This is a genomic window from Streptomyces kunmingensis (assembly GCF_039533535.1).
Lineage (GTDB): Bacteria > Actinomycetota > Actinomycetes > Streptomycetales > Streptomycetaceae > Streptomyces > Streptomyces kunmingensis.
Genome location: NZ_BAAATS010000012.1, coordinates 320,509 through 376,714 on the forward strand (window position 1 = coordinate 320,509; position 56,206 = coordinate 376,714).

At 71.7% G+C, this 56,206-nt stretch carries 51 protein-coding genes and 1 pseudogene (1 of these 52 cut by a window edge); 19 read left to right on the top strand and 33 right to left on the bottom strand.

Going from position 1 to position 56,206, the window contains the following annotated elements; genetic code table 11:
* Positions 1-1,028 (top strand): annotated as a pseudogene (locus tag ABD366_RS16175) (lipopolysaccharide biosynthesis protein); the annotation flags it as partial.
* 33 nt (positions 1,029-1,061) lie between these two features.
* Here ABD366_RS16175 and ABD366_RS16180 read toward each other — a convergent pair.
* Positions 1,062-2,483 carry a GH39 family glycosyl hydrolase gene (locus ABD366_RS16180; RefSeq protein ID WP_324768523.1) on the bottom strand — a complete coding sequence of 474 codons (1,422 nt, stop codon included), beginning with the start codon at positions 2,481-2,483 and terminating at the stop codon, positions 1,062-1,064.
* Between the two features lie 140 nt (positions 2,484-2,623).
* On the opposite strand from ABD366_RS16180, the gene ABD366_RS16185 reads away from it, so the two are divergent.
* Entirely contained in the window at positions 2,624-3,718 is a 1,095-nt protein-coding gene (locus ABD366_RS16185; RefSeq protein ID WP_324768524.1) for a DUF5925 domain-containing protein, read from the top strand.
* An 8-nt stretch (positions 3,719-3,726) separates the two neighbouring features.
* On the opposite strand, the gene ABD366_RS16190 is transcribed toward ABD366_RS16185, so the two are convergent.
* Positions 3,727-4,092: a GntR family transcriptional regulator gene (locus tag ABD366_RS16190; RefSeq protein WP_324768525.1), complete on the bottom strand. Its 366-nt coding sequence runs from the start codon at positions 4,090-4,092 to the stop codon at positions 3,727-3,729.
* 172 nt (positions 4,093-4,264) lie between these two features.
* On the opposite strand from ABD366_RS16190, the gene ABD366_RS16195 reads away from it, so the two are divergent.
* Entirely contained in the window at positions 4,265-5,197 is a 933-nt protein-coding gene (locus tag ABD366_RS16195) for a GNAT family N-acetyltransferase (RefSeq protein WP_324768526.1), read from the top strand.
* A complete protein-coding gene (locus ABD366_RS16200) occupies positions 5,178-5,672 on the top strand; it encodes a ribonuclease FAU-1 family protein (RefSeq protein WP_324768528.1) in 495 nt (164 codons plus the stop codon). Before ABD366_RS16195 ends, ABD366_RS16200 begins: the two co-directional genes overlap by 20 nt.
* Before the next feature lie 20 nt (positions 5,673-5,692).
* On the opposite strand, the gene ABD366_RS16205 is transcribed toward ABD366_RS16200, so the two are convergent.
* Positions 5,693-7,453, bottom strand: a complete 1,761-nt coding sequence (locus tag ABD366_RS16205; protein ID WP_324768529.1) for a DUF6461 domain-containing protein — start codon at positions 7,451-7,453, stop codon at positions 5,693-5,695.
* Positions 7,454-7,466: 13 nt separating this feature from the next.
* Complete coding sequence (locus tag ABD366_RS16210) at positions 7,467-8,087, bottom strand: class I SAM-dependent methyltransferase (RefSeq protein WP_324768531.1); 621 nt, start codon at positions 8,085-8,087, stop codon at positions 7,467-7,469.
* A gap of 108 nt (positions 8,088-8,195) precedes the next feature.
* Between ABD366_RS16210 and ABD366_RS16215 the strand changes: the two genes are divergently transcribed.
* Positions 8,196-8,333, top strand: a complete 138-nt coding sequence (locus tag ABD366_RS16215; protein WP_324768533.1) for a hypothetical protein — start codon at positions 8,196-8,198, stop codon at positions 8,331-8,333.
* A 9-nt stretch (positions 8,334-8,342) separates the two neighbouring features.
* Here the strand turns inward: ABD366_RS16215 and ABD366_RS16220 are convergent, their stop codons facing one another.
* The 4 genes from ABD366_RS16220 to ABD366_RS16235 are packed head-to-tail and all read right to left on the bottom strand — an operon-like array spanning position 8,343 to position 11,884.
* Positions 8,343-8,807 carry a GNAT family N-acetyltransferase gene (locus ABD366_RS16220; protein ID WP_324768539.1) on the bottom strand — a complete coding sequence of 155 codons (465 nt, stop codon included), beginning with the start codon at positions 8,805-8,807 and terminating at the stop codon, positions 8,343-8,345.
* A gap of 41 nt (positions 8,808-8,848) precedes the next feature.
* On the bottom strand, positions 8,849-10,369 hold the full coding sequence (locus ABD366_RS16225) for a tripartite tricarboxylate transporter permease (protein ID WP_324768534.1): 1,521 nt from the start codon (positions 10,367-10,369) through the stop codon (positions 8,849-8,851).
* A gap of 4 nt (positions 10,370-10,373) precedes the next feature.
* Entirely contained in the window at positions 10,374-10,904 is a 531-nt protein-coding gene (locus ABD366_RS16230) for a tripartite tricarboxylate transporter TctB family protein (RefSeq protein WP_324768535.1), read from the bottom strand.
* Positions 10,901-11,884 carry a Bug family tripartite tricarboxylate transporter substrate binding protein gene (locus ABD366_RS16235; RefSeq protein WP_324768536.1) on the bottom strand — a complete coding sequence of 328 codons (984 nt, stop codon included), beginning with the start codon at positions 11,882-11,884 and terminating at the stop codon, positions 10,901-10,903. The genes ABD366_RS16230 and ABD366_RS16235 overlap by 4 nt, the downstream gene beginning before the upstream one ends.
* Before the next feature lie 145 nt (positions 11,885-12,029).
* On the opposite strand from ABD366_RS16235, the gene ABD366_RS16240 reads away from it, so the two are divergent.
* Both ABD366_RS16240 and ABD366_RS16245 read left to right on the top strand, forming a co-directional pair.
* Positions 12,030-12,719, top strand: coding sequence for a response regulator (locus tag ABD366_RS16240; RefSeq protein ID WP_324768537.1), 690 nt, complete (start codon positions 12,030-12,032; stop codon positions 12,717-12,719).
* Positions 12,720-13,053: 334 nt separating this feature from the next.
* The gene (locus tag ABD366_RS16245) at positions 13,054-14,088 is read left to right on the top strand and encodes a lytic polysaccharide monooxygenase auxiliary activity family 9 protein (RefSeq protein WP_344441936.1); all 1,035 of its coding nucleotides are present in this window, start codon (positions 13,054-13,056) and stop codon (positions 14,086-14,088) included.
* 67 nt (positions 14,089-14,155) lie between these two features.
* Here the strand turns inward: ABD366_RS16245 and ABD366_RS16250 are convergent, their stop codons facing one another.
* Positions 14,156-14,602, bottom strand: coding sequence for a MarR family winged helix-turn-helix transcriptional regulator (locus ABD366_RS16250; RefSeq protein WP_324770175.1), 447 nt, complete (start codon positions 14,600-14,602; stop codon positions 14,156-14,158).
* A gap of 131 nt (positions 14,603-14,733) precedes the next feature.
* Between ABD366_RS16250 and ABD366_RS16255 the strand changes: the two genes are divergently transcribed.
* Positions 14,734-15,108 (top strand): cupin domain-containing protein, encoded by a 375-nt coding sequence (locus tag ABD366_RS16255; protein WP_324770176.1) that lies wholly within the window; start codon positions 14,734-14,736, stop codon positions 15,106-15,108.
* 18 nt (positions 15,109-15,126) lie between these two features.
* Here the strand turns inward: ABD366_RS16255 and ABD366_RS16260 are convergent, their stop codons facing one another.
* On the bottom strand, positions 15,127-16,125 hold the full coding sequence (locus ABD366_RS16260; protein ID WP_411293739.1) for a DNA polymerase Y family protein: 999 nt from the start codon (positions 16,123-16,125) through the stop codon (positions 15,127-15,129).
* Positions 16,122-19,568, bottom strand: a complete 3,447-nt coding sequence (locus ABD366_RS16265) for a DNA polymerase III subunit alpha (protein WP_324770181.1) — start codon at positions 19,566-19,568, stop codon at positions 16,122-16,124. The genes ABD366_RS16260 and ABD366_RS16265 overlap by 4 nt, the downstream gene beginning before the upstream one ends.
* A gap of 138 nt (positions 19,569-19,706) precedes the next feature.
* Between ABD366_RS16265 and ABD366_RS16270 the strand changes: the two genes are divergently transcribed.
* A complete protein-coding gene (locus ABD366_RS16270) occupies positions 19,707-20,765 on the top strand; it encodes a DUF3533 domain-containing protein (RefSeq protein ID WP_324770177.1) in 1,059 nt (352 codons plus the stop codon).
* Positions 20,766-21,338: 573 nt separating this feature from the next.
* Here ABD366_RS16270 and ABD366_RS16275 read toward each other — a convergent pair.
* The 10 genes from ABD366_RS16275 to ABD366_RS16320 all read right to left on the bottom strand — a co-directional run bounded on the left by ABD366_RS16275 (position 21,339) and on the right by ABD366_RS16320 (position 32,142).
* A complete protein-coding gene (locus ABD366_RS16275) occupies positions 21,339-22,421 on the bottom strand; it encodes a S1 family peptidase (RefSeq protein ID WP_324767857.1) in 1,083 nt (360 codons plus the stop codon).
* Between the two features lie 288 nt (positions 22,422-22,709).
* Positions 22,710-23,558, bottom strand: coding sequence for a slipin family protein (locus ABD366_RS16280; protein ID WP_324767858.1), 849 nt, complete (start codon positions 23,556-23,558; stop codon positions 22,710-22,712).
* Positions 23,559-23,745: 187 nt separating this feature from the next.
* A complete protein-coding gene (locus ABD366_RS16285) occupies positions 23,746-24,648 on the bottom strand; it encodes a S1 family peptidase (RefSeq protein ID WP_324767859.1) in 903 nt (300 codons plus the stop codon).
* Positions 24,649-24,898: 250 nt separating this feature from the next.
* Entirely contained in the window at positions 24,899-25,639 is a 741-nt protein-coding gene (locus ABD366_RS16290; protein WP_324767860.1) for a DUF1684 domain-containing protein, read from the bottom strand.
* The gene (locus ABD366_RS16295; protein ID WP_324767861.1) at positions 25,636-26,706 is read right to left on the bottom strand and encodes an LLM class flavin-dependent oxidoreductase; all 1,071 of its coding nucleotides are present in this window, start codon (positions 26,704-26,706) and stop codon (positions 25,636-25,638) included. Before ABD366_RS16295 ends, ABD366_RS16290 begins: the two co-directional genes overlap by 4 nt.
* Positions 26,707-26,747: 41 nt before the next feature.
* Positions 26,748-27,719, bottom strand: a complete 972-nt coding sequence (locus ABD366_RS16300) for an ABC transporter substrate-binding protein (RefSeq protein WP_324767862.1) — start codon at positions 27,717-27,719, stop codon at positions 26,748-26,750.
* A gap of 49 nt (positions 27,720-27,768) precedes the next feature.
* Positions 27,769-28,560 (bottom strand): amino acid ABC transporter ATP-binding protein, encoded by a 792-nt coding sequence (locus ABD366_RS16305; protein ID WP_324767863.1) that lies wholly within the window; start codon positions 28,558-28,560, stop codon positions 27,769-27,771.
* Entirely contained in the window at positions 28,557-29,453 is an 897-nt protein-coding gene (locus ABD366_RS16310) for an amino acid ABC transporter permease (protein ID WP_324767865.1), read from the bottom strand. Before ABD366_RS16310 ends, ABD366_RS16305 begins: the two co-directional genes overlap by 4 nt.
* A 53-nt stretch (positions 29,454-29,506) precedes the next feature.
* Positions 29,507-31,297, bottom strand: coding sequence for an FAD/NAD(P)-binding protein (locus ABD366_RS16315; protein WP_324767866.1), 1,791 nt, complete (start codon positions 31,295-31,297; stop codon positions 29,507-29,509).
* On the bottom strand, positions 31,294-32,142 hold the full coding sequence (locus ABD366_RS16320; protein ID WP_324767867.1) for an amino acid ABC transporter permease: 849 nt from the start codon (positions 32,140-32,142) through the stop codon (positions 31,294-31,296). The genes ABD366_RS16315 and ABD366_RS16320 overlap by 4 nt, the downstream gene beginning before the upstream one ends.
* Positions 32,143-32,688: 546 nt before the next feature.
* On the opposite strand from ABD366_RS16320, the gene ABD366_RS16325 reads away from it, so the two are divergent.
* On the top strand, positions 32,689-33,630 hold the full coding sequence (locus ABD366_RS16325) for an ABC transporter substrate-binding protein (protein ID WP_324767868.1): 942 nt from the start codon (positions 32,689-32,691) through the stop codon (positions 33,628-33,630).
* Between the two features lie 29 nt (positions 33,631-33,659).
* Here the strand turns inward: ABD366_RS16325 and ABD366_RS16330 are convergent, their stop codons facing one another.
* Positions 33,660-35,033, bottom strand: coding sequence for a DUF5685 family protein (locus tag ABD366_RS16330; protein WP_324767869.1), 1,374 nt, complete (start codon positions 35,031-35,033; stop codon positions 33,660-33,662).
* A gap of 343 nt (positions 35,034-35,376) precedes the next feature.
* Between ABD366_RS16330 and ABD366_RS16335 the strand changes: the two genes are divergently transcribed.
* Positions 35,377-35,826, top strand: a complete 450-nt coding sequence (locus tag ABD366_RS16335; RefSeq protein WP_324767871.1) for a cell division protein SepF — start codon at positions 35,377-35,379, stop codon at positions 35,824-35,826.
* A 129-nt stretch (positions 35,827-35,955) separates the two neighbouring features.
* On the opposite strand, the gene ABD366_RS16340 is transcribed toward ABD366_RS16335, so the two are convergent.
* On the bottom strand, positions 35,956-37,608 hold the full coding sequence (locus ABD366_RS16340) for an MFS transporter (RefSeq protein ID WP_324767872.1): 1,653 nt from the start codon (positions 37,606-37,608) through the stop codon (positions 35,956-35,958).
* A gap of 247 nt (positions 37,609-37,855) precedes the next feature.
* Here ABD366_RS16340 and ABD366_RS16345 point away from each other — a divergent pair, with 247 nt between their 5' ends.
* A complete protein-coding gene (locus ABD366_RS16345; RefSeq protein ID WP_324767874.1) occupies positions 37,856-38,989 on the top strand; it encodes a hypothetical protein in 1,134 nt (377 codons plus the stop codon).
* Positions 38,990-39,248: 259 nt separating this feature from the next.
* Positions 39,249-40,271, top strand: a complete 1,023-nt coding sequence (locus tag ABD366_RS16350) for a phosphatase PAP2 family protein (RefSeq protein WP_344441944.1) — start codon at positions 39,249-39,251, stop codon at positions 40,269-40,271.
* Positions 40,272-40,400: 129 nt separating this feature from the next.
* Here ABD366_RS16350 and ABD366_RS16355 read toward each other — a convergent pair whose 3' ends face one another.
* Positions 40,401-40,616, bottom strand: coding sequence for an I78 family peptidase inhibitor (locus tag ABD366_RS16355; protein WP_324775846.1), 216 nt, complete (start codon positions 40,614-40,616; stop codon positions 40,401-40,403).
* A gap of 426 nt (positions 40,617-41,042) precedes the next feature.
* Here ABD366_RS16355 and ctaD point away from each other — a divergent pair, with 426 nt between their 5' ends.
* Positions 41,043-42,749, top strand: a complete 1,707-nt coding sequence (gene ctaD / locus ABD366_RS16360; protein WP_324775844.1) for an aa3-type cytochrome oxidase subunit I — start codon at positions 41,043-41,045, stop codon at positions 42,747-42,749.
* A 7-nt stretch (positions 42,750-42,756) separates the two neighbouring features.
* Here ctaD and ABD366_RS16365 read toward each other — a convergent pair whose 3' ends face one another.
* The 4 genes from ABD366_RS16365 to ABD366_RS16380 form a co-directional block, all read right to left on the bottom strand.
* Positions 42,757-43,593 carry a hypothetical protein gene (locus ABD366_RS16365; RefSeq protein WP_411293876.1) on the bottom strand — a complete coding sequence of 279 codons (837 nt, stop codon included), beginning with the start codon at positions 43,591-43,593 and terminating at the stop codon, positions 42,757-42,759.
* Positions 43,590-44,837: a glycosyltransferase family 4 protein gene (locus ABD366_RS16370; protein ID WP_324775842.1), complete on the bottom strand. Its 1,248-nt coding sequence runs from the start codon at positions 44,835-44,837 to the stop codon at positions 43,590-43,592. The genes ABD366_RS16365 and ABD366_RS16370 overlap by 4 nt, the downstream gene beginning before the upstream one ends.
* A 202-nt stretch (positions 44,838-45,039) precedes the next feature.
* Positions 45,040-46,356, bottom strand: coding sequence for an ABC transporter substrate-binding protein (locus tag ABD366_RS16375; RefSeq protein ID WP_324775840.1), 1,317 nt, complete (start codon positions 46,354-46,356; stop codon positions 45,040-45,042).
* The gene (locus ABD366_RS16380) at positions 46,331-46,867 is read right to left on the bottom strand and encodes an MTB12 C-terminal domain-containing protein (protein ID WP_324775838.1); all 537 of its coding nucleotides are present in this window, start codon (positions 46,865-46,867) and stop codon (positions 46,331-46,333) included. The genes ABD366_RS16375 and ABD366_RS16380 overlap by 26 nt, the downstream gene beginning before the upstream one ends.
* Positions 46,868-47,013: 146 nt before the next feature.
* Here ABD366_RS16380 and ABD366_RS16385 point away from each other — a divergent pair, with 146 nt between their 5' ends.
* The 3 genes from ABD366_RS16385 to ABD366_RS16395 are packed head-to-tail and all read left to right on the top strand — an operon-like array spanning position 47,014 to position 50,978.
* Complete coding sequence (locus tag ABD366_RS16385) at positions 47,014-47,475, top strand: hypothetical protein (protein ID WP_324775836.1); 462 nt, start codon at positions 47,014-47,016, stop codon at positions 47,473-47,475.
* A gap of 3 nt (positions 47,476-47,478) precedes the next feature.
* Positions 47,479-50,313 carry an ABC transporter permease subunit gene (locus ABD366_RS16390; RefSeq protein ID WP_324775834.1) on the top strand — a complete coding sequence of 945 codons (2,835 nt, stop codon included), beginning with the start codon at positions 47,479-47,481 and terminating at the stop codon, positions 50,311-50,313.
* Complete coding sequence (locus ABD366_RS16395) at positions 50,310-50,978, top strand: ATP-binding cassette domain-containing protein (protein ID WP_324775832.1); 669 nt, start codon at positions 50,310-50,312, stop codon at positions 50,976-50,978. Before ABD366_RS16390 ends, ABD366_RS16395 begins: the two co-directional genes overlap by 4 nt.
* Here the strand turns inward: ABD366_RS16395 and ABD366_RS16400 are convergent.
* On the bottom strand, positions 50,972-51,568 hold the full coding sequence (locus tag ABD366_RS16400; RefSeq protein ID WP_411293875.1) for a transglycosylase family protein: 597 nt from the start codon (positions 51,566-51,568) through the stop codon (positions 50,972-50,974). The two genes, ABD366_RS16395 and ABD366_RS16400, sit on opposite strands and share 7 nt — an antisense overlap.
* Before the next feature lie 106 nt (positions 51,569-51,674).
* Positions 51,675-52,304 (bottom strand): LysM peptidoglycan-binding domain-containing protein, encoded by a 630-nt coding sequence (locus ABD366_RS16405; RefSeq protein ID WP_324775830.1) that lies wholly within the window; start codon positions 52,302-52,304, stop codon positions 51,675-51,677.
* Positions 52,305-52,672: 368 nt separating this feature from the next.
* Here ABD366_RS16405 and ABD366_RS16410 point away from each other — a divergent pair, with 368 nt between their 5' ends.
* Together ABD366_RS16410 and ABD366_RS16415 are read left to right on the top strand one after the other, a co-directional pair.
* Positions 52,673-53,470, top strand: coding sequence for a hypothetical protein (locus ABD366_RS16410; RefSeq protein ID WP_324775828.1), 798 nt, complete (start codon positions 52,673-52,675; stop codon positions 53,468-53,470).
* Between the two features lie 187 nt (positions 53,471-53,657).
* Entirely contained in the window at positions 53,658-53,936 is a 279-nt protein-coding gene (locus tag ABD366_RS16415; RefSeq protein WP_324775826.1) for a hypothetical protein, read from the top strand.
* A gap of 11 nt (positions 53,937-53,947) precedes the next feature.
* Here the strand turns inward: ABD366_RS16415 and der are convergent, their stop codons facing one another.
* The 3 genes from der to cmk form a co-directional block, all read right to left on the bottom strand.
* A complete protein-coding gene (gene der / locus ABD366_RS16420; RefSeq protein ID WP_324775824.1) occupies positions 53,948-55,420 on the bottom strand; it encodes a ribosome biogenesis GTPase Der in 1,473 nt (490 codons plus the stop codon).
* A gap of 81 nt (positions 55,421-55,501) precedes the next feature.
* Positions 55,502-56,089 (bottom strand): lysophospholipid acyltransferase family protein, encoded by a 588-nt coding sequence (locus ABD366_RS16425; protein WP_324775850.1) that lies wholly within the window; start codon positions 56,087-56,089, stop codon positions 55,502-55,504.
* A 59-nt stretch (positions 56,090-56,148) separates the two neighbouring features.
* Positions 56,149-56,206: the 3' end of a (d)CMP kinase gene (gene cmk, locus ABD366_RS16430; RefSeq protein ID WP_324775822.1), read on the bottom strand. Its footprint extends 638 nt past the window's final position; 58 of the gene's 696 nt are visible here — the last part of the coding sequence; its start codon lies beyond the right edge, outside the window; its stop codon occupies positions 56,149-56,151.

Genomic DNA, 56,206 nt, shown 5'->3' on the forward strand with positions numbered 1-56,206 from the left:
TCCAGGACGGCAGTTCGACCCACAAGCTCGTCCTGTACACGCGGGTGGCCCTCGCGGGCGGCGTCATGGCGTTCGCCTGCTTCGGCTGGTGGCGCCGCCGCGACTGGAAGTACCGCGAGCGCTCGCTCCTCGTCCTCACCTTCGTGCCGTTCCTGGGCTTCGGCATGCAGTCGTACGGCGGTGAGATGGCGCTGCGGGTCTTCATGTTCGCGCTGCCGGGCGCGGCGCTCCTGGCCGGTCTCGGCCTGTTCCCCCGCACCGGCGTCACCGCGAAGGAACGCGACCGGGAGCGGGTCACCCTCGCTCCGCTGGCCGCGCTCATGGCGGGGCTGCTGCTCATGGGCGGCTTCCTCGTGGCCCGCTGGGGCAACGAGCCGTTCGAGCGGATCCGGCCCGGCGAGGTCGCGGCGATGGACTACGTCTACGCGCACGACGAGCCGACGGTCCGGCTGCTGTGGCTGAGCGACGACATCGTGGACAACGTGACGCCGTCGCTGCCGTGGGGCGCCCGTGACATGGAGAAGGTGCAGTACGTGCCGACGCTCGCACCGGTCGACCCGGTCCTGGTAGGCGGGCTGGTCAAGGCGCTGAAGGACGCGGGGCCGAACTCGTATCTGATCATCAACAGGAGTCAGGTCGTCTATCTCCAGCTGGACGTCGGCTACGCGAAGACGTGGCCGACCCGGCTCATGCACACCCTCGACAACCGGCAGGAGCTGAAGAAGGTCTACCTCAACGACGACGTGACCATGTACCAGTTGCGCGAGGAGCCGGCCGGCCAGGTCGCGAAGGCCGATCCGGGTCCGATCGGGCCCCAGATCACCTGGACGCCCTGGACTGTGGTGGGCGCTCTCGCGGCCGTCGCCCTGATCGTGCTGCTGACCGCGCGCGAGGTGCTCCGGGTGGCGACCCGACCGAGTGTGCGGCAGCTGCGCCGGCTGCAGTCCACGTTCTGGTTCTCGCTGCCGCTGCTCGCGGTGGTCCTCGCGTCGCTGATCCAGCGGTTCCTCACGATGGGCCTGGGATAGCGCGAGGCGGAGCGCCCCGGCGGCCGGGGCGCTCTACCGGCGCAGCCACTTCACTTCGTAGCCCTGCATCTGGAACCGCTTGCCGTCGATCTCGGCGTCGATGGCCCGGTTCAGGGTGTTGACCACCAGGACCGCCTTGTCGTCGCCGATGACCCGCACATTGGGCTCGTCGTCCGCGGCGACGTCCACGCTCCGGAACGTGGTGCCCGGCCCGAACTCCTCGTTGAAGCGCGACACGAGGCCGTACATGGGCAGCGGCCGGCCCCCGGAGGCCCGGTCGGTGGGCCGCCACATGCAGCCGGCGCAGGAGGCGCCCTTCTCCGTCTCGGGATTCCAGTAGAACCCGGACGTGGCGCCGCCCTTCGCCATGGCCATCAGGGCGGACGCCTGGACGGCGACGCGGTGCGGCTCGCTCCAGCCCTTGCGGTCGTCGTTGCTGTCCGCGGGCTCCACGTAGTACTCGGCCCACCACAGGGACAGGCCCCCGGTCCGCTTCTCGATCCATCTGCTCACGTCGGTGAACTTGTCGGTGGCCGCGAACTCGTCGGGCAGCATCTCGTCGTCGTTCGTGTAGCTGGAGCCGTCGACGACGACGAAATCGGCGCCCGCCTTCTTCTTGTTCCAGTACTCGAAGGCATCGACGACCCGCTGGTCCATGCGGCCCCAGTCGCCCGTGACGGCATCGGACGTACCCTCGCTCTGCTTCGGGTTGTGACTGTCCATGACCAGGTACGGGCCGCCGACCCTGATGTCCTTGTCGACCTTTTTCAACGCCTTGTAGACGAGGTTGTACAGCTTCGTGTAGCCCTCGTAGTCCCAGCGGCCCTCCTCGTCGTTCCAGAAGCCCTTGAACTCGTTCCAGACGATGAAGTGGCGTACGTCCGGATAGCGCTTGGCGACGGTGGCCGCGAGGTTCGCGAAGTCCTGGTAGTGCCGTGCGTAGGGTGCCTTCTCCAGGTTCGACTGGGTCCAGTTAGTCTTGTTGACGCCCGCCTTGCCGCCCTTCATCCAGTCGGGCGCGCAGCACAGCGTGATCACGGGCGTGCCGCCGGACTTGCGGATGAAGCCGATGCGGCGGTCCAGCGCCTCGAAGTCGTAACTCCCCTTCACCGGCTCGGGGTTGTCGGCCCCCCAGCCCATGATGGCCTCGTTCTGCGGCAACGGCCGCCCCGCGAGCAGTTTCTCCGCGCGCTCGGTGGCGGCGTCGGCGCCCTCGTCCGCGGAGTGCTCGGTGTGGGTGAAGCCCCAGCCGACCGCGGGGCCCGGCGATTTCAGCGGTTCGGCCGGTGTGCCGTACACCTTGTCGCCGTCGGGAGTGGTGCCCGCGGTACTGACCTTGTTGTCGGAAAGGGTGCTCAGCACCGTCAGCACCAGGGCGAGAGCGGCCACCCCCACGCCGATCAGAGCAGTGAGCCGCCACCGCCGTGCCCCCGAATTCCACCCATGACGTCCCATCAAGGGCAAGGGTAACGACGCGAGTTGGCGGAGGCACAGCATCCGTTGCCACAGGATCGTCACAGGGTTTTCGGCGGTGCGCGTGGGACGCCCTCCGGAAATTACGTGCGGGCCGCACCATCGTGCCGGATCATGGCGGCATGTCTGCCAACCCCTTCGACGCGCTGCCCGTCCGGCTGGGCGTCGACGACAGCGACTCACCCTCCGATGTCGTCGACGCGTTGTTCCTGGGCCGCTTCGCCACGGGCGAGCAGCCGCATTCGCGCGCGATGAACATCGACCGCGTCCGCTCCGGCGTCACGCTGCTGCCGCCCGACGCCCGCGTGCTGCGCTCCGCGCGCGACGACGACCGCAGCGCCACGCTCGCCGACGGCGACGGCTGGACCGTGCTGGTCTCCCGGTGGAACCGGGGCGCGGACGTGACGGTGACGGCGACCACGCCCGAGCTGGCGGAGAAGGTGCTCGGACAGGCCACCGACGGCGCGGCCGACGAACCGGAACCGCAGCCGGAGAACGTCGCGATGGGCTTCTGGTACGTGTCGCCGCGGCGCGGGCCGCACCGTACGACGCGGCAGATCTCGGCGGGTACGTGGGACGAGGTCAGGTCCAATTACACGGCGCCGGTCGCCGAGGCCATGGACCGGCTGATGAAGACGCGGCCGGAGTCCATCGCGGGCCGGCTGCTGTTGCTGCACGGGCCGCCGGGGACGGGCAAGACGTCGGCGCTGCGCACGCTGGCCCGCTCCTGGCGGGACTGGTGCCAGGTCGACTGTGTGCTCGACCCCGAGCGGCTCTTCTCCGACGTCGGCTACCTGATGGACATCGCGATCGGCGAGGACGACGGCTCGGCGAAGGGCCGCTGGCGGCTGCTGCTCCTGGAGGACTGCGACGAGCTGATCCGCGGCGAGGCCAAGCACACCGCGGGCCAGGCGCTCTCCAGGCTGCTGAACCTGACGGACGGCCTGCTCGGCCAGGGCCGCAACGTGCTGGTGGGGGTCACCACCAACGAGGACCTGGAGCGCCTGCACCCCGCCGTGGTCCGCCCCGGCCGCTGCCTGGCCCGGATCGAGGTGGGCCCGCTGACCCGCCGCGAGGCGACGGAGTGGCTCGGCACGGAGGAGGGCCTGGGCCGCGGGGGCGCGACGCTGGCCGAGCTGTACGCGCTGCGCCGGGGCATCTCCCCGACGGCGGTGCCGGACCAGCGGGGCGGCACCGACGCGGGGATGTATCTGTAGCCCGCGCCTCAGGAGTACGCGGCGCGCACGGCGTCCCGGGCCGCGGCCAGCGCCGCCTCCTCGGAGAGGCCGAGCCGCCGGACCCGCTCGGCGAAGGCCTGCGCCGCGAGCGACGCCTCCCGGTCGGCGGCGTCACCCGCGGCGGCGATCAGCGTGCCGTTGCGCCCGCGCGTCTCGATCACCCCGTCCGCCTCCAGGGCCCGGTACGCCTTGGCCACGGTGTTCGCGGCGAGCCCCAGCTCCTCGGCGAGGCCGCGCACGGTGGGGAGCCGGTAGCCGACGGGCAGCGCCCCGGCCCTGGCCTGCTCGGAGATCTGGGCCCGCACCTGCTCGTAGGGGGCGGCACTGTCGTCAATGCGGATCTTCAGGGTCACGCGCCCGATTGTCCCGCAGCGCCGTCTGTTCCGCAGCGCCGGTCGGCTCGCGGTACCGGTCGACTCGCAGCGCCCGTCGGTCCGAGGTACCGGTCGACTCGCAGCGCCCGTCGGCCTGCGGCGCCGGTAAAGGAGAGGCGCGCGGCCGGCGGCTGCACGTAGCGTGCGGCCCATGACCGTGCTCGTCCGCGCCCTGCGCCCCGGCGACCCGGCGGACGCCGAGGGCTTCGCCCGGGTCCGCCGGGTCTGCCTGCCCGGGATGCTCGCCACCGCCGCCTCCGTGACGCACGACGCGGCGCGCACGCACCCCGACGCCCACTACCGCCAGCTGGTGGCGGTGACCGGCGACGGTGAGCTGATCGGCACGGCGCAGGTCGGCGTCGCCCACGACAGCCCGGAGCCGGGCCGGGGCTACGCCAACGTGTACGTGCATCCGGACCATGAAGGCCGGGGCGCGGGCGGCCTGTTGCTGCGGACGGCCGAGGAGCAGCTGGCGCGGCACGGTGCGACGCGGGTGTACTGCTGGGCCTTGGACGGCCCGCGGAACCTCGCGTGGGCGGCGGCCCGCGGCTACCGCAGAAGCCGCTCGGCGCACTTCCTCCGCCTGGATCTGACCGCCGGCGCGCTGCCGGCTCGCCAAGTTCCGCCACCCGGAGTCGAGTTGTGCACGGCGGCGGATTTCGCGGCGGATCCGCGCCCACTGTTCGCACTGGACGCGCAGACCATGGCCGACGAGCCCGGCGACATCAGCTCCGAACCGGCCGACTACGAGCACTGGTTGACGCACACCTGGCGCCACCCGCTCCTCGACCCCGCGCTGACGACGGTGGCGGTGGTGGACGGCGGCCCGGCCGCGTTCACCCTGGCCCACACGGACGGCGAGGGCCGCTACGCGAGCGGGATGACCGGCACGGCCCGCGCGTTCCGCGGCCGGGGCCTGGCCAAGCTCGTCAAGAACGACTCGCTGCACCGGGCCCGCGCGGCCGGCTGCACGGTGGCGTACACGGGCAACGACGCGGGCAACGAGCCGATGCTCGCGATCAACCGATGGTTCGGCTACGAGATCGACGCGACGGAGGTCCGCCATGTCCGCACCCTCGACTGAGGCGGTGAAGGTGCGGCTCGTCAAGGCGGGCCGCACGAAGATCGGTTACCCGGCACGGTTGCTCTCCGACGATGGTACGCACGTCACCGTGCGCGCCGACTGGGCGGGCGAGGGCGTGCGCGACTTCGGATTCGTGCGCTTCGAGCCCGGCGACGTGTTCACGGAGCACTACTGGCGCGACCGCTGGTACGCGATCAAGGAGGTCAGGTCGGGCGACGGCACGGTGAAGGGCTGGTACTGCGACATCACCCGCCCCGCGGTCCGCGACGACAGCGGCGACCTCGTCTCCGTGGACCTGGACCTCGACCTGTGGGTGTCCGCCGACGGCACGCAGGTGATCCGCCTGGACGAGGACGAGTTCGCGCAGAGCGGCCTCGCCGAGCGGGACCCGGCCGCCGCCGAGGCGGCGACACGGGCCCTGGACGAGCTCGAACTGCTGGCCGAGCGAGGCGAGTTCATCTCTTTGCTGAGCTGACCGCCCGCCGAGCCGACCGGTCAGCCGCCTTCCAGGTCAGCGACGAACCGGGTGCGCCAGTACGGGTCCTTGCGCCTCCCCACCACATGTGGGGCCGCCTTGAGTGCGGGCAGTTCCCGCAGGGCGCGCAGTGCGGTACCGACGGCCTCCCGGTCCTGCCAGTCCTGAAAGTCCTGGTGCCTGAACCGCTCGCGCCCGTGGTCGGTCGACTGGGCACGATGTGTGCCGCGCGCCTCGGCCACCACGGTGCGCAGACGTATGCCCAGCGGGGAGTCGTCGGCGACCGGTGCCGGAGCGGGGTCGGTACGGGCCTCGGTGAGGGCGTCGGCCACCTCCGGGAACCGGTCGAGCCCGGTCTCCGCGGCAGCCAGCGCCGCCTGCGCGATGAGGGCGGTACGCAGCCTGCCCGGGTCAGCCCCGTCGACCCGGTCTCCCATGCCGTACCCCACCGGGCCGCTCGATCCCGGTATCGGCGCCAGCAGCGGCAGGATCCGGGCGCTGGGCAGTGCGCCGCCGAGAGCGTCCGGGGCGAGGTCGATCCCCAGGGCCGCGGCTACGGCGTCGCACACCTGCCGCAGGTCGGGCCGCACGTTCTCCGCGCTCTGGAGCCCCATGATCAGGGCTCCCAAGGGTCGGCCGAGCGGCGGGCGCCCGAGCGGCGGCGCCGGGACGCGGCGCGGGCCCGGCAGCCCGGGGAAGATGTCGTGCGGGTCGGCCTCGCCCGGCATCAGGTGGTCACGGCTTGTGTCGAATCCGGTGACCAGCCGCCCGTCCTCGTAGTAGGACAACTGGGTGGCGCCTCTGTGCCGCAGCGCTACGGCTCGCGTGCCCCGCGACAGACGACGCAGCACCTCGTCACGCAGGCCCTCTTGGTGCCCCTCTTCGATGCCGAAGGCCCACTCCCCCGCGTACCCGGCGCGGACGATCGGCAGGAAGCAGTTGGTCCAGCGACCCCTGTCCTCGAACGCCTCGGTGCGGGTGCGGCCGGTGAAGGCGCCGTCCAACGCCCCATATCCGTGCAGCAGTTCCCCGGTGCTCACGCCGTGCACGAAGGTGAGGCAGAAGGAGCGATACTCGCCCGCCCATCCGTCCTCCGCGACCGGCGCGAGCTCTCCGCCGACCGGCTCGACCGGAGCCGGAGTCCGCGCCCGGGCCGCCTCCTCGAACAGGGACACCGGCTCGGTCGGCGGTTTCGGCGCCGACTCCCAGGACATCTCCCCGTCGAAGGGCACGGCGACATATTTCAGCGGCCACCCCGCGGGCTGCCCGCTCTCCAGCGCGTCGGCGAGACCGGTCAGGAGTTCCGCGTACGAGCCGTGATGACCGAACCGTGTGCCCTCGCCTTTGAAGTGGTCGCCGACCTCGCCGAAGGAAGCGCCGGGACGGCAGTCGAGGGCGAGGCCGTCCGGTACGTTGGCCTGAGCGGCGACCATCAGGTACTGACGGTGCCAGTAGTCCCCGTCGAGGATCTGCTCCCCGTCCTCGCTCCCGTCGTCCCACAGGTCCCGTGCCATCCGGGCGTCCTTCAGGATCTCCGCCGCACTCATCGGCCGGTCACCGCCCGGGAACGCCAACTGCCCGCCGCCTGACGCGACACCGTCATGCCGGGCCAGGGACGCGACGAGGCCCGGGGGCAGCGTCAGCCCCAACTCCCGCTCGATCTCCGCCACCTGGGACGCCTCGGCCGGTGGCCGCAGCCCGGCGAGTGCCGTCGGGGCGTGGTCGCGCATCCACGCCTCGATACGGTCCCAGGCCCGGTGCACGCGCTCCGCTTCGCTCATACCGTGCATGGGATCACGCGCCACTGACAACGCGGCCCGGCCCCGCGACGACGGCGTACCGCTCGTCACCGATCTGTTTGCCCCACAACCGCACGTCCGCCGACAACGCTTCGTGCCGTACGTCGACGAACCACCGCCGTGCCCAGCCCAGGAGCCGGTCCGCCGGTATCCCGGCCGGGTCCACCTCGCCCCACACCCCCTCGACCAGCACGAGCCGGCCCCCGGGCCGCAGCAGCGTCACCCAGTGCCGCAGCGCCGCCGCCGGTTCGGGCAGCGCCCACAGGACGTGCCGGACGAGCACCACGTCGTACGAGGCCGCCGGTACCGGCGGTGACGCCGCGTCCCCGACCAGGAACTCCGCGTCATGGTTCGCCAGCTTTATGCGGGCCCGCTCCACCATGTTCGGCGCGAAGTCCACGCCGGTCACGCGGTGTCCCCGCTCGGCCGCGAGGAGCGATACGGAACCCGTGCCGCAGCCGAGGTCCAGCAGGTCGCCCGGGGTCGGTGGCAGCCAGCCCGCGAGGCGCTCCGCCCAGGCGGCGCGGACCTCGGGGTCCCGCAGGCCGTGGTCGGGCTCGTCGTCGAAAGCGGCCGCCGCCGCGTCCCATTCGGTGCTTGCTGGTGAGAGCGTCATTCCCACATCGTGACAACCGCCACTGACAATTGCGCTTCGATGAGCAACGCTCCGGGAACAGGTCTACAACGGCAGCACGTTGGAACCCGTGTAGGTACAGGAGGCACGATGCGCCGAGTGACCATGCACAAGCCCACCGGAGCGAGCACCATTACGCGCCGGCTACGGGAAGAGGCGACCGAGAAGGCGCGCGAGCGCCCGGAGGTCCGCAAGGATGTGCGCAAGACGTGGTGGCCCGACGAGTAGGCGGGACGGTCACATGCGAGTGAGACGCTTGCGGTAGTGGATGCGGTCGTAGGGGCCGTCGGTCCGGCGCTCCACGACCTCGTATCCGTACCGCGGATAGAGCTTCTGGTCCTCCACCATCAACGCGTTGGTGCAGAGCCGCACTTCGGGCAGCCCGCGGGCGCGTGCGTGCTCGTCGACGAAGGCGAGCAGGACGCGGCCCACCCCTTGCCCGTGGGCGTCGGGGTGGACCGCGATGCTGTCGAGGAAGAGGTGGTCCCGGCGCGCCTCCACGACGACCAGGCCGATCACCTCCGGGTTCCCTGTGACGTGCACCAGGCCCGCCGCCACGTTCGCCGCGTGGTCGGCCTCCATGGGCTGGGGCACGACGCCGATGCGGGCGATGTAGGGCCGGTACGCCGCATCAGTGACGGCTTTGACGGCCGGTACATCGGCGGCGTCGGCACGGCGGACCGCATGGGGTTCGCCGCTCATCGATTCGCCGGTCTTCGATTCGCCGGTCTTCGGTTCGCTGCTCATGCAGCCTTGTCTACGTCACTTCCCCTCCCCCGCACCACCAGCTTCTTCACCAGCGTCTTCGCCAGTGGCCACGCCACGATGAGCAGCACGAGCGCGTACACGGTCACGGAGAACGGTGTGTCGACGAGGCCGCTGACGCTGCCGTCGCTGATCTGCAGGGCGCGGCGCAGTTGTTGCTCGGCGTTCGGGCCGAGGATGACGCCGATGACGGCGGGCAGGACGGGCAGCCCGTAGCGGCGCATGCCGAACCCGATGAGGCCGATGACGAGCAGGATGACGAGGTCGAGGGACTCCCCGCCGACCGCGTACGCGCCGACCGCGGCAAAGAAGAGGATGCCCGCGTAGAGGTAGGGGCGCGGGATGCGGAGCAGTTTCGCCCAGACGGGAGCGAGGGGCAGGTTCAGGGCGAGGAGCAGGACCATGCCGACGAAGAGCGAGGCGATCAGGCCCCAGACCAGGTCGGGTTCGCGTTCGAAGAGGAGCGGGCCCGGCTGGATGCCGTACTGCTGGAACGCGGCGAGCATGACCGCGGCGACGGCCGTGGTCGGCAGGCCGAGCGTGAGCATGGAGACCAGCGTGCCCGCCGCCGACGCCGAGGACGCGGATTCCGGGCCCGCGACGCCTTCGATGGCGCCCTTGCCCCATTCCTCCTTGTGCTTGGAGAGGCGCTTCTCGGTGACGTAGGAGAGGAAGGTCGGGATCTCGGCGCCGCCGGCGGGGATCGCGCCGAAGGGGAAGCCGATGAGCGGGCCGCGCAGCCAGGACTTCCAGGTGCGCTTCACGTCCGCCTTGCCGAGCCAGGGGCGGCCGACGGGGATGGCCTCGCCGCTGGTGCGGCGCAGGTGCGCGGCGACCCACAGGGCTTCACCGATGGCGAAGAGGCCGACCGCGACGATGACGACGTCGACACCGTCGGCGAGCTGCAACGAGCCGAAGGTGAGCCGCTGCTGGCCGGTCATCTGGTCCAGGCCGACCAACCCGATGGTGAGGCCGATCAGCAGGGACGCGAGTCCGCGTACGCGGGACGAGCCGAGGACCGATGTCACGGCGATGAACGCGAGGACCATGATCGCGAAGTAGTCGGGGGCGCCGATGTCGACGGCGAGCGAGGCGACCTTGGGGGCGAGCGCGACGAGCAGGATCGTGCCGATCATGCCGCCGGCGAAGTGCCCGATGGCGGCCGCGGCGAGGGCTTGTGCCCCGCGTCCGGCCTTCGCCATCGGGTTGCCTTCCATGGCGGCGACGACCGCGGCGCTCTCGCCGGGGGTGTTGAGCAGGATCGAGGTCGTCGAGCCGCCGAACATGGCGCCGTAGTAGATGCCCGCGAACATGATGAACGCGCCGGTGGGTTCGAGTCCGTAGGTGACCGGGAGGAGCAGGGCGACCGCCATGGCGGGGCCGATGCCGGGCAGGACGCCGATGGCCGTGCCGAGGAGGACGCCGAGCGCCGCCCACAGGAGGTTGACGGGGGTGAGGGCGGTACCGAAGCCGTCCATGAGGGAGTTGAGGGCGTTCATCGCGTCACAGCGCTCCCATCAGGGGGCCGCCCGGCAGGGGGACGCCGAGCAGGTTGTTGAAGACGACGTAGGTGAGGAGGGAGAGTCCGGCGGCGATCAGCGGGTCGCGCTGGAGGTGGCGGCTGCCGAGGGCGTAGGCGGCGCCCCAGAACAGCAAAGCGCCCGCGATGGGGAAGCCGAGCGGTTCGATGAGGACGGCGGTGGCGAGGAAGACGCCGGTGAGGAGCAGGACCGTGCGCCAGTCGGCGGGTTCGGACAGGTCGATGTCCTCGCCGCCCTCGGCCTCGCCGCGGCCGCCGCGCAGGACGTCGACGGCGAGCAGGACGGCGACGACGAGGAGTCCGGCGCCGACGACGATCGGGACCGTCTTGGGGCCGACGGGTCCGCGCTGGGTCAGGTCGACGTTCATGGTGAGCGCGTCGGTGAGGACGAGGGCGCCGAGTGCGAGGAGCAGGACGCAGACGCCGAGTTCGGAGTGGTCGCGCAGCCAGGACTTTCCGGTGTCGGGCCGCTCCTGGGTTTCGGTGGGGGTCACAGTCCCAGCTCCTTCAGCACGGACACGACGTTCTTGTCCTGGGCGGCCAGGAACGTGCCGAAGTCGTCGCCGACGAGGAACGCGTCGTCCCAGCCGTTCTTCTTCAGCGACTGCTTCCATTCCTCGGAGGCGTGCAGTTTGCGTACCAGCGCGGTGAGTTTGGAGCGCTGGGTGTCGGTGAGGCCGGGCGGGGCGACGATGCCGCGCCAGTTGGTGAAGTCGACGTCGTAGCCGGACTCCTTGAGGGTCGGCCCGTCGAGCCCGGGGACGCGTTCGGGGCCGGTGACGGCGAGGAGGCGCAGTTCGCCGCTCTTGATCTGGTCGAGGTACTCGCCGACGCCGGAGACGCCGAAGGCGACCTTGTTGCCGAGGATGGAGGCGAGGAGTTCACCGCCGCCGTCGAAGGGGATGTAGTTGACCTTCTTGGGCGAGATACCGGCGGCCCGGGCCATGAGCATGGGCGCCAGGTGGTCGGGCCCGCCGGGTGACGAGCCGCCGCCGACGGGCAGTTTGCCCGGGTTCTTCTTCCACGCGTCGACGAGCTGCCCGATGTCCTTGTACGGGGAGTCCTTCGCGACCACGACGACGTCCGCCTCCTCGGTGAGGCGGGCGATGGGGGTGGTGTCGGCGAGGGTCTTCGGGGCGTGGTTCGAGCGCGCGGCTCCGACGACGCCGAGGCCCATGGACATGGCGAGCTTGCCGTTGCCGTGTTCGCCGACGAGGCGGGTGAGTCCTACGGTGCCGCCCGCGCCGGGCAGGTTGAACACCTCGATGTTGTGCGTGAGCCCGGCGTCCTCGGCGTTCTTCGCCGCGGTGCGTGCCGTGATGTCGTAGCCGCCGCCGGGCGTGTTGGGGACCATGAGGCGCAGGCCGGGGATCTGTGTGCCGGTGTCGGCGCCGCTGCCCGTGGTGAGCAGGGGCGGCCCCACCAGGACGAGAGCCGCGGCTCCGAGCAGGGCGAGGGGTGTGCGCAGGCGCACGGGTGCCACCACCTGTCGAGATACGGGGGTCGGGTCGTACGGGGTTGTGAGGTGGCCCACATGTTGCCTACGTGTGAACGAGCTGTCTCTCTTCCGCAACCAAGGAACGTTGTGGTCCTTGTGGTCGCGCACCTACCCTGCGCCAGTGACGAAAGTGCTGGTCGTGGACGACGACTTCATGGTCGCCAAGCTGCACAGCCGGTACGTGTCCGCGCTGGACGGGTTCGTGGTGGCCGGGGTGGCGCACAGCGGGGCGGAGGCGTTGCGCGCCGCGGAGGCGGTCCGCCCCGATCTGGTGCTCCTGGATGTGTACTTGCCGGACATGGACGGCATCGACGTGTTGCGGGAGCTGCGGGCGGCCGAGGAGCGGGATCCGTCGCGGGCGCCGGTGGACGCGCTGTTCATCACCGCGGCGCGGGACGCGGAGATCGTGCGGGCGGCGCTGCGGGCGGGGGCGCTGCACTATCTGATCAAGCCGTTCAACCAGGCGGCGCTGCAGGAACAGTTGCGGCATGTGGCGGCGGTACGGGCGCGGCTCGACACGCTCGACGAGGCGCGCCAGGAGGACGTCGACCAGATCTTCGGCGCGCGTCCGCCGGGTTCGCGGGAGCTGCCGAAGGGCCTGGCCGCGCACACCGCGGACCTGGTGGAACGCACGCTGCGCGCCCACCCGCAGGGCCTGTCGGCCACGGAGTGCGCCCAGGAGGCAGGCTCCTTGTCCCGCGTGAGCGCCCGCCGCTACCTGGAGTTCTTCGCGGCCACGGGCCGAGCGAGGGTGACACTCCGGTACGGGGGCACGGGCCGCCCGGAACGCCGGTACAAGTGGGTGGCATAGGGCCGCGGTGAACTGCGCGAGCACCCACGACCCCGCCAGGGGCGCGGGGAACCGCGCGAACGGCCACGACGACGCCGCACCCACCGACACGACCGGTCCCTCTACGGCGCGGAGGCGGCTTTCAGGGGCGCGGGGAACCGCGCGAACGGCCACGACGACGCCGCACCCACTCACGAGAGAACCATCCGCGGCCGCTGTTCCTGAGCACAATCTGAGCCCGGCCTTAAGCGCGCCATAAAGATCAACTCAGACCCCCCAGAGGGGCAGATCCGAGCAACTCCCCGGGCTAACTTCGCTGCCACGACCCCCCGTTCGCGAACGCCCAGGAGCCCCCATGCCCACGCCCCGCAAGATCGCCGCACTCGCCGCCACCGGCGTCACCCCGCTCGCCCTGATCACCCTGTCGGCCACCCCCGCGGCAGCGCACGGCACGCTCGGCGACCCGGCCAGCAGGGTGGCGGCCTGCTACGCCGAGGGCGCGGAGAACCCCACCTCGGCGGCGTGCAAGGCGGCGGTCGCCGCGGGCGGCACGCAGGCGCTGTACGACTGGAACGGCATCCGGGACGGCGAGGCGGGCGGCAAGTCCCAGGAGCGCATCCCGGACGGCAAGCTGTGCTCGGCGAACTCGGACGAGTTCAAGGGCATGGACCTGGCCCGCGCCGACTGGCCGGCGACGCAGGTCTCGGCGGGCTCGTACACCTTCAAGTACAAGGTGACCGCCCCGCACAAGGGCACCTTCAACCTCTACCTGACAAAGCAGGGCTACGACGCGTCGAAGCCGCTGGCCTGGTCCGACCTGGACCTGGAGCACCCGGTCGCGACGAAGACGGACCCGACGGCCGAGGGCGGCTTCTACACCTTCTCCGGCACGCTGCCCGAGCGCACGGGCCGCCAGCTGATCTACGGCATCTGGCAGCGTTCGGACAGCCCGGAGGCGTTCTACTCCTGCTCGGACGTGACGTACGGCGGCAGTTCCACCGGCGCGGGCGCGGCCCCGGCGGCGTCCGCCCCGTCGGTGCCGTCCGACGAGCAGATCGCGAAGGACGCCGACAAGTCGACGATCGACCACGGCGGCATGGACATGAGCGGCGACGACACCGCGACGCACGAGGCGCACGAGGCGCATGAGACGCACGAGTCGGCGTCCCCCGCGGCCGCCGCCGACGCGGCCGACGGCTCCGGCGCGAGCGGCGGTACGGGCGAGCAGCTCGCCGCGCAGGGCGGCGCGGAGAACCTCGCCGAGACCGGCGGCGACTCCACCACCCCGTACATCGCGGTGGGCGGTGCGGCAGCCCTGGCGGTCGGCGCGGCGGGCCTGTTCGCCTCGGTGCGCCGCCGCGCGGTGGCGGGCGGCCGGCACAGCCGCTGACCCGCACCCCCGATACGGGGCCGCCGTCTCCCCGCCCTGCGGGAGGCGGCGGCCCTCAGGCGTGGCGTCACCAGGCGGGCCGGACGGGCCCTTCGGGTGCTACGGCCGTCAACTGCTCGCACAGCGCCCGTACCCCGTCCTCCCCGAGGCGCTCCGCCCACGGCCGCACCGCCTCGGCCATGGCGTCCTCCGCCGCCCGGGTGCAGGCCCGTCCTCGCTCGGTCAGCACGACGAGCCGGGCGCGCGCGTCCGTCGGGTGCGGGCGTCGCTCGACGTATCCCTTGCGCACGAGTTCGTCGACGAGCTGGCCGGCGGCCTGCTTGGTCACACCGAGGTGCACGGCGAGATCGGTGGCGGTCGCGTCCCCGGTGCCGAGCCGCACGAACGCGAAGCCGTGCGCGGGCCGCAGGTCCTCGAAACCCCTGGCCACGACGGACGCGTGGATACGTTGCGTCAGCTCGCCCGCGGCGGCGAGCAGGGCGACGGACAGGGCCATGGCTTCCGAGTTCTGCACGCAGGTATTGAAACACCCTTGACGCTTTGGTCAAGCAGCTTGACGATATAGTCAAGGAGCTTGACCACTATCCATACGGTCGGCTCCCTCCCGCGTACGCGTACGCATCACCTCACACTCAAGGAGCACCCATGCCCGTAGTCCGCGCGGCGGAAGCCGTCGTCCACGAACTGCACGGCGCCCGCTTCGTCTCGTACGCCGCCCCCGGCACCGGCAGCAAGGAGCTGGCCGCCTGGCGGGGCGAGATCCCGGCCGGCACGAAGGCGCCCGCGCACACCGTCTCCCGCGAGGAGATCCTGCATCTGCTGACCGGCTCCCTGCGTCTCACGCTCGACGGCATCGCCCACACCCTCGTGCCGGGCGACACGGCGATCGTGAACGCGGGCACGACCCTCGCTGTCGAGAACCCGACAGGCACGCCGGCCACGATGTGGGTGACGACCTCGGTGGGCCTGGAGGCCGAGCTGGCGGACGGCACCCGCATCACGCCGCCCTGGGCGAACTGAGCACCTGGTTGCGCGAGTTCAGGCCGCGAGCGAGGCGGGCACGATCGCCCCCGGACCGAACCGCGCCCTGGCCCGGTCGGCCACCGCTTCCAGGACCCGGGCCCGCTCGTCCACCGGGTCGAAGGTCAACTGCCGGGACGCCGCCCCGGCGGGCCCGAGCCCCTCCGCGCGTAAGGAGATGCCCCGCACCCGGGCCCGCTGCAACCCCAGCGCCTCGTACATCCGGTACGCGGCCGTGGCCAGGGCGACGGAGTGGGCGGTCTGCTCGGGGAGCACCCGGCTGCGTACGGTCGAGGACCGGTCGGCGTAGCGCACCGTCAGGGTCAGCGAGCGGCACACCTGCCCCTCGTCCCGCATCCGGGCACCGACCTCGTCGGCCGCGGCCAGCAGCGCGCGCCGGTGCCGGTACGGGTCCAACTCGTCGCGTACGAAGCCGCGTTCGGCGGCGAGGGAGCGCGCGGCGGCGTTCGGGACGACCCGGGCGCGGTCGATGCCACGCGCCTTGTCGTGCAGCTCGCGCCCGGTCCGCGCCGTGGTGAGGCGCTGCACCGTGGACAGCGGCGCGGCGGCGAGCCGGCCGACCGTGTCGAGCCCGTACTCGCACAGGGTCCGTGCGGTGGCGGCGCCGACCCCGGGGAGCGCGCCGACAGGCTGCCCGTCGAGGAACTCCCGCACGTCACGCACCACTTGGGTCACGCCGGGCGCGGCCTCGCGCGCGGCCATCCGCGCGATCATCGGTCCGGGCCCGGCCCCGATCACGCACTCCACGCCGTGCAGGGCGACGGCGCGTACCCGGATGACGGAGGCGATCTGCCGTGCGTCGCGCCCGAAGTACCGGACGGCGCCGCGCAGATCGACGAGGGCGGTGTCGGGCGGCAGCGCCTCGACGGCCGGGCTGAACCCGGCGAGGAGGGAGAGCAGCCGGGGCAGCGACGCCTCGTGCGCGGGCGGCAGCAGGAAGCGCACGCACAGCACGCCGCCCCGCCCGTCATGGTTCTCCCGTTCCACCGCGCTCACCCCGCACTCCCCTGGCTCTGGTGCCACAGCTTGCGCCGCGGGCCCTGGCTTCCGTCTCCGGCCGGTTTCAGGTCGGCCCACGGGTTCATCACGAACCCGTTGGCCATCCGGATCCGCCGCCCGGTCCCGTCGGATCCCTCTTCGTCCTCGGCTCCGGGCGGCGGCGCGGTCATCCACCGCGCCACCTCGTCGAGGCCCTTCTCCCGGTACACCTCCGTCAACTCGGCCAGGTTCCAGGCCGCTTCGCCCACCACGCTCAGGCTGCGCGGCCCGCGCCGCTGCACCGTGCCGCGTACGAGCAGCAGCCACGAGTGGAAGACGGTGTGCGCGCACGCGGCGTGCGCGTCGTCGAAGAACGCGAGGTCGACCAGGCCCGTGCCGTCGTCGAGGGTCGTGAAGACGACCCGCTTCCCGGACCGGATCGGCGGGGTCTGGGTGGCCGCCTTGGCCCCGGCCACGAGCACGGTGCTGCCGTGCTCGGCCTCCCGCAGCCGCCGCGCCGACACGACACCCAACTCGCCGAGGAACTGTTCGTAGTCGCCCATGAGGTGCCGCGACGCGTCCATCCCGAGCACGCCGAGTTCGGCGCTGATCCGTTCCGTGTCGCCGAGGTCGGGCAGTCCGGCCGAGGCGGTGCGCCGGCCGCCGGTCAGCGGCAGCTGCTCGCCGCGCGAGCCCCGGCCGGAGCGCTGAAGCTCCGTCAGATGCAGTTGCAGATCACGGCGGTTGGCGCCGAACGCGTCGAGCGCGCCGACCTGCGCGAGCCGCGTGGCGAGGGGCCGGCTCGGCCGGGCCCGCTCCCAGAAGTCGAGCAGCGAGGCGTACGGGCGGCCCGCCGCGATCCGTTCGGCCTCCGCCTCGCTGATGCCGTACACGTCGGAGAGCGCGAGCCGGACGCCCCACTCCTCGGGAGCACCATCCTCGGACACCAGTTCGATCTGATGAGCGACCGCGGACCGGTTCACGTCCAGCGGGAGCACCGGCACCCCCCGCCGCCGCGCGTCGGCGAGCAGCAGCCGCTTCGGGTACATGCCGGGGTCGTGCGTGAGCAGCCCCGCGTAGAACGCCGCCGGATGGTGGGCTTTCAGCCACGCCGACTGGTACGTGGGGACGGCGAAGGCCACGGCGTGCGCCTTGCAGAACCCGTACGAACCGAACGCCTCCACGATCCCCCAGGTCCGCTCGATGGTCTCGGCGTCGTAGCCGCGCACCGCCGCGTGCTGCGCGAACCAGAACCGGATGCGCGCCTGCGACTCGGGGTCGGAGAGGCCGCGCCGCACCCGGTCGGCCTCGTCGCGGCCGCAGCCGGTCATGATGTCGACGATCTTGATGATCTGCTCGTGGAAGACGACGACGCCGTACGTCTCGCGCAGTGCCTCCTCCAGGTCCGGGTGCGGGTAGCGGGCCGGTGCCCGGCCGTGCCGCGCCTCGATGAACGGCCGCACCATGTCGGCGGCGACGGGCCCGGGGCGGAACAGCGAGATGTCCACGACCAGGTCGTCGAAGGTGGCGGGCTGCAGCCGTCCCACCAGGTCCCGCTGGCCCGGCGACTCGATCTGGAAGCAGCCGAGCGTCTCGGTGGACTGGATGAGCCGGTACGTCTCCGGGTCCCCCTGCTCCACGGCGTCGAGGTCCACGGACGTACCGGTCGCCCGCTCGACCTCCGCCACGGCGTGCGCCATCGCGGACTGCATCCGCACCCCGAGCACGTCCAGCTTGAGCAGCCCGAGGTCCTCCACGTCCTCCTTGTCGAACTGGGACATGGGGAAGCCCTCACCGCTGGTCGGCACGGTCGGCGTCCGGGCGAGCAGGGAGGCGTCGGAGAGCAGCACCCCGCACGGGTGCATGGCGACCCCGCGGGGCAGCGCGTCGAGCGCCTCGACCAACTCCCACAGCCTGGGGTGATCGCCGAACTCCCCGGCGATATCGCGGAGTTCGGGCAGTTCGGCCATGGCCGTGCGGGCGTCGCGGGCCCGGACGTGCGGGAACGCCTTGGCGATGCGGTCGATGTCGGCGGGGTCCATGGACAGGGCCGCGCCGACGTCACGTATCGCATGGCGCACCCGGTAGGTCTCCGGCATCGCGACGGTGGCGACGCGCTCGGCGCCGAACCGGTCGAGGATCGCCCGGTAGACGTCCAGGCGGCGCGCGGACTCGACGTCGATGTCGATGTCGGGCAGGACGGCCCGCCGCTTGGACAGGAAGCGCTCCATGAGCAGGCCGTGCTCGACGGGGTCGGCGTTGGCGATGCCGAGCAGATAGTTGACCAGCGATCCGGCGCCTGAGCCGCGTGCCGCGACCCGGACGCCCATGTCCCGTACGTCGTCCACGACTTGAGCCACCGTCAGGAAGTAGGTGGCGAAGTCGTAGTGCGTGATGATGTCCAGCTCGCGGTGGAGCCGCTCCCAGTAGAGGCGGCTCCCCGCGTGGCCGAGGCGGACCATGCCGGCCGTCGCTCGCGAGGCGAGGACGCGCTGCGCGGTGCGCCGCCCGGCGCCCACGAGGTGCGGTTCGGGGAAGCGTACGGAGCCGATCCCCAGGTCCTCCTCGGGGTCGACGCGGCAGGCGTCGGCCGTGTCACGGGTCTGTTCGAGCAGCCGGTACGCGGTGTTCCGATGGAAGCCGGCCGCCTCCACGATCCGCTCGGCCTCGCGCAGCATGGCGTCGGGCCCCTTCAGCCACCGCTCGCCGCTGTCGAGCTCCTTGGTGGGGTCGACGGGCACGAGGCGGCGCGCGGCGTCCAGGACGTCGGCGACGGGGCCCGCGCCCGGGTCGGCGTAGCGGACGTCGTTGCTGAGGACCGGGCGGATCCCCTGTTCGGCGGCGAAGCCGACGGTGCGGGCGGCCAGGCGCAGCGAGCCGGGGCCCGTCCCCGTCCGCCCGTGGTGGACGGCTTCGAGGCGCAGGGCGTCGCCGTAGATCTCGCGCCAGGGGGCGAGCAGCGCGGCCGCCCGGTCGGGGCGCCCGGCGGTGAGCGCGCGGCCCACGTCGGAGGCGGGGCCGAGCAGCACGGTGAGGCCGTCGCCGTGGTTCTCCACCCAGGGCAGACGGATGTCCTTGGGGTCGTCCCCGGCATGCGCGGCAGTGATCAGGCGGCACAGCTCGGCCCAGCCGCGGGCCCCGTCCCGGGCGAGAAAGGTGACCCGGGGTGTCGACTCGTCGATGAAGGCGCCGCCGCGCACGGGCGTCCTGCGGTGGGCGCCGCGCTCCGGGGCACCCACGGCCAGCTCGGTACCGAACAGCGGCCGCACCCCGTGCTTCGCACACGCCTTGGCGAACCGGACGGCGCCCGCGACGGTGTCCCGGTCGGTGAGAGCGAGCGCGCCCATCCCCCGCTCGGCGGCGCGCTCGGCCAGCCGCTCCGGGTGGGACGCGCCGTGGCGCACCGAGAACCCGGACACGGTGTGCAGATGCGTGAAGTCCACCGCACGCACCTCCAGCACACCTCGAGCCAATCGGATCTCACCTCCCCCACGTCCCACCATAGACCAACTTTCGAACGCGTGTACGACGACAGAAGTAGGGCACTCATTCGGCCCACCCCGCCTGCACGACGCGGACGCCCGCCGGAGCGTGGGGGCATGAAGTTCGCCGACGAGTTCAAGAACGCCGTCACTCCCCGAGCCGCGCTGCTCGTCATCGGCGTGCTCGCCCTCCAGCTGCTGTTCATCGCCTCCTACGTGGGCGCGCTGCACGATCCGAAGCCGAAGGACGTCCCGTTCGGCGTCGTCGCCCCGTCCCCCGCGGCCGCCCAGCAGACCGAGCAGCGGCTGGCGAAGCTGCCGGGTTCCCCACTGGACCCGCGGGTGGTAGCCGACGAGAGAACAGCCCGGCAGCAGATCATGGACAGGAAGATCGACGGCGCCCTGGTCATCGACCCCCGGGGCAGCACGGACACCCTGCTGGTCGCGTCCGGCGGCGGCACAGTCCTGGCCAGCGCCCTCGAATCGCTCGCCACCAAGGTCGACGGCGCCGAGAAACGGACCGTGAACCCGGTCGACGTGGCGCCCGCCTCCTCGCACGACTTCGACGGCCTCTCCGCCTTCTACCTCGTCGTCGGCTGGTGCGTAGGCGGCTACCTCTGCGCCTCGATCATGTCGATCAGCGCGGGTTCCCGGCCCACGAGCCCGCAGCGCGCCGCGATCCGGCTCGGCGCCATGGCGCTCGTCTCGATCGTCGGCGGCATCGGCGGCTCATGGATCATCGGCGACACGATCCTCGGCGCGCTGCCCGGCTCCTTCTGGGGCCTGGCCGGGCTCGGCGCGCTGGTCACCTTCGCGGTCGGCGCGATCACACTGGCCCTGGAGGAGCTGACCGGCATCGTCGGCATCGGCCTGGCCGTGCTGCTGATCGTCGTCGCGGGCAACCCGAGCGCGGGCGGCGCCTTCCCGCTGCCGATGCTGCCGCCGTTCTGGCAGGCGATCGGACCCTGGCTGCCGCCCGGCGCGGGCACCTGGACGGCGCGTTCCATCGCCTACTTCCAGGGCAACGACGTCACGCGCTCGCTCCTGGTCCTCTCAGGCTGGGCGGTCCTAGGCGTCGTGGTGACGCTGCTGGTACCGAGCGTGCGGGAGCGGCACGACGCCGGAGAGACCGGGTCGACGGGGAACGGGTCGACACACGTCGGCGTGGCGTCCTGAGCCGCTCCGACCCCGGGCCGGCGTATCAGCGGAGGTGCTGGAGAACGCGCCCGGCGCTGGGGCGCCGCCTTGCCCACCCTGCCGCCCTGGGCGGCAGACTGCCCAAGGCTAGGGCAGCTGCCCAAGGCGGGCGGGGTCAATGGCGTGCCACCGGCATCAGCCACGTACGAGACGCGCGGGTGGGGCCGGGTCGGTGTGCCACCGGCGTGCAGCCACGTACGAGACGCGCGGGTGGGGCCGGGTCGGTGTGCCACCGGCGTGCAGCCACGTACGAGACGCGCGGGTGGGGCCGGGTCGGTGTGCCACCGCAGGACTCCGCAGGCACACAATCCCGGCCCACCCGCCAACGGCGGACAACAGGCGTGGAGACCGAACCGGCCGAGGAGGTACCCCAACCCGGCCCCACCCAACCCACCCACACACGCGCCCCGCACACACGCGCCCCGCACACACGCACCCACACACGCCCCGCACCCACGCACCCACGCACCCACGCACCCACGCACCCACGCGAAACGCCCCGCCCCCCGTGGAAAAGGGGAGGCGGGGCGCCAGACGACCGGGGCCCGGTGATCAGCCGATCTCGGCACCGAAGGTGGAGAGCGCTTCCGGTACGGGCTGGAAGAACGTCTCGCCGCCCGACGTGCAGTCGCCGCTGCCGCCGGAGGTGAGGCCGAGCGCCGTGTCGCCGGCGAAGAGGGAACCGCCGCTGTCACCGGGCTCGGCGCAGACGTCGGTCTGGATGAGTCCGTTGACGATGTCGCCGTTGCCGTAGTTCACGGTGGCGTCCAGGCCGGTCACCGTGCCGTCGTGGACCTGTGTGGTGGAGCCGGAGCGGGTCACCTGCTGGCCGACGGTGGCGTCACCGGCCTTGGTGATCTGCTGCGCGGAACCGTTGTAGAGGTTCACCTCGCTGGGGTGCGGAACGTCCGCGGTGTACTTCACGAGGCCGAAGTCGTTGTCCGGGAAGCTGGACTGCTCGTTCGTGCCGATCTCCTGGCCGCTGGAGTCGGACCAGGTGGAGATGGACTCGGTGCAGTGGCCCGCCGTGATGAAGTACGGCTGGCCGTCCTTGACCACGTTGAAGCCGAGGGAGCAGCGGCCGCCGCCCCCGGAGATGGCGTCGCCGCCGGAGACGAAGGGCTTGAACTCCCCCTTGGTGCGCTGGAGTTCGGCCTTGGATCCGAGGTCGTCGACGACCTTGCTCAGTTTGTCCCAGGCCGCGCCGGTGACCGTACGGTCGGCGGTGACGACGACCTTGTTGGTAGCGGGGTCGGTGGCCCAGGAGGTGCCCGGGATCGTGGCGTCGTTCTTCAGTGTCGTGCGGGCGCTCTTCAACGCGGAGAGGGAGTTCTCCACGACTCTGGCCCGGGCTCCGGCCGCCTCGACGGCCTGCGCGGCGTCCTGGTTCAGCACGTTGACGACGAGGTGCTCGGCCTTGGCGTCGTAGTAGCTGCCCGCGGTGTCCGCGCCGAGGCTCTTCGTCAGGGACGAGGCGAGATTTCCGGCCTTCGCGACGGAAAGGGTCCGGGGCGCCGGATCCGGCGCCGAGGTGCTGGCGTTCGCAGTCTGGAAGGTGATGCCCGCGGCGGCCAGGGCGGCGATGCCCGCTCCGGCTACGGCGACACGCCGCTTGGGTATGCGTCGGTGCTTCAACTCACGTCCTCCTGTGGGGGGTTAGGAACAGGCCCGATGTGGGGGTGGACCGGATCCGTGAGGCTGACGTGCCCACTATCCCGAGCGTCACAGGGAGCACACAAGGTCGACTTCAGGACGCGCGTACGGGAACACCGGTGCGCCGTTCACCCCTCGCACGCCCCTGCCCCTCGCACGTCGGTCCCCATTGCAAACACCCTGTGCACGGGCCGGGCGGCAGAGGGTAAGGCCTAGTCCTGTCTTGAAATCGACGGTGTGGGGGGAAGGCCACAGCACCTCCGAGGCGCCCTACGGCGCGTCCTCACCCTCGGGCATGAGCTCCTTGTCGAGCTCCGCCAACTGCTGGACGGCCACCTGTGCGGCGGGTGCCGCGTCGCCCGGAGTGGCCCGCTCCAGAAACCGCAGCAGCTCCACGGGGAACGGCAGGACCAGCGTCGAGTTCTTCTCGGCGGCGACCGCCACCACGGTCTGGAGCAGTCGCAGTTGCAGCGCGGCGGGCTGGTCGGACATCACGCCGGCCGCCTCGGCGAGCTTCTTCGACGCCTGCAGTTCGGCGTCGGCGTTGATGACGCGGGCCCGCCGCTCCCGGTCCGCCTCGGCCTGCCGGGCCATCGACCGCTTCATGGTCTCCGGCAGCGACACGTCCTTGATCTCGACCCGGTCGATCTGCACGCCCCACCCGACGGCAGGGCTGTCGATCATCAACTCGAGCCCTTGGTTGAGCTTTTCGCGGTTCGACAGCAGATCGTCGAGATCGCTCTTGCCGATGATCGAGCGCAGCGAGGTCTGCGCCATCTGCGAGACGGCGAAGCGGTAGTCCTCCACCTGCACCACGGCCTCGGCGGCGTCGACGACCTTGAAGTAGATGACGGCGTCCACCCGCACCGTGACGTTGTCGCGCGTGATGCCGTCCTGCGCGGGCACGGGCATCGTCACGATCTGCATGTTGACCTTGCGGAGCTTGTCCACGAACGGCACGATCATCGTGAACCCGGGCCCGCGCACCTGCGCCCTGAGCCGGCCGAGGCGGAACACCACCCCCCGCTCGTACTGCCGGACGACCCGCGCCGCCGCCATCCCGTACACCGCTCCGGCGCAGCCGACGGCCACGCCGGCCGCCACCAGTTCCTCGACCATCTCACGGCCCCCCAGGGTCCGAAGTGGGCGCAGCAGACCTCTGCTTCGACGGTAACCCCGCCGGGGGGCGGGGCGGGAGGGCCCGGTGACAAGGAGAAGCCCCCGTCGGGCCGGATCGGCCGGACGGGGGCTCCCGCTGCTGGCTGCGGTTCAGGATCGTACGTGAGGGTTCACGGACGACGGGATGCTAGAAGACGTGCATCCCGTACGCACTGAGCGCCTCGGTGACCGGCTGGAAGAACGTGGTGCCGCCGGAGGAGCAGTTGCCGCTGCCGCCGGAGGTCAGACCATAGGCGGTGGTGCCGCCGTAGAGCGCGCCGCCGGAGTCGCCGGGCTCCGCGCAGACCGTGGTCTGGATGAGGCCGGAGACCACGTCGCCGCCGCCGTAGTTGACGGTGGCGTTCAGGGCGGTGACCCGGCCGCTGTGGATACCGGTGGTGGAGCCGCGCCGGGTGACCGTGGTGCCCACGGACGGCGTGGCCGCACGCGTGATGTCCTGGCTGCCGACGGTGCCGGACTTGGTCACCGAACCGGTGATCTTGATCAGGCCGTAGTCGTTGCCGGGGAAGCTGGACCCGGCGGTGGAGCCCAGGACCGTGGAGTGCCCCGAGTTGGTCCACCAGGTGCCCGCGCCGTCGGTGCAGTGCCCGGCCGTCAGCGCGTAGTAGTTACCGGCGCTGTCCTGGACGTTGAAGCCGAGCGAGCAGCGCCAGCTACTCGCATAGATGGCGTCGCCGCCGGAGATCAGCTTCTTGAAGGTGCCGGCCGTACGCTCGATCTTGAGCGCTCCCGCGGTGGCGCCGGCCTCCTTCTTGATCTGGGCGATCTCGGCCTGCGAGACCGTGCTGTCCACGGTCACGACGACCTGCTTGGTCTTCGCGTCGACCGTCCACGCCGTACCTGCGATGTCGGCGCCGAGCACCGCATCACTGGTCCGGGCAAGTTCGGTGGCGCTGAAGGCCTGGGGAGCTTCGGCGGCCTGCGCCGAGGGGGCGGCGAAAGCGGCCGCGGCAAGGAAGCCGGTACCCGCGGCGATCAGCCGGGTCCGTCTCGCTATGCCACTGCGAGGGGTGGTGCGCTTGATCCTCACTGTTCGTTCCTCCCATGGGGAAGTCGGGGGCCCGCGTGGGGTGGGGGCCCGTGAGGCGCAGCCAGGGGGAAGAGTGCCCGGATTCCGAACACGCCGTGCCCCTGACAAGCGCTGTTCGGGAGTATTCGGCGAGTCGGCTGATCGGCACAAGGGCGCCTTTGAGACTTCGGCCACATCTCCGCATACACGACGGCATGCCCCGACGGCTTCCCTCGTACAGGGGTACGCCGTCGGGGCTCGGCTCCTTCCGTCAGACGGACCGGGCGGCCGTCAGGTTCCGTTCGCCCGCCTCGACGCCCACCGAAAGCGTGTTGCCCGGGGGCGGGAAGGGGCAGATGAAGTGGTCCGCGAAAGCACAGTTGGGGAGCACGGCGCGGTTGAGGTCGACGGTGGTCCTGCCCTGGTCATCGGGGGCCTGCGGGTACAGGAAACGGAACCGGAACGTACTGCTCCCACTGGTCGCGTCGGCGAACACGGCCCACAGCCGGCCGTCCCCCTGCCGCGCCACCTTCAGCACCTGCTCCTGTCCGTCGAGCGTGAAGGACAGCTCTCCGGCGAGCCCGAGCCCGCGCTCCTTGCCGTCGGCGTTCTCCACCCGGATCTCGCGCGCGGTGCCGTACGGAGCGAAGCGGCCCTCGACGGACCAGCGCGGGTCGTACGGGCCGGCGTCGATACCCCGGAAGGCCGTTCGGGTGGGCGCCGCCGGGTCGAAATCCCGTACAGCCCATAGGCCTTCACGTGCGATGACGACGAGCCGCCGCCCCCCGAGGGACACGGTGTCGTCGGCGGCGAGCCGTGTCTGTTTCCCGTCCAGGTTGTGCACGATTGCGTCACCGGCCACACGCCACTCCCCCGGGATGGCCGGAAGTCGGCCCTCCGGATGGTCGTCGAGCCAGTGGGTGCCGGCGAGGGAGAGGGGCCCGTGGGGCGCGGAGACGGCGGCGACCCGCTCCTCGTGCCACTGCTTCCAGAGATCGGCGGCGTCACTCATGCCGTGGTCCTTTCGTAGTGCGGTGCCGGCGTGCGCAGCCCGAGGTGCTCCCTGAGCGTGCTGCCCGGGTAGAACGTGCGGAACAGGGCGCGGTGCTGGAGCAGCGGCACGGTGCCGTTGACCAGGCGCTCCAGGTCGCGGCGCGGGTCGAGCGGCGTCAGGTGGAAGCCGTCGACGGCGCCCGCGCGGTGCCAGTCGGTGATGAGGTCGGCGAGGTCGACGGGCCCGCCGCGGTACAGCGGGCCGTCCTCGGTGGGCAGCGGGCCGCCGCCGTGGCCGGGCTGGGCGGCGCACTCGCCGCCGCCGAGGTCGATCCGCAGGGCGGCGAGGACCCGCAGCGCCTCCGGGTCGCGCCCGTGCTCGGCGGCCCGGCGCCGCAACCCGCCTGCTAACGCGCCCAGTTGGTCCGGATCGTGCACGGCCACGAGGGCGACGTCGGCATGCCGGGCCGCGATGTCGTACGCGTACGGCCGGGTGGCGTCGATGACGACGACGGGGTGGCCCTGTGGCGGACGCGGCACGATGGACGGGCCGCGCACGGAGAACGTCCGTCCTTCGAAGTCGACGTGGTCCAGCTTCTCGCGGTCGACGAACCGTCCGGTGGCGGCGTCCCTGATCTCCGCGTCGTCCTCCCAGCTGTCCCACAACTTGCGGGCCACGTCGACGACTTCACCGGCCTCGTGCCACAGGTCGGCGGGCGCGGCGGCGTCCCCGCGCCCGAAGAGCCGGGCCTCGTCCTCGCCGAGCGAGACGTCGGGCCGCCAGCCGGCCCGGCCGCGGCTCACCCGGTCGAGCGTGGCGACGGCGGCCTGCACATGGAAGGGCTCGGTGTGCGTGGTGGTGACGGTCGGCACGAGCCCGACGCGGGAGGTCCGCGGGGCGATCCTGGCCAGCACGGCGAGGCTGTCCGGGCCCGGGGCGGCGAAGGTGTCGTGGAGCGTGACGAAGTCGAGCGCCCCGTGCTCGGCGAGCCGGGCGAGCTGGAGGTGGGGCTCGGCGTCATAGGTGCCGGGCAGGTCGACGGCCGCGGCGAGATGCAGCAGGCCCCGGCCTGGTTGGCTGGTCATGGGTGGGAAACCTTTCGGCAGGACAGGAGGGTGGAGGAGGGCTACGGCTTGGGCAGGCCCTTGGGGTTGATCTCCGACTTCGGGACGGCTTCGCCCGACAGGCCCCAGCGCTTCAGCACGCGTGCGTACGAGCCGTCCTCGATCACGTGGTTCAGGGCGGCCGCATAGGCGTCGACGAGCCCGCTGCCCTTCTTCGTGGTCGCGGCGATCTTGCCCTGGACGAGGTCGCCGCCGCCCGAGATGGCACCGATGATCTGCGACTGCCCGGCGGACGCCACGTGGTAGGAGACGGACGGGCTCGGGCCGAGGTAGCCGTCGATACGGCCGGACTGGAGCGCCAGGTAGTAGTCCGTGTCCTTCTGGAAGTACTTGATGGTGACGGGCTCGCGGCCGGCCTTCTCGTTCTGCTTGCTCCAGTCGACGAGGATCTTCTCCTGGTTGGTGCCGGAGGCGACGGCGATGGTCCTGCCCGCGACGTCCTCGGGCCCCTTCACCCGCCAGCTCGTGCCCTTCTTCGCCTCGAAGGCGATGTTGTCGAGCCGGTACGTCGCGAAGTCGTACTTCTCCTTGCGCTCCTCGGTGACCGTCACGTTCGAGAACACCGCGTCGAACTTCCCGCTGTCGAGCCCGACGAACAGGTTCTCCCAACTCACCTGCTCCTGCGCGGGCTTGAGGCCGAGCGTGTCGGCGACGAGCGTGGCTATGTCGAGTTCGGAGCCGATCCGGGTCTTGTCGTCGGTGGCGAAGAAGCCGAGCGGTGGTGAGGCGTCGGCGCTGCCGCCGAGCCGCAGCGTGCCGCGCTTGCGGATCGCCTCGGGCACCAGGTCCGCGATCGTGTCGACCTTCTTGCCGCGGATGCGGTGCTGGTCGGGCCCGATGTTGACGCTGCCGACCTTCTTCGTGCCGCCGCTCCCGGTGGTCGTGGCGGCGCCGCTGTCACCTCCGCAGGCGGCGATCAGCGGGGAGAGGGCGAGCGCGGCGACGGAGGCGGCGAGGGTGCGACGGGACAGCATGGACGTACTCCTGAGGTGCGTGCTTCACGGGCGGGTTGAGGGGAGAGACTCAGAGGACCTTCGACAGGAACGCCCTGGTGCGTTCCTCGCGCGGCGCGTCCAGTACGGAGCCGGGGGCGCCCTGCTCGACGATGCGGCCCTCGTCCATGAAGACGACGGTGTCGGCGACCTCGCGCGCGAAGCCGATCTCGTGCGTGACGACGATCATCGTGGTGCCCTGGTGCGCCAGGTCCTTGATGACGTCGAGGACCTCACCGACCAGCTCCGGGTCGAGCGCGGACGTCGGCTCGTCGAACAGCAGCAGCTTCGGCTCCAGGGCGAGGGCCCTGGCGATGGCGACGCGCTGCTGCTGGCCGCCGGAGAGCTGGCGGGGGTACGCGTCGGCCTTGTCGGCGAGCCCGACCCGGTCCAGGAGCCGGCGGGCGCTCTCGGTGGCCTGCGCGCGGGGCCGCTTGAGCGCGGCGACGGGCGCCTCGATGACGTTCTCCAGGACCGTGAGGTGCGGGAAGAGGTTGAAGTTCTGGAAGACGAAGCCTATGTGGGTGCGCTGCTTGAGGACCTCGCGCTCGCGCAGCTCGTACAGCTTGTCGCCGGAGCGGCGGTAGCCGACGAGCGATCCGTCGACGCTGATCCAGCCGCTGTCGACCTTCTCCAGGTGGTTGATGGTGCGCAGCAGCGTCGACTTGCCGGAGCCGGAGGGGCCGAGCACGACGGTGACCTCGCCCGCCCTCACCTCCAGGTCGATGCCGCGCAGTACTTCCAGCGAGCCGAAGCTCTTGTAGACGGCCTTGATGTCGACCATGGCGGGTGCGATGGCGGTTTCGGAGGCGGGGGCGCTCATGGGGTCGTGCCTTTCGCGAAGTGGCGTTCCACGTAGTGCTGGAGTACGGAGAGCGCGCTGGTCAGGAGGATGTACCAGGCGGTGGCGACCATCAGGAGGGGCACGACGCGGCCGTTGCGGCCGTAGATGACCTGCACCTGATAGAAGAGTTCGCCGATGGCCATGACGGAGACGATCGAGGTGCCCTTGAAGAGGGAGATGACCTCGTTGGCGGCGTTCGGCAGGATCGAGCGCATCGCCTGCGGCAGCACGATCCGGCGGATCTGGCGCAGACGCGGAATGCCGAGGGCTGCCGCGGCCTCCAACTGGCCGCTGTCGACGGCGAGTACGCCACCGCGCACGATCTCCGCGGCGTACGCGGCCTGGTGCAGGGCGAGACCGAGGACGGCGGCGCTCATCGCGCCGACCAGGCCCATCGTGTCGAAGGAGAAGAAGCCGGGCCCGAAGGGGATGCCGAACTGCAACTCCTTGTACAGATACGCCAGGTTGAACCAGAACAGCAGCTGCACGATCAGCGGGATCGAGCGGAACGCCCAGATGTAGCCGAACGCCACCGTCTTCAGGAACCGGCTCTGCGACAGCCGCATGAAAGCCAGGACGATGCCCAGGGCGAAGCCGAGCGCCGTGCCGTAGAAGGTGAGCTGGAGGGTCGTCCAGACGGCCTTGAGGATGACGTCCGCGGTGAAGAACTCCGCGAACACCTCCCATTCCCAGCCGGCGTTGGTGACCAGACCGTGGACGAACTGGGCGAGCAGTACGACGGTCGCGGCGATGGCGACCCAGCGCCAGGGGTGGCGTACGGGGACGACTGTGAGCTGGGCGTAGTCGGTGGCGGGCGGTGCCGTGGCGACTTCGTCGCTCTTCTGCAGGGGTGGATCACTGGTCAGCGGCATAGGGGTACCTCAAGAGATCAAGACTGCACGAGGGATACGGGGACGGACGCTGCTCAGGCCGCGGTGGCGCGACAGGAGAGGTCGCGCAGGAACGCGAGGACCGCGCGCGCGGTGGCGTCGTTCTGCCGGAAGGACGGGCTGTTCGTGCGCGGCCGGGTGAAGGCTCCGGCGCCGCGCGCGTTCGTGTGCGGGCCCAGGGCGAAGCGGCGCGGGTGGGCGCTGCCGTCGCGGTGCAGGACGCGCCCGTCGTCCGGGTCCACGGCAAGGAGTCCCGCGGGGGTCGACACGGCCCCGTCCTCGTACAGCTCGCGCAGCAGCCGGTCGCGGGTGCGGGCGAGCGTGGGCTGCGGCAGGCGGGCCTCGACGAGGGCGCGGGCCTCGACGACGTGGCCCGGCACGGTGGCGCCGGTGGCGCGGAAGACCCCGTCCTCGGCGCTGACCCGCATGCCGGCGCCGACGAACTTCACGACGCCCGCGCGGGACAGCGCGAGCAGTTGGCGCAGCCGGGGTCCGGGCGGCCCGGAGGCCAGGAAGCTGAAGAAGCCGTGCCACCAGTCGCCGATGTCGCCGAGCCGCACGACCTGCCCGTACACGGAGAGAAGACCGAGGAAGACGGCGAGGTCGGGGCTGTGTGCCGGGTCGTGGCGGCGCTCCAGGTCGGCGGTGATGTGGGCGCGCAGTCCGTCCTGGAGTTCCTCGTACGAGGTGTGCCGGACCCCGTCGAGGGGGTGGTCGAGGGTGGCGAGGTCGAGCCGGTCGGCCGGGTCGGGCACGGCGGACGCGACGAGGGCCCCGAGCTCGGCGCCGAGCGGGGTGGCGGCGGCGTACTTCTCCTCGAAGTCGGCCCAGGCCATGGCGGTGCGCCCGGGGTGCGCGGTGAACAGGCGGTGGTAGTGCGCGTACCCGAGCTCCTTGTCGATGAGCGGCCACACATCGGCGCGGAAGTCGAACCCGCCAGGCTTGGCGAGGAGTTCGTCGATCTGCGCGGGCCCGAGGAAGCGCGGCAGCGGCGGCCGCTCCCCCGCCGCCGCGTCCCAGTCGTAGCCGATCTTCGAGTGGTAGGGCACGCCGCGCCGCGATCCGACGTGGAGCACGGGCTCGCGGCCGGAGGGGACGTAGCGGTCGCCCTCGTAGCGGCCGCCGCGTCCTTCGGTGAGGAGCACCATGAGGTCGACGAAGGCGAGCCCGAATCCGCGCACGAGGACGTCCTGGCCGGGCGCGAGCGCGCTCAGGTCGGAGTCGGCGGTGAAGTCCGGCGGCAGATGGACGAGCCCGTGCCGCTCGGCGTACGCGGCCAACGCCCGCTGCTCGTCGTCGAGTTCTGCGTCGAGGTGGCCCTGGGCGAGGACGACGACATCGGCGAGCAGGGGCCGCGGGCGGTCCTCCAGCCACACCTGCTGGCGTCCGTGGCGCGGCCCGCCGACCCGCAGCGCACGCCGCGCGTGATGGTGGACGACGACCCCGTCGGGCAGGCCGGCGACGGCCTTCTCGTACACCCAGCGCAGATAGCCGCCCTGACTGCGCCGGTCGGCGAAGACCCGCCCGTCGATCCCGGCCCACTCGTGCAGGGCGGGCCCGGGCAGCACGGGTCCGTCGACCTGCACGGTGTCGTCGGTGAACATGGTGACGTCCTGGGCCTGCGAGTTCATCCACAGCAGCGGTGACTGCTCGCGCCGCCAGATGCGTCCGCCGCCCGGCGGGTACGGGTCGACGAGGTGCACGTCCAGCTCCAACGGTCCGGCTTTCTCCCGGGTGTTGGCCGCGATGCGTTCGAGGATGCCGGTTCCCCGCGGCCCGGCGCCCACGATCACCAGGGACTGCCGGCCGGGCCGGCCCGTGCTCATCGCGTCGTCCCGCGCGCGTAGTGCCGCTCGATGTAGTACTGGCCGACGCTGAGCAGCGAGGTGACGACGATGTACCAGATGGTGGCGACGAGGAGCAGCGGAATGACTTGGTACGTGCGGTGGTAGACGAGCTGGGCCGAGTACAGCAGGTCCTGGACGGCGATGATGCTGACGATGGAGGTGCCCTTGAGGGTGCCGATCAGCATGTTCCCGGCCGGCGGCACGATGGAGCGCATGGCCTGCGGGAGCACGATCCGCCGCCAGCGCCGCAGCCGGCTGAGTCCGAGCGCCTGGGCGGCCTCGATCTGCCCGCGTTCGACGGAGAGGATGCCGCCGCGCACCACCTCGGCGGCGTACGCGGCCTCGTGCAGGGTCAGCCCGATGATGGCGACGGTGACGGGACCGAACAGGTCGACGGTCTTCACGCCGAGGATCTTCGGATACAGGGCGCCGATGTTGAACCAGAACAGCAGCTGCACCAGGATCGGCATCGACCTGAACAGCCATACGTACCCCCAACTCACCGCGCGCAGAACGGGGTTGGCGGAGAGCCGCATGACGGCGAGCAGGGTGCCGATGGCGAAGCCGAGCGCCATGACGAGCGCCGTCAGCCACAGGGTGAGCCCGAGTCCGCGCAGCACCGACGAAGAGGTGAAGTACTGCCCGACGACGTCCCACCGGAAGGCCTCGTTGCGCAGGACCGAGTTGACCGCGAGGCCGAGCAGGACGAGGACGAGGGCCGCGGCGACCCATTGGCCGGCGCGGCGCTGCGGGACGATGCGTGGCACGGCGGTGGCGGCGGGCGGGGCCGAGGGCGGGATTTTGGCGAGGGTGTCTGAGGACATGAGAAGGCTCCGTGACGCTGGACATCCAGCGCGGTCTTGCCTTCACGCCTGTGGTGCGCACACCTGTCGTCCGTACGTCCGTCGTCCGTACGAACCCGGCACCGGAGCCCCTCAGCAGCGGTACCGACCCTGAGAGTACGGGGCTGTTCGCCTGCCCTGTCAAGGGTGTCCAGAGTGTGAGCCGTACGTCTCAAGTGAGTTGACGCCGAAACGGATGCCTGTTCCACTTGTGCCCATGCATCCGCAGCAGTGGCTGGTCACGCGCTCCCACATCGACTTCGGTCGAGTGTGGTCCGCGTCCTGTTGATGCCCTTCTGACGCCTTCTGTGCGCGTCACCCTTCTTTGAAGACGCCCTTCTCGTGAGCGAGGACGCGTCTCGTTCGCGCCTCTCTTTCCTCTCCTTCTTCACGCGTCCCGGTACGCGCTGTTCCTGCTTCCTGCTGTTCCGCGTACCCACCCGCGCCTTCACCCTGCCGCACCCTCCCCTCCCCTCGCCCCGCTCCACCCTGCGTGCCAGTCATCACCGAAGGGCAGAACCCCACCCCATGCGCACCACATCCCTGACCTCGGCGTTCGCGCTGATCACCGTCGCCGCCCTCGGTCTGACCGCCTGCGACTCGGGTGGCGGCGCCGACGACGCGGCGCCCGCAGCCGCCGAGAACGCCGAGATCCCCACGACGGATGTGGTCTCGGCCGTCACGAAGGACCCGTCGGCGGCCGGGCTGCTGCCCGCCGACGTCCGCAAGAGCGGAAGCCTCAAGATCGCGGTGAGCGTCGGCGGTTCCCCGCCCAACTCGACGTATCTGCCCGACGGAAAGACGATCGTCGGCCAGGACATCGACTTCGCGAACGCGGTCGGCAAGGTGCTCGGCATCGAGCTGGACCAGGAGGTCGCGAGCTTCGAGGCGATCCTGCCGGCCCTCGACAGCGGCAAGTACGACCTGGGCACGGGCAACTTCGGCGTCACGGACGAGCGCCGTAAGACGATCGACTTCGTCACCTACATCAACGACGGCCAGGGCTTCGCCGTCCGCAAGGACAGCGACCTGAAGAAGGTCACGGACCTCAAGCAGCTGTGCGGGCTGAACGTGGCGACGGGCGCGGGCACGACCTTCGAGGCGACCCTGGAACAGAACAAGGGGATCTGCGAGAAGGCGGGCAAGAAGGCGTACGACGTCAAGACGTACTCCGAGTCGAGCGCCGTCTGGTCCTCGCTCCAGCAGGGCCGCTCCGACGTGGTGATGAGCACGATCAACGGCCTGCGGTACGCGGTGGCGCAGCAGGAGGGCCTGAAGTTCCTCAACGAGTTCCACCGCCTGGACGTCGGCTTCGCCTTCAAGAAGGGCACGCCGCTGGCCCCCGCGTTCCGGGCCGCGGTGAACAAGCTGATCGCGAACGGCACGTACGGGAAGATCCTGAAGAAGTGGGGCACGACCCCGTCAGCGGTCGACACGTCCCGGATCTCCCCGCCGGAGATCAAGGACTGACACACCACCGTCCGTCAGCCGCCGCGCCCTCACAGCCCACAGTCACAGCACGAACAACACTCACAGCACTCGCACGCCTCACAGCAGGAGCAGTCACAGTTGCAGCAGTTGCTGCAGAACCCCTCCCGCTTCTTACGGGACCAGGGCCCCTCGAACTCGTCCGCGCAGCACACCTGGCAGGTGCAGCACAGCCCGATCGCGACGGCGCACCCGGCGAGCAGCCCCCGCTTGCCGGGCTTGGGCGGCTGGGAGAACGGCCCGCCCCCACCGCCGAACCCTCCGGGACCACCGGGGCCGCCGGGGCCGCCCGGGTTGCCGCCCCCGTAGGGATTGTTGGAGGTGTACGCCCCTGAGCCGGCCGGCACATAGGGGCTGCCCGCCGCGCCGGTCGGCACCCAGCCGTCCGGCGCGCCGCCCTGCTGAGGCGTGGACGCGGAGGCGGAGTGCGCGCCGTGGCCCAGGAAACCCGTACCCGTACCCGTATCCGCGCCCGCGGACTGGGGCGTCGACGCCGCAGCGGAGTGCGCCCCATGACCTGCGGCGCACGCCGCCGTCCCGAAGGCCCGGTCCACCGACCGCCCCAGCTCGTGCGCGAGCAGCAGATGCGCCAGCTTCCCGTCCACGAAGTCGATCTCGCGCAGTGCGAGCCGGATGCCGCGCACGGCGTCGTCGGCGAGCCGCCGCGCCTCGTCGAGGCCGGTCCCGGTGGCGGTCAGCGGGTTCCAGGCGCCGGCGGCGGCATCGGCGGAACGGTCCTCGACGGCGTCCAGGAGATGGGCGAGCCGGCCGAACAGCCGGCCGGCCTCGGCGAGCGGTCCGGCGTTGCCCGGCCGTCCCGCGAGCCGGGCGGTGTGGGCGAACGCCGCGGCGGTCGCGGTCTCGGTCGGTTCGGTCACGGTCAGCACGGAGGTGCCGGGCCCGGCCAGCGACTCGATCCCGGTCTGCCGTTCGACGGCGTCGACGAGCACCGCCGTGTCGAACCCGACGTCGGATCCGGTCCGGGCCCCGGCTCTGCCCCAGCTCGCGGCGACCTTCCGCGCGGCGGCGGCCACCGGTCTGCGGGCGAACAGCCCGTCCCGGTCCTCGACATGGTCACGCACCTTCGCCGAGGCGAGGACCAGGGAGACGGCGGCGGCCAGGCGCGCACCCTCGCCCTGTGCGACCGACGCGGTCCGCATCCCGCGCAGCGGGCAGGGCCCGGCCTGTCTGCGGCGGCCGTCGGCCCGCTCGGACTGAGCGTCTGTCAGAACCGAGATCAGCAGGCCGTCGTAGTTCGTGACGACCCGGGCGAACTGCCCGTGGTCGCCGCGCAGCGCCAGACACAGCCCGCAGAGGTGTGCCATCCACTGGGCCTTGAGGCCCTCACCGAGCCGATGGCTGCACGGCCGGACAATTCCGAACAAGGCGACTCCCCCGTACGCCGGATGACGGCCCGTCAACAAGTCGACACGCTGTGTCGATCCGAAAGGGCCAGGAACGATCGCATCGTATCGACCCACCGGGGCACTCTTCGTTCACCCGTACGTACCTGGCGTCACCCAAACGCCGCGAACAATCATATTTCACTTCCTGTCAGCAGCCTTTACCCGTACAGCCCTTGGGAACAACGGGACAACACCGTGTTGACTGTGCACCAGTACCGTCACGAAAACACCGCGCGGCGACTATCCACTTGGCGCCGGATCAGCATCATGGACGACGATAGGGATACAGAACGCAGAGGAACCGCTGTGAGAGGAGGCGTCCATGGGATCGGTACGCAAGGCGAGTGCCTGGCTTGGCCTCGTCGACGACAACGATGACGAGCGTTACTACGACGACGACTACGACGAGGGGCCCGAGCCCGCTGCTGCCGGCGCGGCCGCCTGGGTGACGGACCCGCGGGTGAAGGTGGCCTCGGAGGAGGCCGAGGAGGAAGGCCGCCGCATCGGCACCGTCACCCCGGACAGCTTCCGGGACGCACGGCGGATCGGCGAGATGTTCCGGGACGGCGTCCCGGTCATCATGAACCTGACGGCGATGGAGCCCTCCGACGCCAAGCGCGTCGTCGACTTCGCGGCGGGGCTCATCTTCGGCCTGCGCGGTTCGATCGACCGGGTCGCCACCCGGGTCTTCCTGCTGACCCCCGCGGACACGCAGATCGTCTCCGGCCGCGAGGCCCGGACCCAGCCGGATGGTTTCTTCAACCAGAGCTGAGGCGCTCCGCTCGGGACACCGGTCCCGGGTGGACGCCCGGCGCCCTTCCCGCCACGTGTGGCTCTGAGTTTCGGGCGGGTGGGTGGGCGAACTCGCACGGCCGCAGGCCGTGCGCGCCACCCACGGCGATCAGCCGACCGACGACCGGGCCCGCGAGGCCCCCGGCTCCGCGGCAGCCCCCCGCTCCGCGGCGACGTCCGGGACATCCGACTCCGCATCGCCCGCCGCAGGCGCCTCGCACTCCATGCGCCGCGGCAACCGCAGCGCGGCCACCGCGCCGAGGAGCAGCAGCACGGCGCTGACGACCAGCGTCACGTGCAGCCCGTGCACGAACGCCGCCCGCGCGGCATCCCGCAGCGCCTCTCCCGCCCCGCCCCCGAGCCGCGCGGCGACCTGGTACGCCTCCCCCAGCGAGTGCCCGGCCGCGCCGCTCGCCGCCCCGGAGACTCCTTGTACGTGGGTGAGCCCGGGCGCGTAGGCCGCGTTCATCACGGAACCGAGCAGCGCGATGCCCATGCCCGCGCCGAGCTGGTACGACGTCTCGCCGATCGCGGCCGCGCCACCGGAGTCATCGGCCGGAGCCTCGGTCAGCATCGACTCGTAGGCCCCGAACAGCGTGGACTGGAAGCCGAAGCCGAGGAGGACGAACCCGGTGCCGAGCAGCCACGGCCGGTCGTGCTCGCCCATCAGGCAGAGCAGCAGCACGGCGCAGGCGGTGAGCGTGAACCCGCAGCTGACCATGGCGCGCGGCCCTATCCGCCGCAGGGTCGCGGAGCCGATGACACCGGCGACCATCGCCGCGAAGGTCAGCGGCAGCATCCGCAGACCGGTCTCCAGCGGGGTCATCTCGAGGACCAGTTGCAGATACTGGACGGCGATCAGCTCGAGGCCGACCAGGGCCAGCATCGCGATGACTATGCAGCCGACGGACGTGGAGAACGCGGCGCGGGAGAACAGCCGCATGTCGATCAGCGGGTGCTTGCGCCGGCGCTGTCGGCGGACGAACAGCACGAGGAGCGCCAGGCCCGCGAGGAACGGCAGGACGGCGCCCGCGTCGAGCAGGTCGCGGTCGATGCCGAGTTCCTTGATGCCGTAGACGACACCGAGCACCCCGAGCGCGGCGAGCAGCGCGCCGAACAGGTCCCAGGGCCCGTCCGCGCGCCCCTTGGACTCGGGCACGAGGATCCGGCAGAGCGGCAGCATGATGGCCATCAGCGGGATGTTGATGAGGAAGACGGAGCCCCACCAGAAGTGCTCGACGAGGAAACCGCCGAGGACGGGTCCGGTGGCGGCGCCGATCGCGGCGACCGCGGTCCACACGCCGATGGCGACGGCCCGCTCGTTCCGGTCGGGGAAGACGTCCCGCAGGATCGACAGGGTCGCGGGCATGATCATCGCGCCGCCGATGCCGAGCAGGGCGCGGGCGAGTATCAGTACCTGGGCGGAGTCGGCGAAGACGGCGAGCGCGGAGGCGGCGCCGAACAGGCCGTAGCCGAGCAGCAGGATCCGTCTGCGGCCGACGCGGTCGCCGAGGGTGCCGAACAGGATCAGGAGCGACGCGCAGATCAGGGGGTAGGCGTCGCCGATCCAGAGGAGTTCGACGGAAGTGGGCCGCAGCTCCTCGGTGACCGAGGGCAGGGCGACGTAGAGGATGGTCGAGTCGAGGGCGACCAGAAGCAGGCTTGTGCACAGCACCACGAGGACGACCCAGCGGTTCGTGCGGATTCCTGTGGCGGCCAGTCGATCGCGCAGGCGTCCGGTGGCCGTGCTCGTCCCGGACATGTGCGTACCTCCCAAGGTTCCTCGCGTTCGGCGGATCCGCGGGCTGGGGGTGCCCACGGTCTTCGGCCCGGGAGGAGCGGTCTCCCGGCCCCGCTACGAAAGGCGAGTGAGCCGTCAGAGTACGCGAGTTCAGGCCAGTGGTACGTGGCGGACCTCTCACGATGTGCCCCGACCCGTGTGGCGTGCGCCACTCGCGCGGCGGGGGTGGCGGGCGGCACCGCCCGGACCTGCGTCGATAATCGGGGCCGTGAACGACGTCGATACGCATGAGCGGCCCACTCTGCGGCGGGCCCTGCCCGCACTGCTCGGCTACGCGGGGGTGCGCGCTCTCGGCCTGCTCGCTCTCGCTCTGTGGAGCGCGGCCGCGGGCAAGAGTCCGCACACGCTGCTGAGCGCGCGCTGGGACTCCCTCTGGTACACGCGGGTCGCCTCCGACGGATACGGCTGGTCGGTGACGCTGCCGGACGGCAGCGTCCACTCGAACCTCGCGTTCTTCCCGCTGCTGCCGTGGCTGGAGCGGGCCGTGGCGTCGGTCGGCCCGCTCTCCTACGCGGACGCGGGACTGGTGGTGAGCTGGCTCGCCTCGCTCGCGGCGGCCTGGGGGATCTTCGCGGTCGGCGCCCAGGTGTACGGACGCCGGGCCGGCGTCTGCCTGGCCGTCCTGTGGGGTGCGCTGCCCGTCGGGATCGTGGCGTCGATGGCGTACAGCGAGGCCCTGTTCACGGCGCTCGCGGCCTGGGGACTGTACGCGATCATGCGGCGGCACTGGGTGAGCGCCGGTCTGCTGGCGTCGCTGGCGGGGCTGACCCGGCCGATCGGCGCGGCCGTCGTGGCGGCCGTGTGGGTGGCGGCCGTGCTGTGGATCGTGCGCGAGCGCCGCGCTCCCTGGCGGCTGCTGCTGGGCGTGCTGCTCGCGCCGGTGGGCGCCGCGGCGTACGTGCTCTGGGTCGGGCACCGGACCGGCGACGGACTCTTCGGCTATCTCGACGTACAGGGGCAGTGGGGCAACGGGTTCGACGGGGGCGCCGCGTTCGCCCGCTTCGTCGGCGACCAGTTCACCTCGCCGCTGGGCGCGCTCGCCGGGACCGGGCTGATCGTCGGGGTGGCGCTGGTGCTCTGGCTGTATGCGACCGGGGTGCGGCAGCGGCAGCCGGTACCGCTGCTCGTCTATACGGGGATCGTCGTCGCGCTTGCCCTGTGCGCTTCGGGGTACTTCGGATCGAAGCCGCGGCTGCTGCTGCCCGCGTTCCCGCTGCTGCTGCCGCTCGCGGTGGGCCTGGCCCGGTGGCGTACGGGCAGGTCGGCGTGGCTGCTCGGCACGCTGGCGCTGGTCTCGGCGGTCTACGGGGCGTTCTGGCTGAACGGTTCGGGCCCTCCGTGACCGGTCACGACCGACCCTGATCGACTCCTGCGGGCCCCATGACCGGACGGAGAATTCCGTGCCAGCACTCGGTGAACGCTTATATAAGCGCACCATAACGAGCCCGCGGAAACGATCATTGAATTTGCGAGGACTTCCGTACCCGGTTATCGGATTCCCCGAAATAAAGGGATCCCTGAGAGGAATCCCACATCACATCGTCATCACAAAGCCACTGTTTCGTGCTGGTCCGCCGCGCGCCCGCTGTAGCGTCGATTGGGTGCGTACCGAACGAAACCCGACCCGCCGCCTCGAGCGGGTCTTCGCCAGGCTCGACCGCGAGCCCGAACGGCCGGCCAACCTGGACATGCCCAGGATGAGCCGGCACCGGGTCGTGCTCCTGGGTCTGACCCTGTCCTTCTACCTCGCCATCGTGGTGGCGGTCCTGGCCACCACATGGCTGGTCGCCTTCGACTGGCAGGTCATGTTCTTCCGGCCGTACCAGCAGTGGCCGGAGATCCACGCCTTCCTCGACTACTGGGTGGTCCTCGGCCAGCGCGGCCCGACCGCCGTCATGGTGATGGCCTGGCTGGGCTGGCGTTCGTGGCGGCAGCACACCCTGCGCCCGCTGCTGATGTTCGGCACCGCACTGCTGCTGCTCAACGTGACGGTGGGCGCGGCCAAGATCGGCATGGGCCGTGCGGGGCCGCACTACGCCACCCTCATCGGCTCGAACGAGATGTGGCAGAACGGCGATATATTCCCGTCCGGACACACCGCGAACGCGGTGGTGACCTGGGGCATCCTCGCCTACCTGGCCTCCACGCCGCGCGCCCGCCGCTGGCTTTCCGCGGTCTCCGCGGTGATCTCCCTCAGCGTCGGCCTGACCACCGTCTACCTCGGTACGCACTGGCTGAGCGACGTCCTTCTCGGCTGGGCCGCCGGCCTGCTCATCCTACTGGCGCTGCCCTGGTTCGAGCCGCTGGTCGCCCGCGTCGAGGCCCTGGTCCTCGCGCAGCGCGACCGCTGGCGCGCCCGCATCGGTGTCACCGCGGCCACGCCGGAGCCCGCCGCGGCCCCCGCGATGGTCCCGGCCCGCACGGCGGTCCCCGCCGAGGACGGACTGCGGGCCCGCGAGCCGATCACCGCCGCGCGCTCCACCGGGCGCCCTTCCGCGCTGCTCGCGCCGGGGCCGCACACCCCGCGGGGCGAGCGCACGCCGGCCAGCCCGGCCGGCAGCAGACGCCCGGCGACCGCGCGCGCCACCGCGCGGACCGCGACGACCGACCCGCAGCGGGCCTAGACACGCCCCTGCTGCACACCCGAGAACAGCGGGCACGGTACGCACAACCAGCCCGCACGGCGAAGGGCCCCGGAACCTCTCCAGGTTCCGGGGCCCTTCGCGTACGTCAGCTCGTTCGGTACGGGTACGTCAGCCCTTCCAGCAGCGCGTCACGGTGCCGTCGGAGACCTCGAAGTTCAGCCGTCCGGCGCGGTACTCCATCGTGATGATCGCCCCCGGCGGCAACTGCCGGACGGTCGACCAGCCACGGCCGCGCGCCTGCCGCTCGGCCGGATCGGCGGCGAGGCCGACGTACGCGTCGGGGGTGTCCTGGGGCTCTGCGGGCGGGGTCGGAATGGGTGCCATACGGCCACCGTAGGCCGTGCGCACGGGCGACGCCAGGCCCGTCCGCGCAGGCCCGCAGGACTCTCGTACGGTCACGCTTTCGTCACAAGATCACGACGGTTGTTTCTGTCGAACTTCCTCACACGATCGGGCGGTTCCTTACTTCTCATGCTCTTCTCATGCGGGCCGCACCGGCCCCCGCACCCGGAATTCCGGAAGCCCCCGCGAAAGCTCCGGCGCAGGGCCCGGCCTTTCTTCGGACGCGCCCCGAACAATTTCCGCCACATTCCGAATCCGGCAGCGGGACAGGCCAGTTGAGATCGTCCGGGAATTGCCTGCCCCTGCCACAAAGAGGGGCCCGCCCTCTGTCGCGGCGAGGGCGACGCGAGCATCATGGCGGGTGTTCGTCAGCAGGCCCGGGACGCGTGAGCAGCGAGGGGGCAAGCGATGGGAACGACCGGTGTGCAGGCCGGGCCCGAGGCGGTGGGTCCGGCGCGGGAGCGGCAGCCGGGCCGGGTGATCGTGGACTGGCTGACCACCACCGACCACAAGAAGATCGGCCACCTCTACCTGATCACCGCGTTCGCCTTCTTCCTGGTCGGCGGGCTCATGGCGCTGCTGATGCGGGCCGAACTCGCCCGCCCCGGGCTGCAGATCCTCTCCAACGAGGAGTACAACCAGCTCTTCACGATGCACGGCACGATCATGCTGCTGCTCTTCGCGACCCCGACGTTCGCCGGCTTCGCCAACGAGATCATGCCGCTGCAGATCGGCTCGCCCGACGTGGCGTTCCCGCGTCTGAACATGCTCTCGTACTGGCTGTTCCTCTTCGGCGGCCTGATCGTGCTCGCCTCGCTCGTGGTGCCGGGCGGGGCGGCCGACTTCGGCTGGTTCGCCTACGCGCCGCTGAACAGTCTGGAACGCTCGCCCGGCATCGGCGCCGACATGTGGATCATGGGGCTCGCGCTGGCGGGCTTCGGCACGATCCTCGGCTCGGTGAACTTCCTGACGACGATCATCGGGATGCGGGCACCCGGCATGACGATGTTCCGGATGCCGATCTTCACGTGGAACACGCTGTTCACGTCGATCCTCGTGCTGCTCGCGTTCCCGGTCCTGGCGGCCGCGCTGCTCTGCCTGGAGGCGGACCGCCGCTTCGGCTCGGTGGTCTTCGAGGCCCAGTACGGAGGCGCGCTGCTGTGGCAGCACCTCTTCTGGTTCTTCGGCCATCCCGAGGTCTACATCATCGCGCTGCCGTTCTTCGGGATCGTCAGCGAGATCCTGCCGGTCTTCAGCCGCAAGCCGATCTGGGGCTACACGATGCTGGTCGGCGCGACGATGGCGATCACCGGCCTGTCGGTGGTCGTGTGGGCGCACCACATGTTCACGACGGGCGGGGTGCTGCTGCCGTTCTTCTCCTTCATGACGTTCCTGATCGCGGTGCCGACCGGGGTGAAGTTCTTCAACTGGATCGGCACCATGCTGAAGGGCTCCCTGTCCTTCGAGACACCGATGCTCTGGTCGATCGGCTTCCTGGTCACGTTCCTGTTCGGCGGCCTGACCGGCGTCATCCTGGCCTCGCCGCCGATGGACTTCCACGTCTCGGACACGTACTTCGTGGTGGCGCACTTCCATTACGTGGTCTTCGGGACGGTCGCCTTCGCCACGTTCGCCGGGTTCTACTTCTGGTGGCCGAAGCTGACCGGGAAGATGCTCGACGAACGGCTCGGCAAGATCCACTTCTGGACGCTGTTCGTCGGCTTCCACACGACGTTCCTGGTGCAGCACTGGCTGGGCGCGGAAGGCATGCCGCGCCGGTACGCGGACTACCTCGCGGCGGACGGCTTCACGGCTTTGAACTCGCTCTCGTCCATCGGCTCGTTCCTGGTCGGTCTGTCGACCCTGCCGTTCCTCTACAACATCTGGAAGACGGCCAAGTACGGCGCGCTGGTCGAGGTGGACGACCCCTGGGGCTTCGGCCGCTCCCTGGAGTGGGCCACGTCGTGCCCGCCGCCCCGGCACAACTTCACGACGCTGCCGAGGATCCGCTCGGAATCCCCGGCATTCGACCTGCACCACCCTGAGTTCGCGGCGTACGAGGCTGCCGCTCCGGGCGCCCACAACCCGGACACCGACGCCCACGTGGGCGAGTGAGCGGCGGCTACGCCACGGAGGTCACCACGACCGCGAGATCGTTGTCGACCGTGTAGTACGGCTCGGCGGTGAGTTCGCGCCCGGCGGCGGTCACCCGGGTCGCGGGGTACGCGAAGATCGGCTTCTTGTCGGCGATGTCGTCGAGGAGCCGGGCCACCCGCACCTCGGGCCCGTCCTCGCCGCCGGGCCGCAGCCACAGGTCCCAGCGCCCCTCGGAAAGCTCGTCGTACCCGATCCGCAGCGTGAACCGGGCTCCGTCCACGGTCAGTTCACCCCGCAGGGCCGGTCCGGACGCCGCGCGGGAACGTATCTCCGCCTGCGCCTTGGCCACGAACTCCGTGCCGTAGAGGCGCCCGTGGACCGTCAACTCACCGCCCGTGATGAGCAGTTCACCGGCCTCGGCGTGCGGCGCCCGCAGCCAGCTGCGTACGGTGAGATTGCCGTGCTTGGTCGCGTACGGGATGCGTACGGCCACATAGCCGCGCGATCCGCCGGGCGCCCGGTCGACCAGCGAGCGCAGATCGTTCACGCCCGGCATCAGGCGCACCGGCTCGTCCCCGGCGACCTGGGCGTACGTGTCCCAGCGCCCCTCCGGCAGCCCGACGCTGATCGGCAGCGAGGCGCGCAGGCGCCCGTCGTCCATCGGCGTGAGCGGCAGCCGCACCTCCTCGCCGTCCGTCCGCTCGATCAGCACGAGGTGGGCCGGTACGGACCCGCCGTGGTCGGAGACGTCGAAGGTGAGCCCGCCGGCGGAGTCGGCGATGCAGTCGGCGCGGGGTGCCATACGGACGGTCCTGTCGTCGGACGGGGGGATCGGGGCGGGCGTGGCCGGCGGTGCCGTCATGCGGTGCGCCCCTTCTCCGGCGACTTGAGGGCGTCGCGCAGCGCGTAGGCGCCGTTCATCAGGGACCCGCGGGCGCGGTGCAGCAGGCCGACCGAGCCGCTGCGGCCGGTGAGCGAGCCGAACAGGTCCTCGTAGCGCTCGGCGATCCGGGCCGGGTCGAAGCGCGCGGAAGCGTTGAGGGCGCGCGCCGCCATCTGCTGGCGCAGCGCGTCGTTGTTGATGAGTTCGAGCAGGCCGCGGGAGATCGCGTCGACGTTGCCGACCTCGACGAGGCGTCCGTCGACGCCGTTGTCGATGATCTCGCCCGGGCCGTGCGGGCAGTCGGTGGAGACGACGGGCAGGCCGCACCGCATCGCCTCGACGATCGTCATGCCGAACGATTCGAACGTCGACGTCACCGCGGCGACGGAACCTTTCGCCCACTCGGGTTCGATGGGGTTGGCGGTGCCCATGAGGAAGACGTGGTTGTAGAGGCCGCGCTGGTCGATGAGGCGGCGCAGCTTGTCCTTCTGCTTGCCGCCGCCGTAGATCCGCAGCCGCCAGTCGGGCCGCTCGGCGCGCACCTTGTCGAAGGCCTTGATCAGCAGGTCGTACCGCTTGACGGGGGCCAGGCGGCCCGCGGCCACGACCCATTTGCCGCTGCCGTCGGCCGGCGCGATGCCGGGCGCGGGCACGGGGTTGGGCATGGCCTCCAGGCGTACGCCGGGCAGCCGCATCCGGTCGCGGTAGGCGCGGGCGTCGGCCTCGGTGGTCGTGGTGAGCGCGTCGAGCCGCGGGTAGACACTGCGCAGCTGGCGGCGGAGCCCGGCCGAGTGCGTGTCCAGCGTGAGGTGCTCCTGGCCGACGCGCAGCGGGCCGCGCCTGGTCTGCCGGGCGAGGTGCACATTGAGTCCGGGCCGGGTGCCGACGACGACGTCCGCGTCGACGCTGCCCAGGTGCTCGGCGATGCGCCGGTCGGTGAGCGCGCTGTACTGGTCGTAGCGCCCCTCGTGCCGGGGGAAGACGGAGGCGGCCTTCTTGAACTCGGGGTCCTCGCCCTCGTACCCGGCGGAGTCCTTGCGGAGGTCGACGAGGTGGCGCAGGCGCACGCGGGGGTCGGCCGCGAAGACCGGCTCGTCACGATGCCGGAACACGGAGACGACTTCCACGTCGTGCTGCTCGGCCAGGGTGTTGGCGAGGTTGTACGTGGTGCGGATCGTCCCTCCGATCCCATACGCATTGTGAATCAGGAAAGAAATCTGCATGCGTCCCCGTATCCCACCATTCCTCGCGGCCGGTCCGGACGGTCTGGTTCAGTCTGAACAGCCCGGGTGCTCCGCCTACCGGATGGTTAGACAGGGATTCCCTGGCGAGGGTTGTTCTCCATCATCATGTTGTTCCAGAACAGTTGCCTGATTGGTAGATGTTTTCGGGAACCCTTTGGCCATTTTGTCCATCAGGGTTGCATCATGGCTGGTAGGCGAGTTGGGGTACGTCAAAGCACGTCCGTTCCATGTCACCGTTCTGGGTGACCCAGCCCGTGCTGTCCGTCCACTTGGCGACCGAAAGACACGTCTTTCGGGTGGTGGGCGGCTGGGCCTGCGTGCGGTACGTCACGGGGAGCAGCAGCCCGTCGGCCGTGTACGGGGTGGTGCGGTTCATGAAGCGGTCGAGGCACGCGCGCGTGACGTCGTCCCCGTCCCGCACGCAGGAGCGCGCGGCGTCCGTGAACCACATCGCCGCGGCCCAGCCCTCCAGTTGCCATTGCGCATGTGTCTTCGACTCCCGGGTCGCGTCCCTGAAGGCGCGCACGGCCGGGTGCCCGGTGTCCTCGAAGTTGCGGCTCGCACCGGTCACCCACAGCGAGGCGCGGCAGTGCGGCGCGTCCTTGTAGTCGGCCGCGACCGACGACGTCCAGCTCTGTACGGTCATGACCTTGGCGGTGAGGCGGGCGCCGACCTGGTCCAGGGCCCGGCACAACCGCGCGTTGCCGTGCGCGTCGATGGCGTCGAGGACGAGATCGGCTCCCCGGTCCTTCAGGTCGGCGGCGACGGCGCGGAAGTTCGGCAGGGCGAAGTCGACCTGCTCGGTGATCACCTTGTACCCCTCGGCCTCCAGACCACGGGTCACGAGCCGCGCGTACGCGGCGGAGGCCGCCTGGTTGTAGGAGACGACCGCGGCGGTGCGGGCGCCCTGCTCCCGCTTGAAGTAGCGGTAGACCTCGGTGCCGCCGTACAGCTTCCCGTCCCAGCCGGGCGTGCCGTCGCGGGGCGCGAGACTGCCGTAGATCCCGTACAGGTGCGGGTACGTGTCGTAGGCGGCGCCGATCGGCTGGCCCCCGATGTCGGGCACGCGCGCGTGGGAGACCCGGGCCGCGCCCGCGTAGTCCAGCGCCGTGGTGGCGACCAGCGCGACGACCTTCTCCTCGTCGATCAGCCGGTGCACGCACTCGTTGTTGCCGACGCCGCTGCCGCCGTCGTCGCACAGGTGGGCCTCCACCGGCCGTCCCTGGATGCCGCCTTCGGCGTTCAGGTTCCGGAAGTACGCCTGTGCGCCGTCGCGGGTGTCGGTGAAAGTCGCCCCGCCGACGGGGCTCGTGGCGCTGGTGATGATGCCGACGCGGATCGGCGCCGCCGCGCGGATCGGCGCCGACCGCGGTGTCCCGTCCTCGAAGGCGCTCTCCGGCAGCCGCGAACCGCAGCCGCAGAGCACGAACAGGACGAGGAGGGCGAGGAGGGCGGCGCCCGCCGCGCGTGCCTCAGCAGCCCGGGCCCGGTGAGGCATTGCCGCTCAACTTCACCAGGGCGCACAGCGTCTTGACGGACACCTTCCATGTGCCGTCGTGCTCGACCGAGGTGCCCTTCGCGCCGGGCAGCATCGTGGCGCCCTTCAGGGTGAGCGAGTACGTCACGTCGGCGGCGGTCGGCGAGGTGAACACGATGGTGTCGATGTTCGCCTCGACCTGTCCCCCGCGTTCGTCGCCGTCGAAGCTGTCCAGAACCGGTCGCATCCGGGAGCCGTTCTCCAGGACGTCCTGCTTCTCCTTCAGCGACACGTCCGGGTCGAAGAACTTCTTCCAGTTGGCCTTGATCTCCTTCTTCGCCGCGGCCTCGTTCGCGGGCCCGGTCGGCTCCTGCGAAGAGGGCGTCGGCGAGGCCGGCGTGGGCGGGTCGCTCTCGCTCCCGCCGCTGTCGTCGCTGCACGCCGTCATGGCCGTTCCGAGTACGAGGGCGGCTGCGACGGCGAGTACCGCGCCCCGCCCGTGGCCGTTCCTCCGCGTGCTCCCGAGAACCATCTGGCTCACCACCGGGTGTCGGTCCGGGCGGCCTCGAACTCCGCCCGGAGCTTTCAGGGTTGGCCTGCAGAAGGCATAGTGCAAGCGATCGGCCGACAAGACCAGACACTGACAGGCACACTCCGTCATGGCGTGGAGGGTCACCGATGCGCACTGCCCGGCTCCGAACCGTGCGCCCTGTCCCGTGGGTCGGCCTCGCCGTCCTCGCCGCGGGCGCCGTGCTGTGCGTGGCCGGCTGGTACGGGATGTCCGGCGAGCGTTTCGCCGAGCGCCAGCTGCCCTATCTCGCCTCGTGCACGGTGCCGGGCGCCGCGCTGATCGTCGCGGGCGCGGTGCTGCTCACGAACGGCAGGAGCGCCCTGGCCGCGACGCGGGTCGAGGAGCTGTACGCGCTGCTGGTCGCCGCCGACCCGGCCGAATCGCCGCCGTCGGCGGCCCCGCTCGCCTCCAGCGATGATCTGCGTACGGTCCCCGGCGGCACGCTGTGGCACCGCGCGGACTGCCCACTCGTCGCGGGCAAGCCGGAAGCCGTGCCCGCCGACGCCGGGGCCGTGGCGGCGGGCGGACTCGGCCCGTGCCCCATCTGCGAGCCGCCCGCCGGGGACTGAGGCGTGGCCTCGCTGACGTACGACCTCGCGCTGGCCGGTCTCTCGGTGGGGGCGGCGGCCGCGCTCACCGGGGTCGGCCTGATCGTCACCTATCGCGCGACCGGTGTCCTGAACTTCGCGCACGGCGCGATCGCGATGGTCTGCGCCTACCTGCTGCGCCAGTTCGTGGTGGTGTGGGACCGGCCGCTGTGGGCGGGCGCGGCGCTGGTCCTCCTGGTCTTCGCCCCGGCGCTCGGACTGGCCCTGGAACGCGGGGTGTTCAGGCCGCTCGCGTCGACGGGAGGCGACCCGGCCCGCACCCTCGTCGCCTCGACCGGCGTCTTCGTACTGCTGGTCGGGGCGGCGGCCCTGCTGTGGGGCACGGGCGCGCGGGAGGACGCGCCGACGCTGATCACGGCCGACCCGTGGGGGCAGCTCGCGGTCGCCTGCGCGGTCGCGGCGGCGGTGTGGGCGGTGACGCGGTGGACGCGGTTCGGCGGCGAGCTGCGGGCGGTCGTCGACAACCGTCCGCTCGCCGTCCTCGGCGGCATCGACGCGGACCGGGTCGCGGCGGCGGGCTGGGCGTTCGGGTCGTTCACGGCGGGCCTGACCGGGGTGCTGCTGGCCCCCTTCGTCCGCCTCGACCCCTACGGCCTGCCGCTCCTGGTGATGGAGGTCGTCGCGGTGGCGATCGCGGCACGGATGCGGTTCCTGTCGGTGGCGGTGCTGGTGGCCCTGGTGATCGGGGTGGCGCAGAGCGGGCTGGCCCGCGTGCACCCCGGCGGACGGGCGGAGCCGCTGGTCCAGGCGGTCGGGGCCAATCTGTTCGTGGTGGCGCTGCTCCTCGCGGCGCTCGCCCTGCCGGGGATCGGCGGACGCGGCGCGCTGCCACGGGCCGCGACGCGGCGGGGGGTGCCGGCGCCCGCGGGGGCCTGGCCGGTCGCGGCGGTGCTGTTCCTGCTGCCGCTGGGCTTCGCGGGCTCGGACCTCCATACGTCGGTCCAGGTGCCGGCGCTGGCGCTGATCCTGCTGTCCCTGGTCGTGGTGACGGGCCGCGCGGGCCAACTGGCTTTGGGGCAAGGCGCGTTCGCCGGCCTGGGAGCCCTGTTGGCGACCTTGGCGGCACTGGGCCGCTTCCCCGGCCTTCCCCGACTACCCGGCTTCTTGGCCCTGTCACTGGCCGTGGCCCTCGTCGCCCCGCTGGGCCTGCTCACCGCCGTGCCCGCGATTCGCCGGCACGGCCTCGCCCTGGCACTCGCCACATTCGCCGTCGGGGTCGGCGTGAGCCGGTTCGTGTTCGCGCAGCCGTACGCGGCCTCCGGCCTGGCCCCGCCCAGACCGGCCGGATTCGACAGCGACCGCGCCTTCTACGTCCTCGAACTCGGCCTGCTCGGCGCCGCGTTGCTCTGCGTGTCGGCCCTGCGGCGAGGCCGGGCCGGACGGGCGCTCGCCGCGATGCGGGACCACGAGGCGGGGGCCTCGGCGGCCGGGGTACGGGTGCCCGCGCTCAAGGTGGCGGCGTTCGTGACGGGGGCCGGACTCGCGGCGCTGGGCGGCGGGCTGCTGGCGTTCGGGGTCCGCTCGTTCGACCCCGGGGCGTACGACCCGGTACGCGGACTGCTCTGGTTCGCGGCGATCGTCGTCCTCGGCGCGGACAGCCCGCTCGGGGCACTGGCCGGCGCGGCGCTCCTGGTCGGCCTGGACGCGGGCGCCCGGGGCGGGGTCGCGGCGGCGGTCGTCGGCTTGCTGGCGGTGCTGGCCGGCCGCTTCCCCGAGGGACCGTACGAGGCGGCGCGGCGCTTTGCCGTACGGGGCCGGGGGCAGGGGCGGTTGACCCCGCGGGGGCTCGCTGCGCGGGACCGTCTGCGTCGATCCCCGGGTCTGCTCGATGTGCGGGCCGGCCTCCGGCGAGGGCATTCATCGCCTGGTGCGGGCCCGTGGGGGCTGGTCGCGCGGTTCCCCGCGCCCCTGAAGGGCGCACTTCGTGCGACCCACCGGCACCGGGCCGCAAGCCCAGCCGACGAGCGGACAGCACCGCCCAGGGCCCGCCGACGCCCAAGTCCGCCCCGCGCGCGAGCGGCATCGCAGGGTGGGCTCACACGCCGTCGGCCCGGGCTGTCGGGCGCCGCGAACGTGATGCCGAAAGACCCTCGCCCCGGCGGCCTCGTCCCCGCTCCCCCGGCCCTGTCCGCCACCCGCCTCACCGTCACCTTCGGCGGTCGTCCCGTTCTGCACGACGTGGACATCAGCGTGCCGCCCGGGCGGATCGTGGCCGTCGTGGGGCCGAACGGGGTGGGCAAGAGCACCCTGTTCCACTGTCTTGCCGGAACGCTGCGGCCGGAGGCGGGGCGCGTGCGGCTCGGGGAGCGCGACATCACGGCGCTTCCCGCACACGCCAGGACCCGGCTCGGCGTGGCCCGGACCTTTCAGCAACTGTCGGTCTTCCCGTCGTTGACCGTGGCCGAGAACATTCAGGTCGGTGCCGAGCAGGGCCGCGTACCCGACCCTGACGCCACCCGGCGCCTGCTCGCGCTGTTCGGGCTGCGCGGTGAGCAGCTCACGGCCGATCTGCCCACCGGGACACTGCGCCGGGTCGAGCTCGCCCGCGCCCTCGCGGGTGGGCCGCACGTCCTGTTGCTGGACGAACCCGCCGCGGGTCTCGACGACGCCGAAGTGGCCGCGCTGGCAGGGCTGTTGAAGGCGCTGGCCGCCGACGGTACAGCCCTGCTCGTCGTCGAGCACGACCTGGACCTGGTCGCGGACCTGGCGGACACGGTGCACGTGATGGCGGCGGGCACCGTCGTGGCGTCGGGCCCGCCGGACACAGTCCTCGACCGCACGACCGGGCCGCGCCCATGAGACACGGCATCGAACTGCGCGGCGCCCGCGTGCGCTACGGCCCACTGGAAGCCCTGCACGGCATCGGCCTCGCCGCACCCGCCGGGACGGTCACCGTACTTCTGGGCCGCAACGGGTCCGGGCGCACGACCACCCTGCGCGCCCTCGCCGGCACCGTACGGCTCACCGCGGGAAGCGTGGTGTGGGACGGCGTCGACGTCACCCGGCAGGCGCCTCATGTCCGCGCCGCGGCGGGCCTGTGCCTCGTCCCCGACCGGCAGGCCGTGTTCGCCGCGCTCACCGTCGCCGACAATCTGCGACTCGCTTCGGCGGACGGCGACTTCTCGTCGGCGCTCGACGCCTATCCGGAGCTGCGCCCGCTCCTCGCCCGCCGCGCCGGCACCCTCTCCGGCGGCGAACAGCGCATGCTCGCCGTCTCCCGTGCCCTGCTCGCCCGGGGCCGCGCCCGCGTCGTCCTGGTCGACGAACCGGCCCAGGGCATGTCGCCCCGGGTCGCCGCCCGCACCTACGCCCTGCTGCGCGGTCTCGACGCCGCCGTGGTCCTCGCGGAACAGCGGCTGCCACCCGGACTGCGCCCGGCCGGGGCGGGCGGGGCGACAGTCCTGGTGCACGAACTGCGGCGCGGTTGCGTGGTCCGCAGCGGCGAGGCCGGCGAAGGCTACTGAGCCTCCTCCGCCGGGATGCGCAGCATCGTGCCCTCGTTGAGCCGCTCCGGATGCGGCCCGACCATGTGCCGGCCGGCCTTGTAGAGCGCCTGCCCGCCGCCCTTGACCTCGGCGCCCTGCGCGATCGACTCCAGCGTCTCGCCGCCGCGCACCACGTGGACGCGCCCCGAGAGCCGGTACTTGTTCGAGCAGGCGGGCCAGGCGCCCCAGCCCTGGTCGCTCAGCACCTTCTCTGCCACCTTGATCTGTTCCTTGCGGGTGGCGAGGTCGGCGCGCGGCGCGTACTTCAGGCCGCCGTACGCCTCCCAGGTGGACTGCCGGAACTGGAGTCCGCCGTAGTAGGAGTTGCCGGTGTTGGCGGACCAGCGCCCGCCGCTCTCGCACTCGGCGATACAGGACCACGGCCACTCGTCCCCCGCGCAGCCGTAGGGCGCGGTGGCGGCGCTTCCCGCGCCGGCGGCGTTCCCGGGACCGAACAGGGGGGTCGGGGCGGTGGACGCGGCGGCGGGTGCGCAGGTCAGGGCGAACAGCCCGCCGAGCAGCACCGCCGCCCGGCCGTACGTCTTCGGCTTCGTAGGCATCAGGTACATCGCGCCACGCTAAGCAGCGAGGCGCGCCCGCCTCCGGTGCCGCGCCGCCGGAGCCGCGGCCCCACCCGGTCGGCGCACCGGGCGGAACCGCGGAACATCGCTCCGGCTATCCGAGCAGCAGCCGCTGGCCCGGCATGATCAGGTTCGGGTCGCCGCCGATGACGGTCTTGTTGACGGCGAACAGGCGCTTCCAGCTGGTGCCGTGGTCGGCGGCGATCGCGCCGAGAGTGTCGCCGCCGCGGACGACGTAGCCGCCGTGCCGGGCGGTGCCGCGGTCGGCGCCCGAGGTTCCGCGCTGCGCCGGGGCCAGTTTGGGCTTCACCGACTTCGGCTGCGCACGCTTCACGGCCTTGGGCTCGGCCGCGGAGGCCGCGGGCGCGCTGCCGTACGCGCCGGCCCGCGCCGAGCAGGTGGGCCAGGCGCCCCAGCCCTGCACGCGCTGCACCTTGGAGGCCACCGCGATCTGCTGTGCCTTGCTGGCCCGGTCGGCCGTCGACGCGTAGGCCCCTCCGCCGAACGCGCGCCAGGTCGAGGCGGAGAACTGGAGCCCGCCGAAGTACCCGTTGCCGGTGTTGATGTGCCAGTCGCCGCCGCTCTCGCAGCGGGCGATGCGGTCCCAGACCCCGGTGTCCGCCGCGTGGGCGGAGCCACCGGACGCGAGGAGACCGAGGGGGGCGCACAGAGCCGCCCCGGCGATCACCACGGTCGTTCGAGCCGTACGTATCGGCACGGACATGAGATTCCCTCTCCTGGACTGCGGTGTGCAGACGGCGGTGGAATCTAGGCAGCCCGCGGGACTCGCATCAACCATCGCCCTGTGACTCCAGGTCAGTAGCCAGTTACCTGAAGTAGCGATGATTTCAGGCCACCCACTTCATTCACTGATTTCATGATTTGTCGACCTGTCACCTCGCCGATCTGTGACTCACCTCACTAACTCAACTTGCTTGGAACCCCTACAAGTTGGCGTGGAGTGACAGATTCCGGCCGTCTTCTCACGGTCTGCTTCGGATGGGTGAATTCCGTTCGGTTCCGGGCGTGACTCCTGCCACAGATCGCCCGTTGTCCCTTCATAAGCACGCATCCGATCCAGAGGGAGTCCCCGTGCCGCGCTTGCTCGACGTGAGTGACGACGTACGCGCCGAGATCGGCGACGACGAAGCCGACCGGCTGCTCGCCGGTGAGAACGCACCGGGTGGTTACGACTGCACGTCCTGCCGTACCCCCGGCGACTCCGCGCAGGAACGCACCAGCACGGTCCTGTTCGTGGGCGACGAGACCGCCGTCCTCGCCTTCGCCCACGCCGGCTGCCTGCCCTCGCAGGTGGTCCAGGTCGCCGAGGACCAGCTGCAGGGCGCCGTACGGTCCGTCGCCGACGCCCCCGGCCCGGCGGGCGCCGCCGTGCCGGCGCAGGCCACCGCGGCCCAGGCCGTCCTGGGCGTGACCAGCGGCCTGCTGCTGATCGCCGGCGAGCTGCACCCCGCGCTCGTCATCGAACCGACCGGCCCCATCTCCCGCCCCGGCGCGGCCGCGGGCGGCGGTGACGACTTCCTGCCGCTCCTGATCGAGCAGGGCTTCATGCCGGTCACCGGGCTGACGGAGCCGCCGCGCGCGCTGCCCGGCTGGTCGGTGCTGCTCGCCATGGGCCGGCTGCACGCCGTGCTCCAGCCCGGCACCGGCGGCGCCCCCTCCCAGGTCGCCTGGTGGCAGGCGCACCAGCCGCTCGTGGTCACCGACGGCTGGCGGGCCGCCGCCAACAAGACGCACACGGTGCTCGTCTGCGCCGCCCCGGCCGGCTCGATCGGCCGCCAGCCCCGCGAGGACCTGCTGCGCGACGCCCTCGACAAGGCCGCGGCCGACGGACGCCTGGTCGCCGCCGCGATGCCGCTCGCGGGCACCTGAGCCGACCCCGGCTCCGCACCCGGGCCCCCACGTATGCGCCGGTCACACTCCTGACGCCCCGCAAAAGCCGAGGCCAAGGGCGCATCCGTCGGGGGCCCGGGTCGTTGGCACCTTTGTGCACCCATACGACCCCACTTCATCCCCCTCCGCCGGGCGGCGTCAGCCGTACCAGAACTACATCCCGTCGATGCGTCCCCCGGAGGAGTACTCGGGCGGCCGCTCGGCGACGCCGATCTACGACGCCCTGTACGCGGAGTACCGCCGGTCCTTCAGGACCCTGCCCGGCGACCGCAGTGGCGAGGAGGAGCTGGGCTTCGCGGCCTTCGGGACGGGGACGTACGGGACCCGGCACCACACCCCGTACTACACGACGGGCCAGCACCACTACACCCAGCAGAACGGGCGGCAGCCCGGCCCGGGAGGTCACCTCCCGGCCGCGCTGCCGCCCGCGCCACGAAGGCCGTAGCAGCCGTACTCCTACTTCTTGCGCCCGCGCTTCTCCCGGACCCGCACGGAGATGTGGATCGGCGTCCCCTCGAACCCGAACTCCTCGCGCAGACGCCGCTCCACGAAGCGCCGGTAGCCGTGCTCGATGAACCCTGAGGAGAAGAGCACGAACCGCGGCGGCTTGGTTCCGGCCTGCGTGCCGAAGAGGATGCGGGGCTGCTTGCCGCCGCGGATCGGGTGCGGGTGGGCCGCGACCAGCTCGCCGAGGAAGGCGTTGAGGCGGCCGGTCGGCACGCGGGTCTCCCAGCCGGCCAGCGCGGTCTCGATCGCCGGGACCAGCTTCTCCATGTGGCGTCCGGTACGCGCCGACACGTTCACCCGGGGCGCCCACGCGACCTGGGCGAGCTCGGTCTCGATCTCGCGCTCCAGGTAGTAGCGGCGCTCCTCGTCGAGGGTGTCCCACTTGTTGAACGCCACGACGATCGCGCGGCCCGCCTCGACCGCGCTCGTCACGATCCGCTGGTCCTGCACCGAGATCGTCTCGGAGGCGTCGATCAGGATGACCGCGACCTCCGCCTTCTCGACGGCGGCGGCGGTGCGCAGCGAGGCGTAGTAGTCGGCGCCCTGCTGGAGGTGGACGCGCTTGCGGATGCCCGCCGTGTCGATGAACTTCCAGGTGACGCCGCCGAGCTCGATGAGCTCGTCGACCGGGTCGCGGGTGGTGCCCGCCAGCTCGTTGACGACCACACGGTCCTCGTCGGCCACCTTGTTCAGGAGCGAGGACTTGCCGACGTTCGGACGGCCGATCAGGGCGATCCGGCGCGGACCGCCGATCGCGGTGCCGAAGGTCTGCGCGGGCGCCTCGGGCAGCGCCTCGAGCACCGCGTCGAGCATGTCGCCGGTGCCGCGGCCGTGCAGCGAGGAGACCGGGTGCGGTTCGCCGATGCCGAGGGACCACAGGGCGGTCGCGTCGGCCTCGCCGCTCGGACCGTCCACCTTGTTGGCGCACAGCACCACGGGCTTGTTGGCCTTGCGAAGGAGGCGGACGACGGCCTCGTCGGTGTCGGTGACGCCGACCGTGGAGTCCACGACGAAGACGACCGCGTCGGCCGTCTCGATCGCGTACTCGGCCTGCGCGGCCACCGACGCGTCGATGCCGAGCACGTCCTGCTCCCAACCGCCGGTGTCGACGACCTTGAAGCGGCGGCCCGCCCACTCGGCCTCGTAGGTGACGCGGTCGCGGGTGACGCCCGGCTTGTCCTCGACGACGGCCTCACGGCGGCCGATGATGCGGTTCACCAGGGTCGACTTGCCGACATTGGGGCGGCCGACGACGGCGAGTACGGGCAACGGGCCGTGACCCGCCTCCTCGATCGCGCCCTCGACGTCCTCGACGTCGAAGCCCTCCTCGGCGGCGAGCTCCATGAACTCCGCGTACTCCGCGTCGCCGAGCGCCCCATGCTCGTGTTCGGGGCCACCCTCGGGCTGGATCTGGTCGTTCATGAAGTCCGTACCTCGTCGTTCATTCGTGGTGATCGGTGGCCCGCCGTGTCGTGTACCGCGGTCCACTACTGAAAGTCTCGCTCAGCGCCCGGTCAGGCGCCTGGCATGGTGCAGGTGCGCGGTGAGCTGCTCCTGGATGCGCACGGTCGCCGCGTCGAGCGCCGTGCGCGTACGCCGTCCGCTGCCGTCGCCCGCCTCGAAGGGGTCGCCGAAGACGACGTCGACCCGGCTGCGCAGCGGGGGCAGCTTCTTTATCAACCGTCCGCGCTTCTCCGTGCTTCCCAGTACGGCGACCGGGACGATCGGCGCGCCGCTGCGCACCGCGAAATAGGCGAGCCCGGCCCGCAGCGAGGCGAAGTCGCCGTCGCCGCGCGTGCCCTCGGGGAAGATACCGAGCACTCCCCCGTCGGCGAGGACGTCCAGCGCCCGGGTGATGGCCGTCCGGTCCGCGCTGGTCCGGTCGACCTTCAGCTGCCCGATGCCTTCGAGGAAGGTGCCGAGCGGCCCGATGAACGCCTCCTGCTTGATCAGGAAGTGCGTCGGACGCGGGGCGACGCCCATGACCATGGGGCCGTCCACGTTGTGCGAGTGGTTCACGGCGAAGATGACCGGGCCGCTCGCCGGAACCCGCCACGAGCCGAGGACGCGCGGCTTCCACAGCCCGTACATCAGGCCGACGCCGATACGCCGACCGACCTCGGCCCCGCGTTCCGAGGGGCTCACTGGGCTCACTTGGAGGTCCGCTTCTCCTCGACGAGGGTGACGACGCACTCGATGACCTGCTGA

What these genes read in the sequence shown, in the direction of transcription:
- ABD366_RS16310 (WP_324767865.1), bottom strand. Translation starts at nt 29,453, where the DNA reads ATGCCGCTGACCAGTGATCCACCCCTGCAGAAGAGCGACGAAGTCGCC.
- ABD366_RS16215 (WP_324768533.1), top strand. Translation starts at nt 8,196, where the DNA reads ATGCGCCGAGTGACCATGCACAAGCCCACCGGAGCGAGCACCATTACG.
- ABD366_RS16200 (WP_324768528.1), top strand. Translation starts at nt 5,178, where the DNA reads ATGTCCGCACCCTCGACTGAGGCGGTGAAGGTGCGGCTCGTCAAGGCG.
- ABD366_RS16425 (WP_324775850.1), bottom strand. Translation starts at nt 56,089, where the DNA reads ATGTACGGGCTGTGGAAGCCGCGCGTCCTCGGCTCGTGGCGGGTTCCG.
- ABD366_RS16280 (WP_324767858.1), bottom strand. Translation starts at nt 23,558, where the DNA reads ATGGTCGAGGAACTGGTGGCGGCCGGCGTGGCCGTCGGCTGCGCCGGA.
- ABD366_RS16315 (WP_324767866.1), bottom strand. Translation starts at nt 31,297, where the DNA reads ATGAGCACGGGCCGGCCCGGCCGGCAGTCCCTGGTGATCGTGGGCGCC.
- ABD366_RS16270 (WP_324770177.1), top strand. Translation starts at nt 19,707, where the DNA reads ATGAAGTTCGCCGACGAGTTCAAGAACGCCGTCACTCCCCGAGCCGCG.
- der (WP_324775824.1), bottom strand. Translation starts at nt 55,420, where the DNA reads ATGAACGACCAGATCCAGCCCGAGGGTGGCCCCGAACACGAGCATGGG.
- ABD366_RS16205 (WP_324768529.1), bottom strand. Translation starts at nt 7,453, where the DNA reads ATGAGCGAAGCGGAGCGCGTGCACCGGGCCTGGGACCGTATCGAGGCG.
- ABD366_RS16340 (WP_324767872.1), bottom strand. Translation starts at nt 37,608, where the DNA reads ATGTCCGGGACGAGCACGGCCACCGGACGCCTGCGCGATCGACTGGCC.
- ABD366_RS16385 (WP_324775836.1), top strand. Translation starts at nt 47,014, where the DNA reads ATGCGCACTGCCCGGCTCCGAACCGTGCGCCCTGTCCCGTGGGTCGGC.
- ABD366_RS16370 (WP_324775842.1), bottom strand. Translation starts at nt 44,837, where the DNA reads ATGCAGATTTCTTTCCTGATTCACAATGCGTATGGGATCGGAGGGACG.
- ABD366_RS16195 (WP_324768526.1), top strand. Translation starts at nt 4,265, where the DNA reads ATGACCGTGCTCGTCCGCGCCCTGCGCCCCGGCGACCCGGCGGACGCC.
- ABD366_RS16245 (WP_344441936.1), top strand. Translation starts at nt 13,054, where the DNA reads ATGCCCACGCCCCGCAAGATCGCCGCACTCGCCGCCACCGGCGTCACC.
- ABD366_RS16305 (WP_324767863.1), bottom strand. Translation starts at nt 28,560, where the DNA reads ATGAGCGCCCCCGCCTCCGAAACCGCCATCGCACCCGCCATGGTCGAC.
- ABD366_RS16185 (WP_324768524.1), top strand. Translation starts at nt 2,624, where the DNA reads ATGTCTGCCAACCCCTTCGACGCGCTGCCCGTCCGGCTGGGCGTCGAC.
- ABD366_RS16375 (WP_324775840.1), bottom strand. Translation starts at nt 46,356, where the DNA reads ATGCCTCACCGGGCCCGGGCTGCTGAGGCACGCGCGGCGGGCGCCGCC.
- ABD366_RS16320 (WP_324767867.1), bottom strand. Translation starts at nt 32,142, where the DNA reads ATGTCCTCAGACACCCTCGCCAAAATCCCGCCCTCGGCCCCGCCCGCC.
- ABD366_RS16355 (WP_324775846.1), bottom strand. Translation starts at nt 40,616, where the DNA reads ATGGCACCCATTCCGACCCCGCCCGCAGAGCCCCAGGACACCCCCGAC.
- ABD366_RS16210 (WP_324768531.1), bottom strand. Translation starts at nt 8,087, where the DNA reads ATGACGCTCTCACCAGCAAGCACCGAATGGGACGCGGCGGCGGCCGCT.
- ABD366_RS16325 (WP_324767868.1), top strand. Translation starts at nt 32,689, where the DNA reads ATGCGCACCACATCCCTGACCTCGGCGTTCGCGCTGATCACCGTCGCC.
- ABD366_RS16335 (WP_324767871.1), top strand. Translation starts at nt 35,377, where the DNA reads ATGGGATCGGTACGCAAGGCGAGTGCCTGGCTTGGCCTCGTCGACGAC.
- ABD366_RS16180 (WP_324768523.1), bottom strand. Translation starts at nt 2,483, where the DNA reads ATGGGACGTCATGGGTGGAATTCGGGGGCACGGCGGTGGCGGCTCACT.
- ABD366_RS16365 (WP_411293876.1), bottom strand. Translation starts at nt 43,593, where the DNA reads ATGACGGCACCGCCGGCCACGCCCGCCCCGATCCCCCCGTCCGACGAC.
- ABD366_RS16220 (WP_324768539.1), bottom strand. Translation starts at nt 8,807, where the DNA reads ATGAGCGGCGAACCCCATGCGGTCCGCCGTGCCGACGCCGCCGATGTA.
- ABD366_RS16415 (WP_324775826.1), top strand. Translation starts at nt 53,658, where the DNA reads ATGCGTCCCCCGGAGGAGTACTCGGGCGGCCGCTCGGCGACGCCGATC.
- ABD366_RS16255 (WP_324770176.1), top strand. Translation starts at nt 14,734, where the DNA reads ATGCCCGTAGTCCGCGCGGCGGAAGCCGTCGTCCACGAACTGCACGGC.
- ABD366_RS16395 (WP_324775832.1), top strand. Translation starts at nt 50,310, where the DNA reads ATGAGACACGGCATCGAACTGCGCGGCGCCCGCGTGCGCTACGGCCCA.
- ABD366_RS16405 (WP_324775830.1), bottom strand. Translation starts at nt 52,304, where the DNA reads ATGTCCGTGCCGATACGTACGGCTCGAACGACCGTGGTGATCGCCGGG.
- ABD366_RS16400 (WP_411293875.1), bottom strand. Translation starts at nt 51,568, where the DNA reads ATGTACCTGATGCCTACGAAGCCGAAGACGTACGGCCGGGCGGCGGTG.
- ctaD (WP_324775844.1), top strand. Translation starts at nt 41,043, where the DNA reads ATGGGAACGACCGGTGTGCAGGCCGGGCCCGAGGCGGTGGGTCCGGCG.
- ABD366_RS16380 (WP_324775838.1), bottom strand. Translation starts at nt 46,867, where the DNA reads ATGGTTCTCGGGAGCACGCGGAGGAACGGCCACGGGCGGGGCGCGGTA.
- ABD366_RS16300 (WP_324767862.1), bottom strand. Translation starts at nt 27,719, where the DNA reads ATGCTGTCCCGTCGCACCCTCGCCGCCTCCGTCGCCGCGCTCGCCCTC.
- ABD366_RS16295 (WP_324767861.1), bottom strand. Translation starts at nt 26,706, where the DNA reads ATGACCAGCCAACCAGGCCGGGGCCTGCTGCATCTCGCCGCGGCCGTC.
- ABD366_RS16290 (WP_324767860.1), bottom strand. Translation starts at nt 25,639, where the DNA reads ATGAGTGACGCCGCCGATCTCTGGAAGCAGTGGCACGAGGAGCGGGTC.
- ABD366_RS16225 (WP_324768534.1), bottom strand. Translation starts at nt 10,369, where the DNA reads ATGAACGCCCTCAACTCCCTCATGGACGGCTTCGGTACCGCCCTCACC.